The organism is Herbaspirillum camelliae (assembly GCF_001929405.1).
In the GTDB taxonomy this organism is placed as follows: domain Bacteria; phylum Pseudomonadota; class Gammaproteobacteria; order Burkholderiales; family Burkholderiaceae_D; genus Herbaspirillum; species Herbaspirillum seropedicae.
In genome coordinates this window covers 4969392-5027062 of record NZ_KV880769.1, presented here as the reverse complement: position 1 = coordinate 5027062, position 57671 = coordinate 4969392, and the positions used below count along the sequence as shown (strand labels likewise).

At 63.5% G+C, this 57671-nt stretch carries 51 protein-coding genes (2 of these 51 cut by a window edge); 33 read left to right on the top strand and 18 right to left on the bottom strand.

All coding sequences use genetic code 11. The features are described from left to right. From BGK68_RS22425 to BGK68_RS22405, 5 genes are all read left to right on the top strand, one after another. Positions 1-1344, top strand: the 3' portion of a protein-coding gene (locus tag BGK68_RS22425; RefSeq protein ID WP_233149385.1) for an ABC transporter transmembrane domain-containing protein. Its footprint begins 6 nt before the window's first position; 1344 of the gene's 1350 nt are visible here — the last part of the coding sequence; its start codon lies off the left edge, out of view; it ends in the stop codon at positions 1342-1344. Between the two features lie 120 nt (positions 1345-1464). After that, complete coding sequence (locus BGK68_RS22420) at positions 1465-2310, top strand: vesicle formation protein (RefSeq protein WP_075258885.1); 846 nt, start codon at positions 1465-1467, stop codon at positions 2308-2310. Positions 2311-2352: 42 nt separating this feature from the next. Then, on the top strand, positions 2353-2709 hold the full coding sequence (locus BGK68_RS22415; RefSeq protein ID WP_233149384.1) for a hypothetical protein: 357 nt from the start codon (positions 2353-2355) through the stop codon (positions 2707-2709). A gap of 1 nt (position 2710) precedes the next feature. Then, on the top strand, positions 2711-3085 hold the full coding sequence (locus BGK68_RS22410; protein ID WP_075258883.1) for a helix-turn-helix domain-containing protein: 375 nt from the start codon (positions 2711-2713) through the stop codon (positions 3083-3085). 80 nt (positions 3086-3165) lie between these two features. Beyond that, positions 3166-3513: a helix-turn-helix domain-containing protein gene (locus tag BGK68_RS22405; RefSeq protein WP_013234993.1), complete on the top strand. Its 348-nt coding sequence runs from the start codon at positions 3166-3168 to the stop codon at positions 3511-3513. Here the strand turns inward: BGK68_RS22405 and BGK68_RS22400 are convergent. The 3 genes from BGK68_RS22400 to BGK68_RS22390 form a co-directional block, all read right to left on the bottom strand. Further along, positions 3510-4781, bottom strand: coding sequence for an MFS transporter (locus BGK68_RS22400; protein WP_075258882.1), 1272 nt, complete (start codon positions 4779-4781; stop codon positions 3510-3512). The genes BGK68_RS22405 and BGK68_RS22400 overlap by 4 nt on opposite strands. Before the next feature lie 268 nt (positions 4782-5049). After that, a complete protein-coding gene (locus BGK68_RS22395; protein WP_075258881.1) occupies positions 5050-6264 on the bottom strand; it encodes an ABC transporter substrate-binding protein in 1215 nt (404 codons plus the stop codon). Positions 6265-6339: 75 nt separating this feature from the next. Continuing rightward, complete coding sequence (locus tag BGK68_RS22390; RefSeq protein WP_267889723.1) at positions 6340-7725, bottom strand: hydroxymethylglutaryl-CoA reductase, degradative; 1386 nt, start codon at positions 7723-7725, stop codon at positions 6340-6342. A 92-nt stretch (positions 7726-7817) separates the two neighbouring features. On the opposite strand from BGK68_RS22390, the gene BGK68_RS22385 reads away from it, so the two are divergent. From BGK68_RS22385 to BGK68_RS22375, 3 genes are all read left to right on the top strand, one after another. After that, complete coding sequence (locus BGK68_RS22385) at positions 7818-9227, top strand: aminotransferase-like domain-containing protein (RefSeq protein ID WP_075258879.1); 1410 nt, start codon at positions 7818-7820, stop codon at positions 9225-9227. A 230-nt stretch (positions 9228-9457) separates the two neighbouring features. Next, positions 9458-11068: a methyl-accepting chemotaxis protein gene (locus BGK68_RS22380; RefSeq protein WP_075258878.1), complete on the top strand. Its 1611-nt coding sequence runs from the start codon at positions 9458-9460 to the stop codon at positions 11066-11068. Then, positions 11068-12315 (top strand): serine hydrolase domain-containing protein, encoded by a 1248-nt coding sequence (locus BGK68_RS22375; RefSeq protein ID WP_075258877.1) that lies wholly within the window; start codon positions 11068-11070, stop codon positions 12313-12315. The genes BGK68_RS22380 and BGK68_RS22375 overlap by 1 nt, the downstream gene beginning before the upstream one ends. Positions 12316-12523: 208 nt before the next feature. Here BGK68_RS22375 and BGK68_RS22370 read toward each other — a convergent pair whose 3' ends face one another. The 5 genes from BGK68_RS22370 to BGK68_RS22350 all read right to left on the bottom strand — a co-directional run bounded on the left by BGK68_RS22370 (position 12524) and on the right by BGK68_RS22350 (position 20617). Continuing rightward, a complete protein-coding gene (locus BGK68_RS22370; RefSeq protein WP_083657871.1) occupies positions 12524-17641 on the bottom strand; it encodes a calcium-binding protein in 5118 nt (1705 codons plus the stop codon). Continuing rightward, a complete protein-coding gene (locus BGK68_RS22365) occupies positions 17638-18246 on the bottom strand; it encodes a hypothetical protein (protein ID WP_143433139.1) in 609 nt (202 codons plus the stop codon). The genes BGK68_RS22370 and BGK68_RS22365 overlap by 4 nt, the downstream gene beginning before the upstream one ends. Continuing rightward, complete coding sequence (locus BGK68_RS22360; protein WP_075258874.1) at positions 18243-18473, bottom strand: hypothetical protein; 231 nt, start codon at positions 18471-18473, stop codon at positions 18243-18245. The genes BGK68_RS22365 and BGK68_RS22360 overlap by 4 nt, the downstream gene beginning before the upstream one ends. Beyond that, complete coding sequence (locus BGK68_RS22355) at positions 18470-19075, bottom strand: hypothetical protein (RefSeq protein ID WP_075258873.1); 606 nt, start codon at positions 19073-19075, stop codon at positions 18470-18472. Before BGK68_RS22355 ends, BGK68_RS22360 begins: the two co-directional genes overlap by 4 nt. A 633-nt stretch (positions 19076-19708) precedes the next feature. Continuing rightward, complete coding sequence (locus tag BGK68_RS22350; protein ID WP_075258872.1) at positions 19709-20617, bottom strand: LysR family transcriptional regulator; 909 nt, start codon at positions 20615-20617, stop codon at positions 19709-19711. 251 nt (positions 20618-20868) lie between these two features. Here BGK68_RS22350 and aceB point away from each other — a divergent pair, with 251 nt between their 5' ends. Then, positions 20869-22455: a malate synthase A gene (aceB, locus tag BGK68_RS22345; protein ID WP_013234985.1), complete on the top strand. Its 1587-nt coding sequence runs from the start codon at positions 20869-20871 to the stop codon at positions 22453-22455. 143 nt (positions 22456-22598) lie between these two features. Here the strand turns inward: aceB and BGK68_RS22340 are convergent, their stop codons facing one another. The 3 genes from BGK68_RS22340 to ispD all read right to left on the bottom strand — a co-directional run bounded on the left by BGK68_RS22340 (position 22599) and on the right by ispD (position 24382). Then, the gene (locus BGK68_RS22340; protein ID WP_006464465.1) at positions 22599-22805 is read right to left on the bottom strand and encodes a cold-shock protein; all 207 of its coding nucleotides are present in this window, start codon (positions 22803-22805) and stop codon (positions 22599-22601) included. A 312-nt stretch (positions 22806-23117) separates the two neighbouring features. Beyond that, positions 23118-23621: a 2-C-methyl-D-erythritol 2,4-cyclodiphosphate synthase gene (gene ispF / locus BGK68_RS22335; RefSeq protein WP_075258871.1), complete on the bottom strand. Its 504-nt coding sequence runs from the start codon at positions 23619-23621 to the stop codon at positions 23118-23120. Beyond that, the gene (gene ispD / locus BGK68_RS22330; protein WP_075258870.1) at positions 23618-24382 is read right to left on the bottom strand and encodes a 2-C-methyl-D-erythritol 4-phosphate cytidylyltransferase; all 765 of its coding nucleotides are present in this window, start codon (positions 24380-24382) and stop codon (positions 23618-23620) included. Before ispD ends, ispF begins: the two co-directional genes overlap by 4 nt. Positions 24383-24577: 195 nt before the next feature. Between ispD and mfd the strand changes: the two genes are divergently transcribed. The 12 genes from mfd to BGK68_RS22270 all read left to right on the top strand — a co-directional run bounded on the left by mfd (position 24578) and on the right by BGK68_RS22270 (position 40563). After that, the gene (mfd, locus tag BGK68_RS22325) at positions 24578-28015 is read left to right on the top strand and encodes a transcription-repair coupling factor (RefSeq protein ID WP_075259952.1); all 3438 of its coding nucleotides are present in this window, start codon (positions 24578-24580) and stop codon (positions 28013-28015) included. 59 nt (positions 28016-28074) lie between these two features. Then, positions 28075-28941, top strand: coding sequence for a phosphoserine phosphatase SerB (gene serB, locus BGK68_RS22320; protein ID WP_198937241.1), 867 nt, complete (start codon positions 28075-28077; stop codon positions 28939-28941). 37 nt (positions 28942-28978) lie between these two features. Next, on the top strand, positions 28979-29341 hold the full coding sequence (locus tag BGK68_RS22315) for a DUF4870 family protein (protein WP_075258868.1): 363 nt from the start codon (positions 28979-28981) through the stop codon (positions 29339-29341). Between the two features lie 250 nt (positions 29342-29591). After that, positions 29592-31217 carry a methyl-accepting chemotaxis protein gene (locus BGK68_RS22310; RefSeq protein WP_075258867.1) on the top strand — a complete coding sequence of 542 codons (1626 nt, stop codon included), beginning with the start codon at positions 29592-29594 and terminating at the stop codon, positions 31215-31217. 13 nt (positions 31218-31230) lie between these two features. Next, positions 31231-31707, top strand: coding sequence for a chemotaxis protein CheW (locus tag BGK68_RS22305; protein WP_075258866.1), 477 nt, complete (start codon positions 31231-31233; stop codon positions 31705-31707). Continuing rightward, positions 31704-32990: a CheR family methyltransferase gene (locus BGK68_RS22300; protein WP_075258865.1), complete on the top strand. Its 1287-nt coding sequence runs from the start codon at positions 31704-31706 to the stop codon at positions 32988-32990. Before BGK68_RS22305 ends, BGK68_RS22300 begins: the two co-directional genes overlap by 4 nt. Then, positions 32983-33645, top strand: a complete 663-nt coding sequence (locus tag BGK68_RS22295) for a chemotaxis protein CheW (RefSeq protein ID WP_075258864.1) — start codon at positions 32983-32985, stop codon at positions 33643-33645. The genes BGK68_RS22300 and BGK68_RS22295 overlap by 8 nt, the downstream gene beginning before the upstream one ends. After that, positions 33642-35963: a hybrid sensor histidine kinase/response regulator gene (locus BGK68_RS22290; RefSeq protein WP_075258863.1), complete on the top strand. Its 2322-nt coding sequence runs from the start codon at positions 33642-33644 to the stop codon at positions 35961-35963. The genes BGK68_RS22295 and BGK68_RS22290 overlap by 4 nt, the downstream gene beginning before the upstream one ends. Beyond that, entirely contained in the window at positions 35963-36991 is a 1029-nt protein-coding gene (cheB, locus tag BGK68_RS22285; RefSeq protein WP_075258862.1) for a chemotaxis response regulator protein-glutamate methylesterase, read from the top strand. The genes BGK68_RS22290 and cheB overlap by 1 nt, the downstream gene beginning before the upstream one ends. 11 nt (positions 36992-37002) lie before the next feature. Then, positions 37003-38028 (top strand): GGDEF domain-containing response regulator, encoded by a 1026-nt coding sequence (locus tag BGK68_RS22280; protein ID WP_075258861.1) that lies wholly within the window; start codon positions 37003-37005, stop codon positions 38026-38028. Positions 38029-38065: 37 nt separating this feature from the next. Then, positions 38066-38521, top strand: coding sequence for a MaoC family dehydratase (locus tag BGK68_RS22275; RefSeq protein WP_075258860.1), 456 nt, complete (start codon positions 38066-38068; stop codon positions 38519-38521). 206 nt (positions 38522-38727) lie between these two features. Further along, positions 38728-40563 carry a sensor domain-containing diguanylate cyclase gene (locus tag BGK68_RS22270; protein ID WP_143433138.1) on the top strand — a complete coding sequence of 612 codons (1836 nt, stop codon included), beginning with the start codon at positions 38728-38730 and terminating at the stop codon, positions 40561-40563. 33 nt (positions 40564-40596) lie between these two features. On the opposite strand, the gene BGK68_RS22265 is transcribed toward BGK68_RS22270, so the two are convergent. From BGK68_RS22265 to BGK68_RS22250, 4 genes are all read right to left on the bottom strand, one after another. Then, positions 40597-41289, bottom strand: a complete 693-nt coding sequence (locus tag BGK68_RS22265; protein ID WP_075258859.1) for a glutathione binding-like protein — start codon at positions 41287-41289, stop codon at positions 40597-40599. Between the two features lie 81 nt (positions 41290-41370). Next, a complete protein-coding gene (locus BGK68_RS22260; protein WP_075258858.1) occupies positions 41371-42528 on the bottom strand; it encodes a pyridoxal phosphate-dependent aminotransferase in 1158 nt (385 codons plus the stop codon). Between the two features lie 63 nt (positions 42529-42591). Further along, the gene (locus BGK68_RS22255; RefSeq protein WP_075258857.1) at positions 42592-43107 is read right to left on the bottom strand and encodes a putative toxin-antitoxin system toxin component, PIN family; all 516 of its coding nucleotides are present in this window, start codon (positions 43105-43107) and stop codon (positions 42592-42594) included. Positions 43108-43125: 18 nt separating this feature from the next. Next, entirely contained in the window at positions 43126-43410 is a 285-nt protein-coding gene (locus tag BGK68_RS22250) for a hypothetical protein (RefSeq protein WP_075258856.1), read from the bottom strand. Positions 43411-43816: 406 nt separating this feature from the next. Here BGK68_RS22250 and yaaA point away from each other — a divergent pair, with 406 nt between their 5' ends. From yaaA to BGK68_RS22225, 6 genes are all read left to right on the top strand, one after another. Beyond that, complete coding sequence (gene yaaA / locus BGK68_RS22245; RefSeq protein WP_075258855.1) at positions 43817-44593, top strand: peroxide stress protein YaaA; 777 nt, start codon at positions 43817-43819, stop codon at positions 44591-44593. A gap of 291 nt (positions 44594-44884) precedes the next feature. Further along, complete coding sequence (locus BGK68_RS28440; RefSeq protein WP_233149383.1) at positions 44885-45181, top strand: hypothetical protein; 297 nt, start codon at positions 44885-44887, stop codon at positions 45179-45181. Between the two features lie 54 nt (positions 45182-45235). Next, the gene (locus BGK68_RS22240) at positions 45236-45985 is read left to right on the top strand and encodes an AraC family transcriptional regulator (RefSeq protein WP_233149382.1); all 750 of its coding nucleotides are present in this window, start codon (positions 45236-45238) and stop codon (positions 45983-45985) included. A 64-nt stretch (positions 45986-46049) separates the two neighbouring features. Beyond that, entirely contained in the window at positions 46050-47000 is a 951-nt protein-coding gene (locus tag BGK68_RS22235) for a SphA family protein (RefSeq protein WP_075258854.1), read from the top strand. An 11-nt stretch (positions 47001-47011) separates the two neighbouring features. Then, complete coding sequence (locus BGK68_RS22230; protein ID WP_233149381.1) at positions 47012-48235, top strand: MFS transporter; 1224 nt, start codon at positions 47012-47014, stop codon at positions 48233-48235. A 106-nt stretch (positions 48236-48341) separates the two neighbouring features. After that, positions 48342-49790: an amidase gene (locus tag BGK68_RS22225; protein ID WP_075258852.1), complete on the top strand. Its 1449-nt coding sequence runs from the start codon at positions 48342-48344 to the stop codon at positions 49788-49790. A gap of 84 nt (positions 49791-49874) precedes the next feature. On the opposite strand, the gene BGK68_RS22220 is transcribed toward BGK68_RS22225, so the two are convergent. Beyond that, positions 49875-50675: an outer membrane protein assembly factor BamD gene (locus tag BGK68_RS22220; protein WP_013234961.1), complete on the bottom strand. Its 801-nt coding sequence runs from the start codon at positions 50673-50675 to the stop codon at positions 49875-49877. Positions 50676-50788: 113 nt separating this feature from the next. Here BGK68_RS22220 and BGK68_RS22215 point away from each other — a divergent pair, with 113 nt between their 5' ends. Further along, entirely contained in the window at positions 50789-51904 is a 1116-nt protein-coding gene (locus BGK68_RS22215) for an RluA family pseudouridine synthase (RefSeq protein WP_075258851.1), read from the top strand. Between the two features lie 12 nt (positions 51905-51916). Continuing rightward, positions 51917-52663: a peptidoglycan editing factor PgeF gene (gene pgeF / locus BGK68_RS22210; RefSeq protein ID WP_075258850.1), complete on the top strand. Its 747-nt coding sequence runs from the start codon at positions 51917-51919 to the stop codon at positions 52661-52663. A 64-nt stretch (positions 52664-52727) separates the two neighbouring features. Here the strand turns inward: pgeF and BGK68_RS22205 are convergent, their stop codons facing one another. After that, positions 52728-53621, bottom strand: coding sequence for a LysR substrate-binding domain-containing protein (locus tag BGK68_RS22205; protein ID WP_075258849.1), 894 nt, complete (start codon positions 53619-53621; stop codon positions 52728-52730). 171 nt (positions 53622-53792) lie between these two features. Between BGK68_RS22205 and BGK68_RS22200 the strand changes: the two genes are divergently transcribed. Both BGK68_RS22200 and BGK68_RS22195 read left to right on the top strand, forming a co-directional pair. Continuing rightward, positions 53793-54575 carry a sulfite exporter TauE/SafE family protein gene (locus BGK68_RS22200; protein ID WP_075258848.1) on the top strand — a complete coding sequence of 261 codons (783 nt, stop codon included), beginning with the start codon at positions 53793-53795 and terminating at the stop codon, positions 54573-54575. Then, positions 54572-54832 carry a hypothetical protein gene (locus BGK68_RS22195; RefSeq protein WP_075258847.1) on the top strand — a complete coding sequence of 87 codons (261 nt, stop codon included), beginning with the start codon at positions 54572-54574 and terminating at the stop codon, positions 54830-54832. Before BGK68_RS22200 ends, BGK68_RS22195 begins: the two co-directional genes overlap by 4 nt. Before the next feature lie 130 nt (positions 54833-54962). Here the strand turns inward: BGK68_RS22195 and BGK68_RS22190 are convergent, their stop codons facing one another. After that, positions 54963-55232 carry a hypothetical protein gene (locus tag BGK68_RS22190; protein WP_075258846.1) on the bottom strand — a complete coding sequence of 90 codons (270 nt, stop codon included), beginning with the start codon at positions 55230-55232 and terminating at the stop codon, positions 54963-54965. Positions 55233-55289: 57 nt separating this feature from the next. Between BGK68_RS22190 and BGK68_RS22185 the strand changes: the two genes are divergently transcribed. Next, on the top strand, positions 55290-57101 hold the full coding sequence (locus BGK68_RS22185) for a PHA/PHB synthase family protein (protein WP_075258845.1): 1812 nt from the start codon (positions 55290-55292) through the stop codon (positions 57099-57101). Positions 57102-57361: 260 nt separating this feature from the next. After that, positions 57362-57671, top strand: partial view of a 3-ketoacyl-ACP reductase gene (locus tag BGK68_RS22180; protein ID WP_075258844.1) — the start only. It continues 431 nt past the right edge of the window; 310 of the gene's 741 nt are visible here — the first part of the coding sequence; its start codon is at positions 57362-57364; its stop codon lies beyond the right edge, outside the window.

The following is a 57671-nucleotide window of genomic DNA, read 5'->3' as shown; positions in this document are numbered from 1 at the left end:
GAGATCAGCACCAGCTTGTCCTGGGCCCTGACCATGGCCGCGCGCCGTCAGGGCGTCGTCATCGATACCCAGCGTCTGGGCACAGCCATCGCCGCTGCTGTCGGCAAGAGCGGTTCGCCCGACATCGCCAAACTGTGCCGGGCGCTGAACCTCTCGCGCCCGCGCCACCTGAGCAAGCCTGACCGACCCAGCCTGCCGTTGCTGTGCCAGGTCAAGGAGCAAGGCTGGGGCCTGCTGGTGGACCAGCGTCCGGACGGACGTTGGGACTTCCTCTGCCACGCCGGCCAAAGCGTGGTGGGCGATGCCGAGATCGTCGGCGGCGGTTTCCGCCTGGACTTCGCCGAGCCGGGCGGCAAGAAGGAACAGCAGGGCTTCGAGCGGGTCTTCCTGGACGCCATCGGCGAGTTCCGCCCGGTGCTCATCGAGATCGTCGTGGCCTCGGTGGTGATGAGCATCATCGCGCTGGGCGCGTCCATCTTCTCCATGCAGGTCTACGACCGCGTCATCCCCACCCACGGCATGGCCACCCTGATCGTGCTGGCCATCGGCGTGGGCCTGGCCATCCTGTTCGAGCTGGGCATGAAGTTCGCCCGCTCCCACATCATGGACAAGGTGGTCTCCGGCCTCGACGCCAAGTTGTCACAGGCGCTCTACGAACGCCTGCTGGCCGTGCGGGTCGATCAACTGCCCGGTTCCGTGGGCAGCCTGGCCGGCCAGCTGCGCGGCTATGAACAGATCCGCTCCTTCTACACCTCGCAGACCCTGTTCACCCTGGTAGACCTGCCGCTGGGACTGCTGTTCGTGCTGGTGATCGCCCTCATCGCCAGCCCCTGGATGGCGCTGGTGCCGACCGTCTTCGGCGTGGTCGCCATCCTGATCGGCTACCTCTCCAACCGCAAGGTGGTCCGTCTGGCCGACAAGAGCGCAGCAGCCTCCAACCTCAAGACCGGCCTGCTGGTGGAGACGGTGGAAGGCGTCGAGACCATCAAGTCCGGTTCCGGCGGCTGGAAGTTCCTCTCGCGCTGGATCGACGTCAGCGCCGAATCCATCCGCAGCGACATGGCCAAGAACCTGGGTGACGTCCGCGCCATCGTGCTCGATGCCCTGATGCCGCCGCAGCCGACCGCGTTCAGGCTCGACGCCGCCAGCGACGGCGGGGCCAGCCCCAACGATGGGCTCATCAGCGAGGTCTTGCCGACCTTCCATTTCGAGGGACTGGTCCGTGGCGCCACGGTGAAGGTGACCGCAACCTTCAAGGGCGTCACCCAGACCCTGCTGGAATTCACCGCCAGCGCTACCGCGCAAGACCAGAAACTGACGACGCCGCTGACCGACGGCGTCTAGCCGGCAGTAGTGTGTCGCATCGTAGCAAGCGCCGGCCAGTTGGCCGGCGCATCGAAGTTCGCAGGAGGGGGCCAGCAGGGCGCCCATCCGGTATTTTTTTAACAAATGAAGGAGAAGAAAATGGCAGCAGTCGATTCCGAGGAACAAAATTTCTGGCCTGGCTATGTGGATTCCATGGTCAACATGGTCATGTACCTGCTCTTGCTCATTGCCATCCTGGCCATGGCGGTGATGTATTTCTCGATGCGGGCGCGCGACGAGGCCGTCGACGCCAAGGCCACCGAAAAACTGGCCCTGGGCAAGCCCTATCCCAAGGCCTATCCCGGCCCCAATGAGGCCAAACCGGAGGTCGCCGGCGAGGAAGAACTGCATGCCCAGATGGAACGCCTGCGGCAGAGCATGCACGAGACCGAGATCCGCTACAAGGCCGACGTCGCCGAGCTCAAGGAAAAGCTGCGCGAGAGTGAGTTGCGCTTCAAGGCTTCCGGCTTGTCCAAGACCGAAAAACCCAACCAGAAGGAGCGTGGCAACAACCTCAAGTCCACTCCGGATGCCGACCTGGCCAAGGAGGGCGCCGCCGAGCGCGTGGTCGACGCCAGTGGCACGGCCGGATCGCTGCCGCGCGGACTGGAGGCGCTGGCCTTGCGCCCGAGCGTGCTGATCGTGCGTTTCCGTCCGGGTACGGTGGACCTCAGCGGCGTCGAGGCCAAGCGCATGACCGAGACCTTCGTGAGCCATTTCGACTGGAGCGCCAATCGCGAACAGAACTTCACCATCAGTTCGACGGCGGTGGAAGGCCTGTCCGAATCCAACCGCATGGCCTTCTATCGGGTCGTGGCCGTACGTAACCACCTGCTCGCGCTGGGTGTGCCGGCCTCGCGCATCCGCCAGCGCATCGAACCGGTGCAGGCGGCCAGCCAGAGCGGCGTGGAAGGCCTGGAAATCCGCATCCAGAAATCGGAGTGAGGACGCATCCTGTCTCAGGAAGCCCAGACCGCCGAGGAAGCCTTGGCGGGCAAGACGACCTATACGCTGGACATCGCCCAGGCCGGTACCGCCCTGCGCAAGATCCCGATCGAATCGATCAAGGACGTGCGCAGCCTCGGTATCGACCTGTTGCTGGTGTTCGGCAGCGGCGGCCAGATCCTCTTGCGCGAGGGGGCGCTGGAGGCGCTGGTGCATCCCCAGCGTCGCCTGCAGTTCAGCGATGGCGTGCTGACCTTGCAGCAGATCTTCACGCAGAGCGAGCGCTTCGATTTCTTCAACAATGATTCCTCCGCGCCCAATGGGCCTGGCGGGGATGCCCAGCACCTGGCCGCCTCCCCGGAGGCCGGCGTCGTGGCGTCCTATCCTTTCGGAGTCTGATATGGGAAAACACATCGGTAAAACCGATATGACCGGCATGCGCATTTCCAAGGACGCCATCGGCGAACGCCTCAAGAACGTGCGCCTCCTGGCAGGGATGAACCAGCGCGACTTCGCTGCGCGGCTGAACACCTCGGGGGCCTACATCAGCTGCGTGGAACTGGGCCATAGCATGCCCGGCGGTCGCTTCCTGCGCAGTCTGCATCACGAGTTCGATGTCAACGTCAACTGGTTGCTGACCGGGCAGGAGCCCAGCCTGCCGCCGCGCTACGGCCTGCATGTACGGTCTCTGGTCAGCGACTATGGCGGCGCATCGCAGGCCGGCAGGTCGCTGATCATGGCGGTGGCGTCCTATCTGGTGGGGCAGGGCGCATGACGGGAACGGATGCGATGGCGCCATCAGCGCCATCGTCAGGGAAACAGGCGCCGAAGAGCCGCCGGGTTCAAGGAGAGGACATGTTCAGCGAGGAAATCGGCGGCCGCATCAAGGAGGTGCGGCTGGCCAACGGGCTGAGCCAGCGTGAGCTGGGGCAGCGACTTGATACATCGACTGGCCACATCAGCTGGCTGGAAGCCGGCAAGGCCATGCCAGGCGGTGAGCTGTTGCTGCAGCTGCACCGTGAATTCTCGGTAGACCTGAACTGGCTGCTCACGGGAGAGGAGGGCGAACCTGGCGTGATGGAAACGGATGAGGAAGTGCGTCAGCTGGTGGACCATTATTGCCGGGTCGATCTCCAGGGGCGGGAGATCCTTCGCAGCCTGGCCAGCTATGTCGGCCGCGAGAAGAAGCCCTCCACCGGCTAGGCTGCCGTGGCGGCTGCGGCAGCGCTTTCCCGCGCCTGGAGGTCGCGGTGCAGCCGCCACACCAGCACCGACGCCAGCAGGGTCGTGCCGACGATGACGAAGCCGACGATATCGAAATGCCCCAGTCGTCCATCTGGCGCCAGCGTGACGATATGGCCGGCAATGACCGAGGCCACCCCGCCGGAGAGCTGCTGGATGGACGCACTGATGGCGTTGAAGGAGCCGCGCTGGGTGGCCGCCGGCACCGAGGACACTAGCGCCTGGAACGGGATCATGCGCGAGAAGATGCCCAGGAACAGCACCGCATTGACCGCCACGATCATGGGCACGGTCACCCGTCCCAGGTGGGTGTAGATCAGCACCATGATGATCGAGAGCACCGCGCCGAAGAGGAAGACGCGCAGCTTGCCAAGCTTGTCGGCGGCGCGGCCAATGAGCGGGCCGAAGGCGATGGTGCACAGGCCGGTGACGAGGTAGATCGTCGGCAGGTGCGCCATGTCGATGCCCAGGTTGCCCACCAGATAGGCGCTGCTGAAGGGCATGAGCATGAACCCGCCCGTCATCAGCAGGGCCGTCGTGGCAAAGGCGGTCAGGTAGCGCGGTTCGGCCAGCGTGTGATACAGGTGCATCCAGGCGCTGTGCTCCTGCTTGAGCGTGAGATGACCATCCACCGGCTGCATCCGCCACAGCACCACCAGGCCGCCCGCCAGACCCAGCGCGGCCATGGCCAGGAAGGGAAGGTGCCAGTTCCAGCGGTTCGACAGGTACAGGCCGATCGGAATGCCCAGCACCTGGCTGGCGGCAAACGAGGTCTGGATCACGCCCATGACGCGGCCGCGCAGGTGCGGCGCGAACAGGTCGGTGGCGATGGCCAGCGTGATGGAGCCGATCACCCCGCCGAAGAGGCCGGTGACGATGCGCGCCATCAGCAGGCTCTCGAAACTCTGCGCCAGGCCGCACCAGACGGTACCCAGCACGAAGCCACTGTAAAAGAACAGCAGCAGCCGCTTGCGATCGAAACGGTCGGCAAAGCCCGCCGTCAGCAAGCCCGACGCCCCGGCGCTGAAGGCATAGGCGGACACCACCAGCCCGAACTGCTGCGGCGTGATCTGCATGGACGGCATGATCAGCGCGCCCAGCGGCGACATCAGCATGAAGTCGAGAATGACCGCGAATTGCAGGAAGGCCAGCAGGCCGGTGACGATTTTCTGGTAGGGGGTAAATCCCTGGACGGGCGGCGAAAGGCTGGGTGTGACGGGATGATTCAAAGGAGCTCCTTGGCGAATGGCTGGGCTGGCCGCTTGCTCGCAGCCACGCGCCTGGCAGGGCGCTATTGCTGGCAGACGGCTGACGCTGGCCGATATTGTGCCGCCCTTCAGGCTCAGGCGCAGCAAGCTGGTACAGCAGGTATGGGCAGGTGTGCAAGAGTAGGCGCAAGCCGGGTACAAGGCAAGCCATGCAAGCCAACTGAGCAGAGACGGTCAGGTCTGACGATATGGGCCTTTGGTGGGCCCTCCCGCTGCCACTGTCAAGGTCTTATTGCTTGAGCAGGCTGCATTTGGAATCCGCCACGCTGGTGAAGGCTTGTTCACCTGGGATGGTTTCCAGCAATTTCAGGTAATCCCAGGGCTTCTTCGATTCGGCCGGCGACTTCACCTGGTAGAGGTACATGTCGTGGATGTTGCGGCCATCGGCGCGGATATAGCCCTTGTTGTAGAAGTCATCGATGCGGGTCTTCTTCAACTGCGCCATCACCTTGGTGGAATCATCGGTGCCGATGGCCTGCACCGCCTTCAGATAGGTGGTGGTGGCCGAATAGGCAGCCGCCTGGTGGGTGCTGGGCATCTTCTTCATTTTCTGGAAGAAACGCTCGGCGAACTTGCGCGAAGGCTCATCCTTGTCCCAGTACCAGCTGTCGGTCATCATCAGGCCCTCGGCATTGGCCAGGCCCAGCGCGTGGATATCGTTGATCACCATCAGCAGGCCCACCAGCTTCATGGTCTTGGTCACGCCGAATTCCTTGGCGGCCTTGATCGAATTGACCGTGTCTTCCCCGGCATTGGCCAGTCCCAGGATCTGCGCCTTGGACGCCTGCGCCTGCAGCAGGAAGGACGAGAGGTCCGAGGATTGCGGCGGATGCTTGATCGATCCCACTACCGTGCCGCCGCTGGCCTTGACCACGGCGCTGGTATCGTTGGCCAGCGAATGGCCGAAGGCGTAGTCGGCCACCAGGAAGAACCAGGACTTGCCACCCTGCTTGATCACCGCACTGGCCGTTCCCTTGGCCAGGGCCACGGTGTCGTATTCGTAATGCACGGTGTAGGGCGTGCACTCTTCATTGGTCAGCCGCGCGGTGCCGGCGCCGATATTGATGTAGACGCGCTTCTTCTCGGCCATGACCTTGTTCATCGACAGGGCCGTGGCCGAATTGACGCCGCCGATCAACATGTCCAGCCCGCGCTCGTCAGCCCATTCGCGGGCGCGGGTGGCGGCGATGTCGGCCTTGTTCTGGTGGTCGGCCGAGATCACCTCGATGGGTTTGCCCAGCACGGTGCCGCCGAAGTCGGCCACCGCCATGCGGATGGCTTCCAGGCCACCCAGGCCGTCGGTGTCGGCATAGGGGCCGGACATGTCGGTGATGAAGCCGATGCGCACCGCGTCATTGGATACCTGGGCCAGCGCCGCTCCCGAAAAAATGCCTGCGATGGCGCAGGCTGCCGCCAGGCGGCGCAGCGGGGTCGATGTGCTCATATGCTTGTCTCCTCGTTTTTTATCGGCCGCCTCAGGGCGGCACAGTGTCAATATCCGACTACCTGCAGAACCAGTTCAGCCGCGCCGACGCTCAGCCAGCAGCGCCTTGGCGTAATCCACCCGCACGTCATGGCGCGCGATCATCTGCTGCACCAGCCAGTCCATCTCGCTGGCCTCGGCGCCGGCCGCCAGCGCAATGTTGCGCGCATGCAGGGCCATGTGGCCGCGCTGTATCCCTTCGGTAGCCAGCGCGCGCAGGGCCGCCATGTTCTGCGCCAGGCCCACCGCCACGGCCACCTCCGCCAGCGCCTGAGCCGACTGCACGCCCAGGATCTTCAGCGCCACCCGCGCAGCCGGATGGGTCTTGGTGGCGCCGCCCACCAGGCCTACCGGCATGGGAATTTCCAGCGTGCCCACCAGGTCGCCGTCGGCGGCGATCTCCCAGTGGGTCAGCGAGGTATAGCGCCCGTGGCGGCAGGCATAGGCATGCGCCCCGGCTGCCACCGCGCGCCAGTCATTGCCGGTGGCGACGATGACCGGATCGATGCCGTTCATGATGCCCTTGTTATGGGTGGCGGCGCGATAGGGATCGACGGCGGCCAGTTCATAGGCGTCCACGATGCCGTTGATGACTTCCTCGCCACTGTACTGTGGCGTGCCCAGCACGTCGGCCGAGACCTTCACGCGGGCACGCGCCAGCCGCAGGTCGGCCAGGTTGGAGAGGATGCGCAGGCGCACCTTGCCGCCGGTGACTTGCTCGATATGGCCGGCCACCGCCTCGGCCATGGTGTTGACGGTATTGGCGCCCATGGCGTCGCGCACATCCACGATCAGGTGGGTCACCACCATGGCGCCGCGCCGGGTGTCGGGAAAGACCTGTACCTCGATGTCGCGACAACCGCCGCCCAGCTGCTGGAGCAATTGGTCGCGGCTATTGGCGATGTCGATGATGGCCTGCCTTTCCTTGAGGATGGCCAGGCGCGCACCGTGCGGATCGCTGATTCCGGTCAGCTGGATCTGGGCGCGCATGAGCGGCAGGCTGCTGGAGGTCTGGAAGCCGCCGCAGGCGCGCACCAGCTTGGCCATGAAGGACGCAGCAGCCACCACGGAGGGCTCTTCGACCGCCATGGGGACCAGCACGTCGCGGCCATTCAACTGGAAATACCCGGCCACGCCCAGCGGCAGCTGAAAGCTCCCCACCACGTTCTCGATCATGCCGTCGGCGGTGGCCAAGGGTAGTGCGCCGGGCTGCCCCAGCAGGGCTTGCTCGGCCTGGTCGAGCTGGGCCTGGCGGCCGACTTCGGCCAGGCGCTGGGCGGGGGTGTAGGTACGAAAGCCCGGCAGGCGGGAATCTGGCGTGGCGCCAGCGTGGACATCTTGGGACATGCGCTCGTCTCTCCGGATAGTGTTGTCGTGTTGGATAGGGCGCAGGCAGGATAGCAAGCGTGTACCATGGCGCATGGGTACAGTAGGGGCCAACAGTGAGGCAACTGTACCCAGGACAATTGGTATGCATTGCAACAAGAACCGCATCCTCCAGGGAGACCGCCCTCATGGCCGAGGCCAGCACCACGCTTACCAGCACGCTGGTACAACTGATGCGCCGACAGATCGCCGAGGGCGTCTATGCCCCCGGCAGCCGCTTGCCATCGATCCGCGAGATGGCCGTGCGCCATGGCTGCGCCAAGAACACCATCGTCAATGTCTTCGACGAACTCACGGCCCTGGGGCTGGTCGAGCCGCGCCGGGGCGCTGGCTTCTTCGTCTGCGTGGCGCCGCCGCGTCCCAAGGAAGACGAGGAGGGCAATCTGAGCCGCGCCATGGACGTGGTCTGGCTCATGCGCGAGCAGTTGAAGCACGACCCCGGCCAGTTGCGCCTGGGCGATGGTTTTCCGCCGGTGGAATGGCTGCACGATGTGCGGCTGGACAAGTTCCACCAGAAGGTGGTGCGTACCGGCATCGGCGCGCTGTTCGGCTATGGCCGCCGGTTCGGCTACCTGCCGCTGCGCCAGCACCTGGTCCACAAGCTGGCCCAGCACGGCATCGAGGCCGGCACCGGGCAGATCGTGCTGACCCATGGCGCCAACCAGGCGCTGGACATCGTGATCCGGCATTTCATCCGGCCCGGCGACCGGGTGCTGGTCGACGAGCCGGGCTATTACATGCTATACGGGAAGCTCAAGCTTTCCGGCGCGCGCATCATCGGCATCCCGCGTCTGCCCGATGGCCCCGACGTAGCCGCGCTGGAGCGCGAACTGCAAACACCCGGCAAGCCGCCGCTGTTCTTCACTCAGTCGCTGGCGCACAATCCCACCGCCTCCGACACTTCGCCCCACAAGGCGCACCGCATCCTGCAACTAGCCGACCGTTATCAGGCCATCATCGTCGAGAACGATGCCTTTGCCGACTTCAAGCCCGCCACCGCACCGCGTATCGCCACCCTGGACCAGTTGCGCCGCACTGTCTATGTCGGCAGCTTTTCCAAGTCGGTCTCGGCTGCCCTGCGGGTGGGCTTCATCGCCTGCCACCGCGACCTGGCCAGTGACCTGGCCGACATCAAGATGCTGGTCCACATGAGCAGTTCCGAGTATTGCGAGCGCACCCTGGACGTGATTCTCTCGGACGGCCATTTCAGCCGCCATACCGCACGCCTGCGCGAACGCCTGGCCCAGGCCACCGAACAGGGGCGCGCCCAGCTCGAAGGATTGGGCGCCGAGCTGTTCTGCGCGCCCCAGCAGGCCATGTATCTGTGGGCCAGGTTTCCCTGGTTCGAGGATGCCAAGCGGCTCGCGCAGCGGTTGATGCAGCGCCAGATCGTGCTGGCGCCGGGCAGCATCTTCCATGTCGATATCGAACAGCCCCAGCCTTGGTCGCGCTTCAATGTGGGCCTGCTGGCCGATGCCCGCTTCGCTGACGCGATGATGGACATTCGTGCAGCGCAGGAGCGCCAAGCCACCCGCTGAGAGCATTTCCCCCCCGGGGTTTGACCACATCCGGAAGAGAGCGGCCAATCGCCTTTTATTCTTCGCTTAGTTCGGTTGTTTGCCCGTTGGTGAAGTGCCATAGTGTCAGACTTCGTCAGGATTGTCCTGGCGTAGTAAAAAAACAATGAAACAACATCAACAGGGGACAGCGCACGCTGCATAGCGCAATGCATCATGCGCCATGCGCTCCTGTCCGGGACGGGGATCACATGAACATCATCGGCAACATGAACATCGGCAGACGCCTCACGCTAGGCTTTGCGCTCATTCTCACTTTTTCCATCATCATCGCCGGCATCGGCCTGTGGCGGCTGGACCATGTCGCCCAAGCCACCCGCGAGATGATGGCCGAACCGCTCAAGACCGAGCGCCTCATGGCCGACTGGTACACCAACCTGGTGGCCGGCATCCGCCGCACCATCGCCATCGCCAAGAGCAGCGATCCGGCGCTGGGACCGTATTTCGCTGCCGAAGTGGCGGCCTCGTCCAAGAGTTCGGGCGAGTACCAGAAGCAGGTCGAGGCCTTGCTGAGCACGCCCGAAGAAAAGGCGCTGTTCCAGAAGATCGGCGAGTTGCGCAAGCTCTACCTGTCCTCGCGCGACGAGATCAACAAGGCCAAGGCCGCGGGCAATACCGAAGAAGCCATGCGCATCCTCGACCAGGTCTTCGTTCCCAATGCCGCCGCCTACCAGGACACCATGCGCAAGCTGGTCGACTTCCAGCGCAAGGAGATGGATGACACCGCCCGGGAGATCGACGCCATCGCCGCCAAGAGCCGCACCCTGATCCTGGTGCTGGAAGGGCTGATCCTGCTGCTGGGCATCGTCTTTGCGCGCTACCTGACGTTGGGCATCACCAAGCCGCTGCACCGGGCCGTGGACATCTCGCGCCGCGTGGCCGAGGGCGACCTCTCCAGCGAGATCGCGGTGACCAGCCGCGACGAGACCGGCCAGCTGCTCCAATCGCTCAAGGACATGAACCAGAGCCTGCGCGGCATCGTCAGCAATGTGCGCAGCGGCACCGATACCATCAGCACCGCGTCCTCGGAGATCGCTGCGGGCAACCTCGATTTGTCCTCGCGCACCGAACAGCAGGCCAGTTCGCTGGCAGAGACCGCCTCGGCAATGGAAGAACTGATTTCGACCGTGCGTCAGAACGCCGACAACGCCCGCCAGGCCAGCCAGCTGGCCAACTCCGCCTCGTCCGTGGCCGAGCAGGGCGGCGGCGTGGTCAGCCAGGTGGTTGATACCATGGGAGCGATCAATGCGTCTTCGCGCAAGATCGTCGACATCATCAGCGTCATTGACGGCATCGCCTTCCAGACCAATATCCTGGCGCTGAACGCCGCCGTCGAGGCGGCCCGCGCCGGTGAGCAGGGCCGCGGCTTTGCCGTGGTGGCCTCCGAAGTGCGCACGCTGGCCCAGCGTTCGGCCTCGGCCGCCAAGGAAATCAAGGAACTGATCAACGATTCGGTGGGGAAGGTCGACGATGGCAGCCGGCTGGTGGAGCAGGCCGGCAACACCATGCAGGAAGTGGTCAGCAGCGTGCGCCGCGTGACCGACATCGTGGCCGAGATCAGCGCAGCCAGCACCGAGCAGACCCATGGCATCGAGCAGATCAATCTGGCCATCACCCAGATGGACCAGGTCACCCAGCAGAATGCAGCGCTGGTCGAAGAGGCCGCCGCCGCAGCGGCATCCATGCAGACCCAGGCCGGCAGGCTCATGCAGATGGTCAGCGTATTCCGCCTCAGCGAGCGCGAGCCGCTGGTGCGGCGCGAAATCGACGTGACGCCATCGAGCCCGGTCCTGCCGCAGTGATGTCCGTGCGCATGCTGCTGGCCGGCGCATGGCTGGCCACGTCTGCCGCAGCGGCGCTGGCGGCGCCGGATGAGCAAGTGCTGGGACGCGAGGCCGGCTATCCGGCGGGGGCCAATCTCCAGCAGGCCTATCAGCAGCCTTATCTGGTGGGCTCCTTCAGCGCGATGGACAGTATCGCGCCGTCCTGCCGACAAGCGCCGGCAGCACAGCCCGTGCCGCTACCGGCGGCAGATCCGGAAACCACGATCCATTACCGTTATCGCAATGGCAGCTGGACGCTGGACGATTACATGGCGCACCAGCGCGCCACGGCCGTGGTGGTGGTCAAGGATGGCCGCATCGTGGCGCAGCGCTTCAACTACGGGCGCACGCCGCAGATGCGCATGCTCTCCAATTCCATGGCCAAGACGGTAGTGGCGCTGGGCGTCCTCAAGGCGCTGGAGCTGGGCAGGATTGCCTCGCTGAACGACCACGCCGAAGACTATGTGCCCGCCCTCAAGGGGACGCTGTACGGCCGAACCCAACTGGTGAACCTGTTGCGCATGGCCTCTGGTGCGCGTTTCACCGAGGACTACACGCCCAACGATGACCGCGCCATCTTCGTGCGCAAGCTGCGTCGCGAAGGTACGCTGGCGGCCGTGCAAAGCATCAGCGAACGGGCTGCGCCCGAAGGCGAACGCTTCAATTACGCCGGCACCCAGACTTCGGTACTGGGCCTGGTATTGCAGGCCGCTACCGGCCAGGATATGTGCCAGTGGATAGGCGAGCAGATCTGGCAGCCCATGGGCGCCGCCGCCGAGGCGACCTGGCTGCTCAATCCGGTGGACCAGCAGGCGCTGGCGCAGGGCGGTTTCAACGCCACCGTCTACGACTATGCCCGCCTGGGCATGTTGCTGGCCAATGACGGCTTTGCCAACGGCCAGCAGGTGATCGCGCGCGAGCATGTGCTGGCGATGACGGATCCCGCGCGGCAGCCGCCGGCTTTCCGCCCCGGCGTCATGCTGGACAGCCATGGTCGTACCTATTTTGGTTATGGCTATCAGGTCTGGATCATGCCTGGCAGCCATCGGCGCTTTGCCTTGCTGGGCATCTATGGGCAGGCCGTGTTTGTCGATCCTGAACTCAAGCTGGTGATGGTGCATACCGGCGTGGGCAGGGATGCCGCCGGTGACGCCAGCGGCGCCCACTTCGGGCAGGAACGTGATGCGCTCTGGCGTGGGGTGGTGGCTGCCTATGGAAGCTGGTAGGGGGGCGTCAGCCGCTCCTTTGCGGGCAGTGCCATGCAGGAAGTGTTGTTCCTGAGCCAAGCCTGATTGATTCTCCGTGAAAGCACGTCCAGGTGCAGAACGGTCTGGACGTGCTTACCCTGCTCGGCGCCGTGGCTCCCTGGCTGTGCATGGCTGACCGTGTTTCTGCTTGGCGTCAGCCGGTTGCCCGCATTGGAGCTGCGTTTCGCTAAACCAGTGGCATCACCGCCGTGTTGATCGGTGGGGCGCCTGCACCAGCCATGGGCTGGATCAGTCGTTCCAGAGCGGTATTGGTGATAGTGACGTTGTCAGCGGTACTGATCCGTTCGAGCTGGTAGGAACTGCTGATGTACCAGTTTTCGATGATGACCTTGTCAGCAGTACCGAGCACCGAAATCTCCAGGTTGTTGCCGACGTGGCTGAAGCCTAAGCGATCACTGGTGATGCCGCTGCCAAACGTGAGCGTGTCCACGCCGGTACGACCATCGAAATCGCTGATGGTATCGACGCCATCGCCTTGATTGAAGAAGTAGGTATCGTTGCCCGCCTCCCCCCGCAGCCGGTCATTGCCTTTGCCACCAGAAAGGGTGTCGTCTCCGGCATCCCCATTGAGGATATCATTGCCGTCGCCGCCGATGAGGGTGTCGCTGCCTGCATAGCCGTAGAGGTTGTCATTGCCATCACCACCATCGATGGTATCGGCGAGCTGACCACCGGAGAGTGAATCATTGCCGGCCATGCCATTCATGCGATTGCTTTGGTCGCGCAGTCCAGTCCAGTGTTCATTGCCGGAAGTGCCCGTCTGGGTCAGCCTGGAGGCGAGGTCGGAATAGGCCCAGGTTGTTCCATCATCGAAGACGATCTTCTCGATGCGGTAGTAGTTCCCCGAGAAATAATCCTCGAAAGTGACTGCGTCCGTCCCCCAGGTCAGGGTCAGGTGATTGCCGACTCGCGCCAGGACGGTACCAGAGGGATTGATGCCTGCACCAAGGCGCAGGGTATCCAGATTTCCGTCCACGTAATCGCCGTCGCTGATGGTATCGACGCCATCGCCCTGATTGAAGAAGTAGGTATCGTTGCCCGCATTCCCCTGCAGTCGGTCATTACCTTTGCCACCGGAAAGGGAGTCATCGCCTGCATCTCCTTCGAGGGTGTCATTGCCATTGCCGCCGACGAGAGTATCGTTGCCAGCATAGCCGTGGAGGTCGTCATTACCATCACCGCCGTCGATGATATCGGCGAGCTGACCGCCGGAGAGTGAATCATTACCGGCCATGCCATTCATGCGATTACTTTGGTCGCGCAGTCCAGTCCAGTGTTCATTGCCGGAAGTGCCCGTCTGGGTCAGCCTGGAAGCGAGGTCGGAATAGGCCCAGGTTGTTCCATCATCGAAGATGATCTTCTCGATGCGGTAGTAGTTCCCCGAGAAATAATCCTCGAAAGTGACTGCGTCCGTCCCCCAGGTCAGGGTCAGGTGATTGCCGACTCGCGCCAGGACGGTGCCAGAGGGATTGATGCCTGCACCTAGGCGAAGGGTATCCAGATTTCCATCCACGTAATCGCCGTCGCTGATGGTATCGACGCCATCGCCCTGATTGAAGAAGTAGGTATCGTTGCCCGCATTCCCCTGCAGTCGGTCATTACCTTTGCCACCGGAAAGGGAGTCATCGCCTGCATCTCCTTCGAGGGTGTCATTGCCATTGCCGCCGACGAGAGTATCGTTGCCAGCATAGCCGTGGAGGTCGTCATTACCATCACCGCCGTCGATGATATCGGCGAGCTGACCGCCGGAGAGTGAATCATTACCGGCCATGCCATTCATGCGATTACTTTGGTCGCGCAGTCCAGTCCAGTGTTCATTGCCGGAAGTGCCCGTCTGGGTCAGCCTGGAAGCGAGGTCGGAATAGGCCCAGGTTGTTCCATCATCGAAGACGATCTTCTCGATGCGGTAGTAGTTCCCCGAGAAATAATCCTCGAAAGTGACTGCGTCCGTCCCCCAGGTCAGGGTCAGGTGATTGCCGACTCGCGCCAGGACGGTACCAGAGGGATTGATGCCTGCACCAAGGCGCAGGGTATCCAGATTTCCGTCCACGTAATCGCCGTCGCTGATGGTATCGACGCCATCGCCCTGATTGAAGAAGTAGGTATCGTTGCCCGCATTCCCCTGCAGTCGGTCATTACCTTTGCCACCGGAAAGGGAGTCATCGCCTGCATCTCCTTCGAGGGTGTCATTGCCATTGCCGCCGACGAGAGTATCGTTGCCAGCATAGCCGTGGAGGTCGTCATTGCCATCACCGCCGTCGATGATATCGGCGAGCTGACCGCCGGAGAGTGAATCATTACCGGCCATGCCATTCATGCGATTGCTTTGGTCGCGCAGTCCAGTCCAGTGTTCATTGCCGGAAGTGCCCGTCTGGGTCAGCCTGGAAGCGAGGTCGGAATAGGCCCAGGTTGTTCCATCATCGAAGACGATCTTCTCGATGCGGTAGTAGTTCCCCGAAAAATAATCCTCGAAAGTGACTGCGTCCGTCCCCCAGGTCAGGGTCAGGTGATTGCCGACTCGCGCCAGGACGGTGCCAGAGGGATTGATGCCTGCACCAAGGCGCAGGGTATCCAGATTTCCGTCCACGTAATCGCCGTCGCTGATGGTATCGACCCCATCGCCCTGATTGAAGAAGTAGGTATCGTTGCCCGCATTCCCCTGCAGTCGGTCATTACCCTTGCCACCGGAAAGGGAGTCATCGCCTGCATCTCCTTCGAGGGTGTCATTGCCATTGCCGCCGACGAGAGTATCGTTGCCAGCATAGCCGTGGAGGTCGTCATTACCATCACCGCCGTCGATGACATCGGCGAGCTGACCGCCGGAGAGTGAATCATTGCCGGCCATGCCATTCATGCGATTGCTTTGGTCGCGCAGTCCAGTCCAGTATTCATTGCCGGAAGTGCCCGTCTGGGTCAGCCTGGAAGCGAGGTCGGAATAGGCCCAGGTTGTTCCATCATCGAAGACGATCTTCTCGATGCGGTAGTAGTTCCCCGAGAAATAATCTTCCAAAGTGACTGCGTCCGTCCCCCAGGTCAGGGTCAGGTGATTGCCGACTCGCGCCAGGACGGTGCCAGAGGGATTGATGCCTGCACCAAGGTGCAGGGTATCCAGATTTCCGTCCACGTAATCGCCGTCACTGATGGTATCGACCCCATCGCCCTGATTGAATAAGTAGGTGTCGTTGCCCGCATCCCCCTGAAGCCGGTCATTGCCCTTGCCACCGATGAGGGTGTCATTACCTGCATTGCCGTAAAGCTTGTCGTCACCGTCTCCACCGAACATGAAGTTGTCGTTCCCATCCCCGGACAGATTGTCATCTTCGCTGCTGCCTCGCATCAATGCTCCCGGCGTACCAGTGGAACGCAACAACTTGCCTAATTCCGACTCATCCTGTTGACCTGCACGATGCAAGGCATCGAGATAAGGCCGTCCGTGATCACCCAATTGGCGCAAGGTATCACCCAGGCTCAACAGGTGCATTCTTGTCGTATCCGGAGCGCTCTGCATGGCCTGCTTTAACGACGCGACCAGTGGCATGGCGTCCGGCATGAAGTTGTTGCTGGACATGTTCCACGCCAGACCAAACTGCTTGAGATCGTCCTTATAGCTCGTTTGAACCTCCCATCTCAGGAAGAGACGATCGCCCAGGTCCTGCCAGATCGCCAGGATGCTTTGCGCCGTGGCTGCATTGGCGGGGTTGCCTCCCCCCGGCCACGCCAAGCCCGTCAGGGATTCGAGTGCGTAGAGGATGCGGCCGTTGATAAAGTTGCCTCGGCTGTTGACGGCGCGTCGGTCGCCTCCACTCCAGCTCAACAACAGCTCGTCGAATGCAGCACGACGGGCAGTTGGATCGGTCAGGGTCATGATCGATTCAATCCTGCGTTTCAAGGAGCCGCTGGCGTCCTGCGCGACGGCTTGCCGCAGGCTCAGGGTATTTCCCATGCCTGGGAGTTCTGGCAACCGGGCGATGGCCGCACTCAGCGGCAGCTCCGTGAGTGCTACGCTGCGCATGGTGTTCATGGTGAACCAGACGTCGCCCAGGCTGCGGGTGCTGCCATCGGCAGCGACATAGCTGCCCAGTTGACGCAGGGTATTGCCAGCGGCATCTGTCTGGTTTGTATCGGAAAAACGCGCATTGAGCGTCTTCACACCAGCGGTGTTCAGGTCAATCAGCTCGCCAGCGTCCGTGATGCCGTTGCTGTTGCTATCCTGCCAGAGTCTGAGACTGGCAAAGGCCTCGTCATTGACGTCCAGCACGCCGTCCCGATTGGCATCCAGATCGGCGAGTGCGGCGAATCCTGTGGCCGCCAGTTCTCCATTGCCAACCCGGGTATGGTCGCCAAAGAGTTCTGCCCCGCTGGTGATCTTGCCGTCGCCGTCGAGGTCACGCACCAGCAGGGCATCGTCTCGTCCAACCCAGCCGCTTTGTTCGGCAAAGCCGCTGAGATCGTGGTCGAAGTGAATGTTGGCACTGAGTGCGATGGTTTCGATCCCGTCGCCGTCCAGATCAAGAATAAGAGGGTCAATGTTGCGGCTAAGAGTCCAGCGTTCATAGACCTGGGTCATGATGTCATCGAGGTTCTTGTTCACGTCCAGGGCTGCGCCGAGCGCGCTACTGCCGAATTCGCTCGTGAGCTGACCGATGGCTTGGCCAATGACCTCCGCAATTCTGTCGATTTCCATCCCCGCTTTGGTCATGGTGTCGATAGCGTTGGCCACGCCTTTGATGATCTGATCAGTGGTGGAGTCTCCGCTGGTCACGATGCTGCGTGTGCCGTCGTCGATGACCGGCAGCGGGGTGACATTGCGATCCACATCGACTTTCCAGCCGGCGGCGCCGGCGACTAGCTGATAGGCGCTTGCGGCTACACCTACCACGGTTGCGATGCTGCCTACAGTTACGACCAGCGGGATGAACGCCCCGCCCACTGTGATGAGCGCCGCGCCCGTACCGATCATCGCTGCTACGCCACCGACTACTCCAGCGATGTCAGATTGCTGGATGGGTGTACCTTTTTCCTTGGCGTCATAAATATTGCGGCCGCTATCTATAACGCCCAATAAACCTAATATTCCGCCCGCGATTGGCATATGTTTCGCTGCACTGCTACCGATGGTGGCAAATTCCACTACCGAATGTGTGGTTTGTGCGATGCCGATTACTGTGCCGGACGTGTTGAAGCTACCATCAGGGTTTTTTGCGCCAGCGCCGACATTGGCAGCGTTGAGATGTGTACCAAATCCACCGGTCAGAATTATCATGGCGATATTGTTAGTGCTCATAGATGACCTCTTTTCTCACGAAGAAAAATGAATACATAAAAAAGGTAGTACGGAATTAAAAGACAGAGCCCGATGAGCACACTTGCGGTCAGGCGTTTGGAGTGGCTCTTGCTTGTAGTGTGGAAATTGATGCTGATATTTTGCTCAGGGCATTCAAGAGCCCATATCCGGAAGCGCTCAGTAAGCGTCAGCTTTAAGGGCGTACCTTGTACTGTGGCCATGCATCCCGGTAGACTCTGGCGCTGAGCGTCGGTCCATTCGTGCGATCGAAACCTTCCACCCACGCTGACGTTAATCGGCCACTCCATTTGACGTCGCTGCCCATTTGGTAGCTCAACAAAAAGGTGAGGTTCGGTCTGTTGGGTGTACAAAATGCGGACCTGCAGTGTTTGCAGCGTGGAGAGATCCGGCACCCGGTTCCACTGATTGACGAACTCGGGGGCGATGACGAGCGTCAGGGATAGAAGCATTCCCAACGAAAACGCAGAGTACCGGCGCCAGAATGGCTTACCCTTTCGCGTAGCCAGCACCGCTTCATTGGGCGGTGGACCGGAGAGTTTGTCGATGAGTCGGTGCCATCGCCCGGGAGGAGGGGGCATGCTCATGCAAGCAGTCCTCCCAAGACCAGCTTCAATCCGATATCCCCTAGCCCAAAGGGATGGTCCGCGGTGTCAGCGAGGGATGAGAGGGCGGTTCTGCCTGCGTTGGTCGAGATGCCCGGACGCATTGAACTCACGTCGGGTTCTTCCGCGCCGACGCCGACATTGGCAGTATTGAGAGGCTTGCCAACTCTCCCCGTCCGAATCAACAGCGAGATATTGTTAGTGCTCATAGACGACCTCTTTTCTCCCGAAGAAAAACGAGCGCTTGAAAGAGGCCGCACGGGAGAAAAATACATAGCGCAATCAACAGACTGGGAAGCAGGCGTTCGGCGTGGCTCTTGCTTGTGGTGTTGAAGTTGATGCTGATATTTTTTTCGGGGCAATCAAGAGACCATATCCGGAAGCGCTTGGTGAGGGTCAGCTTCAATGGAGCGCCTTGGACTGTGGCCATGCATCCCGGCAGGCTCTCACGCTGGGCGTCGGTCCAGGCGTGCGAAATGAATCGTCCACGCAGGCCGATGTCAACCGGCCATTCCATGCTCTGTCGCTGTCCGTCGGGCAGCTCGACCAATAGGTGGGGTTCGGTCAGATCGGTGCGCAGAATGCGAACCTGCAGTGTTTGCAAGGTGGCGGGATCAGGCACGCGGTTCCATTGATTGACGAATTCGGGGGCGACCAGCAAGGCCAGGGAAGTGAACATTCCCACCAGGAAAACACGATGTCGAAGCCAGAATGGCTTGCCTTTGCGCGCGGCCAGCACCGTCTCATTGGGCGGGCCGGCGAGCCTGTCTATGATTTGTTGCCATGGGCTGGGAGTTTGATTCGTGTTCATGTGCACAGTCCTTTCAGAACGGATTTAAAGTAAATAGCCAAAAGCTGGAATGGCAGGGCCGGTATGGGGAAGGGAGAGGGATTTCAATTCTTATTCATCAAGTTGAGCGCTCTATTGAATGGCTGTCCGATGGATTTTTTCCGGCAACCGTTACGTCAAAGGCGATCCATCGGAAGATGTGGCTGGCTTGGCCTTACGTTTGATTCGCCGTTACGAGGCACGAAAAATCGTATGAAGGAGAGGCCAGACAAGTACCAAAGCACGTGCGAAGAAACTGCGGAGACGTGCCGATGAATCAGCGCTCATGCAACGGCAGGCAACCTCTGGGTAGAGACATGCAACCGAAGGTGGCGCCGGAAAAAAGTGATAGTGAGAATTTCTGACGGCGAGATGAATCGCTCTTTAACTAGAAAGAGCGTGAAGCTGGAAGTCGGGAAACTTCCTATGAACCATCCCAGGTTTTGTACGAAGAAGTATTTTGATTATTTATCGTCTCGTACAAACGCTGCCGTGATTGCCCGTCACCCGCCTACCGCATTGGGGGGCAGTGCCGGTAGTGATCGTGGCAGACCGGCCGCTGCGTGAGGTCGGGCCTCAGTTGTCGCAGCGGCGTGCGGCTGGTCTGAGCTTGTCTCAGCCGCTTTTCTTCCAATAATCCGGCTGCGCATACGCATGCCGGAGGAAATCCACGAAAGCCCTGATGCGCAACGGCAGGTGTCGCCGCTGCGCAAACACCGCGTAGATGGAAGGGGCGGGGGCGGCGAACTTGTCCAGCACGGTCACCAGTTCCCCAGCCTCGATGGCCGCGCCGACTTCCCACATCGATCGCCAAGCCAGGCCGCGCCCCGCCAGCGCCCAGTTGTGCAGCACTTCACCATCATTGCAGACCATGTTGCCGCCCACCTTGTAGACGCTCACCTTGCCCGATTGCCTGAGCGTCCAGCCGCGCTGGCTCCCCTCGCTGCTCATGGCCAGGCAGTTGTGGCGCACCAGCTCGTCCGGGCTTTGCGGTGTGCCATGACGGCGCAGGTAGGCGGGCGCGGCGACGATGACGCGATGATTCTCGGCCAGCTTCACGCTCACCAGGTTGGAATCGGTCAGCGTGGCGATGCGGATGGCCACGTCGATGCCTTCACCGATGACGTCGGCAATGCGATCGTTCAGGTTCAGCGTGAGCGTGACATCCCGATGTTCAGCGAGGAAGGAGGGCAGCAGCGGCGCCACGTGCTGACGCCCGAAACCGGCCGGGGCCGAGATCAGCAGCTGGCCGCTGGCGCGGGCGCTGCGTTCGGAGACGGCCGATTCGGCGTCCTCCAGGTCGGCCAGGATGCGCTGGCAGTCTTCCAGAAAGGCCGCGCCTTCGTTGGTCAGTACGATCTTGCGGGTGGTCCGCTGCAAGAGCTTCACGCCCAAGCGCTCCTCCAGCGCGTCCAGCCGGCGGCCTATCATGGCCGGGGCGATGCCCTCGGCGCGTGCCGCCGCCGACAGGCTGCCGCGTGCGGCTACCTCGGCAAAGGTCGAAATCTGCTTGAACTGGTCCATGCGGGGCTCCTCGATAGGCCGCCAGATAGGCGGCAAAGCCGCACTGGTGTTGGCTGGGTGGGCAGGGAGATTATCGGCTCACTTGTGACTAAAACGCAAAGATAAATTGATAAAAGCTTTCACTCATATCGATTTAGTTTAAATATACTGCGTACATAAAGTGTCTGATGCGATGCAAAAAGCGGCACCGACTCAGGCACAATCATGAAAACAAGATCAACCTGTCCATCTTTCTTTTTGAGGAGTCCAGCATGACGCAACTGAAGCTGCCCACCGGCATGGAAATCTCCGGCGACATCAAGCCGGGTTACGAGAACATCCTGACCTTTGAAGCCCTGTCGCTGGTCGCCAAGCTTTCGCGCGCCTTCGAAGGCCGTCGCCAGGAACTGCTGGCCGCCCGTGCCGAGCGCGTCAAGCGCCTGGACGCTGGCGAGCGCCCGGACTTCCTGAAGGAAACCGAATCCATCCGCACCGGCGACTGGAAGATCGCCCCCATCCCCGAGGCGCTGAAGTGCCGCCGCGTGGAAATCACCGGCCCGGTCGAGCGCAAGATGGTCATCAACGCCTTCAACTCGGGCGCGGACAGCTACATGACCGACTTCGAGGATTCCAACTCCCCGGTGTGGGACAACCAGATCAGCGGCCAGATCAACCTGTATGACGCGATCCGCCGCACCATCTCGCTGGAATCGAACGGCAAGAGCTACAAGCTCAACGACAAGATCGCCACCCTGGTGGTGCGCCCGCGTGGCTGGCACCTGGATGAGAAGCACGTGACCCTGGATGGCAAGCGCATTTCCGGCGGCATCTTCGACTTCGCCCTGTTCCTGTTCCACAACGCCAAGGAACAGCTGGCGCGCGGCGCTGGTCCGTACTTCTATCTGCCCAAGATGGAATCGCACCTGGAAGCCCGTCTGTGGAATGACATCTTCGTGATGGCGCAGAATGAAATCGGCCTGCCGCAAGGCACCATCAAGGCGACCGTGCTGATCGAAACCATCACCGCCGCCTTCGAGATGGAAGAAATCCTGTACGAGCTGCGCGAGCACAGTGCTGGCCTGAACGCTGGCCGTTGGGACTACATCTTTTCCTGCATCAAGAAGTTCAAGAACGACAAGGACTTCTGCCTGGCCGACCGCGCCAAGGTCACCATGACCTCGCCGTTCATGCGCGCCTACGCGCTGCTGCTGCTGAAGACCTGCCACAAGCGCGGCGCGCCGGCCATCGGCGGCATGAGCGCGCTGATCCCGATCAAGAACGATCCGGAAAAGAACGCCATCGCCATGCAAGGCATCATCAACGACAAGCGCCGTGACGCTACAGACGGCTATGACGGCGGTTGGGTCGCGCACCCGGGGCTGGTCGAGGCATCCATGAAGGAATTCGTCGCCGTGCTGGGCGACAAGCCCAACCAGTTCGAGAAGCAGCGTCCGGACGTGGACGTGAAGGCCGCCGATCTGCTCAATTTCCAGCCGGAAACGCCGATCACCGAGGCTGGCCTGCGTTACAACATCAACGTCGGCATCCACTACCTGGGCGCCTGGCTGGCCGGCAATGGCTGTGTGCCCATCCACAACCTGATGGAAGATGCGGCCACCGCCGAGATCAGCCGTGCGCAGGTGTGGCAGTGGATCCGCAGCGCCAAGGGCAATCTGGAAGATGGCCGCAAGGTCACGGCCGACATGGTGCGCGCGATGATTCCGGAAGAGCTGGCCAAGGTGAAACAGGTGGCAGGCGACGGCCCGACCTATGACCGCGCCGCCAAGATCTTCGAAGAGATGTCCACTTCCGAGACCTTTGCCGAATTCCTGACGCTGCCGCTGTACGAAGAAATCTGATTCAGAATCGCTTCAGCAGGAATGAAAATCCCCGCCACTCGCAAGAGGGCGGGGATTTTTTTGATGCTCATCTCGTCACTTTGCAAAAGCGAGGGACGAAAAAAATCCCCGACAAGTCAGGGATTTTTTTTAGCTTGAAAAGCTTAAGCAGCCGGAACGATGTTCGAAGCTTGCTTGCCCTTCGGGCCGGTGGTCACTTCGAAGGAAACGCGTTGGTTTTCCTTCAGCGACTTGAAGCCATTCGATTGAATAGCGGAGAAGTGAGCGAACAGATCTTCACCGCCTTCATCGGGGGTGATGAAGCCAAAACCTTTTGCATCGTTGAACCACTTGACGGTACCAGTTGCCATTACGGACTCCTAAATTTAATTGATTGGGGCTTGCGCCCGGCTCTTTATCGTTACTCGGGAGGAATGACAGCGAGATGACCGCACTACCAGCTCGAATCCTAACGACGCGACGATTATACTCATTAAATCGAGAATGCAAGAGATTTTCGGCACGAAACTTCAATTTAAATATTTAATGACTTTTTCGGGTGCTTTAGATTTCGCTCAATGCCGCCCGATGGTGCAGAAAGCCGCCCGCAATCCCTTGTCTGGTGCGGCTTTGCGGGTGTCAGGCATTGTCCTACGCGAGGCTGTCGGGCGACTTCCTACGCATCAATTTCCTTCATTTTGGCGGTAGATGAGCGCAACTGCTTCGGTTGCAATCCCTTCTTCTCGCCCCAAAAATCCCATTTTTTCGTTGGTTTTCGCCTTCACATTGACTTGTTCGGGGGAAATTCCGAGGTCTTCAGCGATATGAGCCACCATCGCGCCAATATGCGGGGCCATCTTGGGCGCTTGGGCGATGATGGTGGCGTCCACATTGCCCACCCGGTAGCCCGCCGCCGCCAGGCGTTTGCCGGCTTCGCGCAGCAGCACGCGGGAATCGGCGCCCTTGAATTGCGGGTCGGTATCGGGGAAATGGCGGCCGATGTCGCCCAGCGCGGCCGCGCCGAAGAGGGCGTCGGTGATGGCGTGCAGCAGCGCATCGGCGTCCGAGTGGCCCAGCAGACCCTTGTGGTGCGGGATGGTGACGCCGCCCAGGATCAGCGGACGGCCTTCGACCAGGACGTGGCAGTCATAGCCCTGGCCGATACGGAAGGGGATGGGGTGGCTCATGGATGGGGACCTTTCAGGAAGAATTCGGCCAGCGCGGCGTCCTGCGCCAGCGTGACCTTGAGATTGCGGGGGCTGCCTTCGACCAGGCGTGGGCGCAGGCCCAGCATTTCGATGGCGCTGGCGTCGTCGGTGATCTCGCTCAACCGGCCTTGCTCCTGGGCCTGGCGCAGGGCGCGATGCAACAGGGCATAGGGGAACATCTGCGGTGTCTGCGCCGCCCACAGGCCGGCGCGTGGCACGGTCTGCTCTGAGCGCGGGGCGGATGCGCCATCGCCGCGCTTGAGCGTATCCACGACCGGCAAGGCCAGCAGGCCGCCAACCTCATCCTGGGCGAGGGCATCGAGCAGCCTGTCGATCAGCGCTGCATCCAGTCCCGGTCGGGCGGCGTCGTGCACCAGCACCCAGTCGGCATCGGCGAGCTGGTCGCGCAGGGCGTTGAGGCCATTGAAAACGCTGTCCTGGCGCGTTGGTCCGCCTACACGGAGGATGCTCACGCGTTGCAGCAGGGCCGGCGTCATCAGGGCGTCTATCCAGCCATCCTCGGCACTGACCACCACGAAGGTATGGGCGATGCGCGCATGGGCAGCGAAGCTCTGCAGCGCATGCAGCAGCATGGGCTGGCCGGCCAGCGGCAGGTATTGCTTGGGGATCTGCCCCCCCATGCGCGCGCCCACGCCGGCGGCGGGGATCAGCGCAAAATGGCGGGCCGGCGGCGAGGCCGGTGCAGGGGGCAGGGAAGAAGCGGACTGCGATGGGTTCATGCCAGGCACCTGGCCCCGGCGCCCGCCTGGCGGCGGTCTGCGATGGGGCCTTCGTTTATAATGGGAGGCTGAATTCTAATGCCAATCCCTTGCAAGCGACCGGCATTTCGCGGCGCTGCCAGCATGGTCGCCACCGGGCCTGCGCCGTTGCTGTACCCGAATCAAGTCCAAACCAAGCCGATCCTCCCGATCCTGATGTCTTTTGATCCGAAAAAAAGCCTGCCCAAGGCAGGTATCCGTTTCCAGCCTCCTGCCGTGCACGGTTCCGCCGATGCCTATCTGCTGGCCCAGGCCGCGCTGGCGCTGAAGGCCGAAGGCCGCATGCTGGCCGTGGTGGTGGCCGGGGCCACCGATGCGCAGCGCCTGCTATCCGAAATCCCGTGGTTCCAGCCCAGCGAGGGCGAGCGCCTGCGCTGCCATCTGCTGCCGGATTGGGAAACGCTGCCCTACGACGCCTTCTCGCCGCACCAGGACCTGGTCTCCGAACGCCTGGCCACGCTCTATGAAGTGCAGTCCGGCCAGTGCGACCTGCTCATCGTGCCAGCCACCACGGCCTTGCTGCGCATGGCGCCGCCGCAGTTCCTGGCGGCCTATACCTTTTTCTTCAAGCAGGGTGAAAAGCTCGACGAAGGCAAGCTGAAGTCCCAGCTTACCCTGGCCGGCTACACCCACGTCGGCCAGGTCATGTCGCCCGGTGAATACTCGGTGCGCGGCGGCCTGATCGACATCTTCCCGATGGGCTCGGTGCTGCCTTACCGCCTGGACCTGTTCGGTGACACCATCGAAACCATCCGCACCTTCGATGCCGATACCCAGCGCTCGCTCTATCCGGTGCCGGAAGTGCGCCTGCTGCCGGGCCGCGAATTCCCCATGGACGAGGCATCGCGCCTGGCCTTCCGCAATCGCTGGCGCGAAGTGTTCGAGGGCGACCCATCGCGCTCGGCCATCTACAAGGACATCGGCAACGGCATCGCCTCGGCAGGCATCGAATATTACCTGCCGCTGTTCTTCGAAGAGACGGCCACGCTCTTCCAGTACCTGCCGGCCAATGCCATGTTCGCCACCGTGGGCGATATCGAGCAAGCCATCAAGCGCTTCTGGAGTGACACCCGCTCGCGCTGGAATTTCCTTAACGCCGACCGCGAACGGCCGGTGCTGGAGCCGCAGGCCATCTATCTGGATGATGAAGATTTCTTCACGCTCCTGAAACCCCACGCCCGCTGGGTGCTCAAGACCGATGATGCGCCTTCGGCGATCTCGGCCCCGCTGCCCAACATCGCCGTCAACCGCCGTGCCGATGACCCACTGGTCAACCTGCGCAGCTTCCTCTTGAAGGGCGCCGAGCGCGTGCTGATCTGCGCCGAGAGCAATGGCCGGCGCGAAACGCTGCAGCAATACTTTGCTGAATACGACCTCCATCCGGTCCTGTGCGAGGACTGGAACGGCTTCCTCGCCAGCGACGAAGCGCTGATGCTCGGTGTAGCGCCGCTGCATGCCGGCTTCGTCACCGCCGCTGGCCTGGCCCTGGTGACCGAGACCGAGCTGTATGCCGGCAGTGGCCGCCGCGTCGGCAGCCGCAAGCAGCAGGCCGCCACCGATGTGGAATACATGGTGCGCGACCTGTCGGAACTGAAGATCGGCGACCCGGTGGTCCACAGCAGCCACGGCATCGGCCGCTATATGGGCCTGGTCAGCATGGACCTGGGGGAGGGCGAGACCGAATTCCTGCATCTGGAATACGCCAAGGAGACCAAGCTCTACGTGCCGGTCTCGCAACTGCACGTGATTTCACGTTACTCCGGCGCTTCGCCGGAAGACGCACCGCTGCACGCACTCGGTTCAGGCCAGTGGGAAAAGGCCAAGCGCAAGGCTGCCCAGCAGGTGCGCGATACCGCCGCCGAACTGCTGAACCTGTACGCCCGCCGCGCATTGCGCCAGGGTCATGCCTTCGAGTATTCGGCGCATGACTATGAAGCCTTCGCCGACAGCTTCGGTTTCGAAGAAACCGCCGACCAGGCCGCCGCCATCCATGCCGTCATCAAGGACATGACCAGCGGCAAGCCCATGGATCGCCTCATCTGCGGCGACGTCGGCTTTGGCAAGACCGAAGTCGCCTTGCGCGCGGCCTTCGTGGCAGTGATGGGCGGCAAGCAGGTCGCCATCCTGGCCCCGACCACGCTGCTGGCCGAACAGCATGCCGCCACCTTCGCCGACCGTTTCGCCAACTGGCCCGTGAAGATCGCCGAACTGTCGCGCTTCCGCACCGGCAAGGAAGTCACGCAAGCCATCAAGGGCCTGGGCGATGGCACCATCGATATCGTCATCGGCACCCACAAGCTGCTCTCCGATGAAGTGAAGTTCTCGCGCCTGGGTCTGGTCATCATCGATGAAGAACACCGTTTCGGCGTACGCCAGAAGGAAGCCCTGAAGTCGCTGCGCGCCGAGGTCGATGTCTTGACGCTGACCGCCACGCCCATCCCGCGTACCCTGGGCATGGCCCTGGAAGGTCTGCGCGATTTCTCGGTGATCGCCACCGCGCCGCAGAAGCGCCTGGCCATCAAGACCTTCGTGCGCGCCGAACAGGAATCGACCATCCGCGAAGCCTGCCTGCGCGAATTGAAGCGCGGCGGCCAGGTCTATTTCCTGCACAACGAAGTGGAAACCATCGCCAACCGCAAGGCCGCGCTGGAACAGCTCTTGCCGGAAGCGCGCATCGGTATCGCGCACGGGCAAATGCACGAACGCGACCTGGAAAAGGTGATGCGCGACTTCGTGGCGCAGCGTTTCAACATCCTGCTCTGCACCACCATCATCGAGACCGGCATCGACGTGCCCACCGCCAACACCATCATCATGCATCGCGCCGACAAGTTCGGCCTGGCGCAGCTGCACCAGTTGCGCGGCCGGGTGGGGCGCTCGCACCACCAGGCCTATGCCTACCTGCTGGTGCAGGATGTGCAGGGCCTGTCCAAGCAGGCGCAGCGCCGGCTGGAAGCGATCCAGCAGATGGAGGAACTGGGCAGTGGCTTCTATCTCGCCATGCACGACCTGGAAATCCGCGGCGCCGGCGAAGTGCTGGGCGACCATCAATCGGGCGAGATCCACGAGATCGGTTTCCAGATGTACTCCGACATGTTGAACGAAGCCGTGCGCGCCCTGAAGGATGGCCGCGAGCCCGACCTGGCCGCGCCGCTGTCGACCACCACCGAGATCAACCTGCATGCGCCGGCGCTGCTGCCCAATGACTTCTGCGGCGATGTGCATGAGCGCCTGTCGCTCTACAAGCGCCTGGCCAACTGCGAGAAGTCCGACGCCATCGACGCCTTGCAGGAAGAGCTGATCGACCGCTTCGGCAAGCTGCCCGATGCGGCCAAGGCGCTCATCGAAACGCATCGCCTGCGTATTGCGGCCAAGCCGCTGGGCATCATCAAGATCGATGCGCATTCCGAAGCGGCGCTGCTGCAGTTCGTTCCCAATCCGCCGATCGACGCCATGCGCATCATCGAGCTGGTGCAGAAGAACCGCCAGGTCAAGCTCAACGGTCCCGACAAGCTGCGCATCACCGCCAGCATGCCCGATCTGAATGCCCGCGTGCAGCAGGTCAAGGCGACCATGAAGGCGCTCACCGGCTGAGCCGCTGTCCCGGCCACGCACTACCGAATCCAACCGCATCAATGAATCAACAGAACAATATGAACCTGATCCTGCAAGCCCCCAAGCAACACGCCGTGTCTTCTTCCACCATCGAGGCCATCGCCGCACTGGCGGGCGGCCAGGTCGAACGCATCAGTGACGTGCGTGTTCCCGATGCCGATGCCTGGCGCGTGGCCGGGGTGAGCCTGAACGACGCGCTCAAGGCCAGCATCGACGCCGCCTGCCTGCAGGCGCGCCTGGACTACGCCTTCATCGATGAAGGCCGCAAGCTGGCCGACTTCCGCCTGGTGGCCATGGACATGGATTCGACCCTCATCACCATCGAATGCATCGACGAGATCGCCGACATGCAGGGCTTGAAGCCCCAGGTGGCCGAGATCACCGAAGCGGCCATGCGTGGCGAGATCGAGTTCAACGAAAGCCTCACGCGCCGCGTGGCGCTGTTGAAGGGACTGGATGCTGGCGCGCTGCAGCGCGTCTATGACGAGCGCCTGCAATTGTCTGCGGGTGCGGAAAACATGTTGAAGGCGGTGCAGGCCGCCGGCCTGAAGACCTTGCTGGTCTCGGGCGGTTTCACCTTCTTCACCGACCGCATGAAGGCGCGTCTGAACCTGGACTATACCCACGCCAATACGCTGGAAGTGGTCGATGGCAAGCTCACCGGCAAGGTGGTTGGCGGCATCGTCAATGCCGACGAGAAGCGCGCTACCGTCGAGCGTGTCTGCCGCGAGATCGGCGCCGAGCCGGCCCAGGCCATCGTCATGGGCGATGGCGCCAATGATCTGCGGATGATGGGTATCTCGGGCCTGTCGGTGGCCTTCCGCGCCAAGCCGGTGGTGCGGGCCCAAGCCAGCGTGGGCTTGAATTTCGTGGGATTGGACGGCATCTTGAACCTGCTGGCCTGATTGTCGGGCGGCTTTTTCCTTCACTTCAGGAGACGTAATGAACCAGGAACTGGTATTCGATCCGCAGACCCAGACCGGCCGTGACCTGGTCTGGTGGCTCTATCTGGCCCATGCCATCTGCCTGGTGTTTTCATTGGGCATGCTGTCCTGGCTGCCCTTGATCGTCAATTACATCAAGCGCGGGGATGTGCGCGACACCTTCCTCTACAGCCACCACCGCTGGCAGATCCGCTCCTTCTGGTGGTACCTGTTCTGGCTGTTCGCCGGTGGCGCGTTGTGGCTCACCGTCATCGGCATTCCGCTGGCCGTGCTGGTCTTCACGCTGGCCTGGATCTGGAAGGCCTATCGTCTGATTAAGGGCTTCCTCGACCTGCAGGACAACAAGCCCATGCCTACCTGAGCCGCTTTCCCCTTTCCGCATCGATCCACGATCCACGATCCATTGAGCAACGGCGCCCCTAGCGGGCGCCGTTGTCATTTTGTTATTTTGGTGAAGCGTTGTTCAGTTGTGCACGGATAATAGTGATATTGAAAGATTTCAATGATAATGTCGAAGTATTACTAGACAGCACTAAATGTACGCTCCCGTGTACGCGCCGGTTAATGCGCGCGCCGAGGTGTGCATTCCATCCAAGGGGGGAATCCTGCGCATGAAGAACTGGACGATCAAACAACGCATCCTGGGGAGCTTTGCCCTCATCTTGCTGCTGATGGCCTTGATGGCCGGGATTTCCGCCGTCAACCTGGGCCGTATCGAGAACGGCGCGACTGCGCTGCGCCAGGATTCCACGCCGGGCCTGTATTACAGCACCATGATCAATGCCGCCTGGTATGAAAACCTGCTGATGAGCCAGCAGATCGCCCAGATCGACACCAACGAAGCCGAACGCCAGGCCGACCTGGCCCTGTTGCGCCGCAATGGCGAACGTCTGGACCGCCTGCAGGAAGACTACGACAAGACCATCTTCAGCGATAGCGACCGCAAGCTCTTCGAGCAGTTCAAGGAAACGCGCCAGAAGTACCGCGCCATGATCAGCGAAGTCCTGAAGATGGATTTCAGTCAGCGCGCTCCCATCGACAAGATGTTCAATGAACAGATCCGGCCGCAGTGGCGCCAGGGTTACCAGCTGACCCAGCGCATGGTCGATACCAACAAGAGTATTGCCGATGACGCTGCCAGCCGCATCAACGATGCCGTCACCTCGGCCCAGTTCGCCATGCTCAGTTCGCTCATGGCGGCCTTGCTGGCGGCGCTGGTATGCGGTTTCTTCCTGATGCGGGCCATCAACGAGCCGCTGCAGAAGCTCATGGGCATCCTCGACTACATGCGTTCGGGTGATTTCTCGCGCCGGGTGGCGCTGGATCGCAATGACGAGTTCGGCCACCTCGGCAGCGGTTTCGACCGCATGACCGACGAGCTGACCGGGCTGGTCTCGCAGGCGCAGAAGTCCTCGGCGCGGGTGGCCACCTCGGTCACCGAGATCGCCGCCACGGCCCGCCAGCAGCAGGCCACCGCCGCCGAAACCGCCGCTACCACCACCGAGATCGGTGCTACCTCGCGCGAGATCCATTCCACCTCGCGCGACCTGGTGCGCACCATGAACGAGGTGTCGGTGGTCTCCGAGCAGACTTCCGCCCTGGCCGGCAATGGACAGGCGGGCTTGACGCGCATGGAAGACACCATGCAGAACGTCATGGACGCCGCCGGTTCGGTCAGCGCCAAGCTGGCCATCCTTAACGAGAAGGCCGGCAACATCAACCAGGTCGTCACCACCATCACCAAGGTGGCGGACCAGACCAACCTGCTGTCGCTGAACGCCGCCATCGAAGCCGAGAAGGCCGGCGAGCATGGGCGCGGCTTCTCGGTGGTGGCCACCGAAATCCGCCGCCTGGCCGACCAGACGGCCGTGGCCACCTATGACATCGAGGTCATGGTCAAGGAAATCCAGTCCGCCGTGGCCGCCGGCGTGATGGGCATGGACAAGTTCTCCGACCAGGTCCGGCGCGGCATGCAGGACGTGCAGACGGCCGGCAGCCAGCTCTCGCAGATCATCGCCCAGGTGCAGGCGCTGGCGCCGCGCTTCCAGATCGTCAACGAAGGCATGCAGGCCCAGGCCAACAGCGCCGAGCAGATCAATCAGGCGCTGGTACAGTTGTCCGAAGCCGCGCAGCAGACCGTGGAATCCCTGCAGCAATCCAGCCAGGCCATCGAGGAATTGCACGTGGTCTCCAATGAGTTGCGCAACGGCGTCTCGCGCTTCAAGGTGCAGGACTGACGCGCGCCCTGACATGGCTGTCCTGACTGATCCCCTGTTCTTGCTGTTCTCGCTAGGCGCGGACCGCTATGCCTTGCCCGTGGCGGAGGTGGCCGTGGTGCTGCCGCTGTCGCCCTGCAAGCAACTGCCCGGCGCGCCTCCCTGGGTCGCCGGCCTGCTGCCCTATGAAGGCCGCCACGTGCCCGTGATCGACCTCAGCCAGCGCACGCTGGGCCGTCCCGCCGCACAGCGGGTGAGCACGCGCCTGGTGCTGGTGCATGACCGCTCGCCGGCGGGCGAGCCGGCCTTGCTGGGACTGATCCTGGAGCAGGCCACCGATACTTTGCGCTGTGCCGAGCAGCACTTTGTCCGCGCCACGGTAGCGCATGATGAGACGCCGTACCTGGGGCCGGTCATGCCTTACCAGGGCGGCCTGTTGCAACGGGTGCAGGTGTCGGCGCTGCTGGACGCGGCCACGCGCGCCGTGCTCTATGCCCGGGAGGATGCATGAAGTCGCTGCAGGCCATCGCCGACAAGCTCAAGGCCGCCATGGGCATGGACATGACCACCGTCGGCGCCAGCCTGATCGAGCGCGTGGTGCGCGAACGCATGGCGGCGCTGGAGATGGAAGATGATGCCTTATACCTCTCCCTGTTGCTGACCTCGGCGGCCGAATTGCAGGCCCTGATCGAACTTGCCGTGGTGCCGGAGACCTGGTTCTTCCGCGACCGCGAAGCCATTCTTGCGGTGGCCCGCCTGGCCACCGAAAAAGTGTCGGCCCAGCCGGCAGCCATCCTACGCATCCTCAGCCTGCCATGCTCCACCGGCGAGGAGCCGTATTCCCTGGCCATGGCCTTGCTCGATGCCGGCCTCACGCCAGGGCAGTTCGTCATCGATGCCTATGACATCCGCACCCGTTCGCTGGAGATCGCGGCGGCGGGCCTGTATGGTCGCAATTCCTTCCGGGGCCAGGAGCTGGCGTTCCGGGACCGTCATTTCGACGTCGAGCAGGGCCAGTGGCGGTTGCATGAGCGCATCCGCAGCCAGGTGCGCTTTGCACCCGGCAACCTGCTCGCGCCGGACTTCCTGCGGCAGGCCCTGCCCTATGACTTTATCTTCTGCCGCAATGTGCTGATCTACTTCGAGCGTGACGTACAGCGTCAGGTGGTGCAATTGCTGGCGTCGGTGATGAAGCCCGATGCGCTCATCTTCGTCGGTCCGGCTGAGGGCGGCGTCCTGCTGGGACCCACCATGGAATCGGCGGGCATCGCCCTGGCTTTCGGCTTCCGCAAGCGCGTGGCGGCCACATTGCCGCCGCCGTCGCTGCCTGCCTGGGCGCCACTGGCGCAGGCGGCCCCGCCAGCGCCGACGCCGGTCAGGACGGACGCTGCACATCGCGCGCCGGCGTGGCGCCTTGCTGCCGCTACTGCCGTTGCTGCGGCCAGTGCTTCCTCACCAGCAGCGGCGCTGCCGGCCGGCTTGCTGGAACGCGCCCGTACGCTGGCCGACCAGGGGCAGTTCGCCCAAGCGGGGGAGCTGTGCGAACAAGCTGTGCAGCAGCAAGGGCCCAGCGCCGAGGCCTTCTATCTGCAGGGCCTGATCCACGACGCGGGCGGCCAGCAAGAGCTGGCCCAGCGCTGCTACCGCAAGGCCTTGTATCTGGAGCCAGACCACCAGGCGGCCTTGCTGCAGCTGGCGGCGCTGCTGCAGGCCCAGGGTGACGCCAGCGGCGCGCAGCGCATGCGCCAGCGCGCCGAGCGCATGGCCAAGCCAGGGGAGGGCGCGCATGGCTGAGATCGAACTGCTGGCCATCGACGATTGCTGGAACCGCATCGGCATCAAGGGCGACGGCTCCTGTCCGCAATTGCAGCAGCATGTGCGCTGCCTGAATTGCCCGACCTTCGCCCGTGCAGCGGTCCAGCAGCTCGATCGCGTGAGCCTGGCCAACCACGCCTTGCCCAGCTGGCAGGAGCCGGCCAGCCCCGCGCCCGGCGCGGAACTGGCCGCTGCACGCAGTTCGGTGCTGGTGGTGCGCATCGGCGTGGAATGGTGGGCCATCGCCACCACGGTGGTGCAGGAAGTGGCCGAGGCGCGTGTCGTGCACAGCCTGCCGCACCAACGCAATCCGGCCATCCTGGGCGTGCTCAACATCCGGGGCGCCTTGCGTATCTGTGTCTCGCTGGCGCAGTTGTTCCAGTTCGGTGCGGCTGCACCCAAGGCCTTGCCGCCCAAGTTGCTGGTGGCCGTGCATGACGGCCAGACGCTGGTGTTCCCGGTCGACGAGGTGGCCGGGGTGCATCGCCACGATGGCAGCCTGGGGCCGGTGCCGACCACCCTGGCCCAGGCCGCCATCCAGTACACCCGGGGCATGCTGGAATGGCGCGGTCACGCCATCGGCCTGCTGGACCACGAATTGCTGTTCTATGTACTCAACCGGAGCATGACATGAGTACGCCCGACCTGAGCCAGATGTCCATGCTGGACCTGTTCCGCTTCGAAGCGGAAAGCCAGATCGCCCAGCTCAACGCCAGCCTGCTGGCGCTGGAGCAGCAGCCCAACGCGGCCGATCATCTGGAAGCCTGCATGCGCGCCGGCCATTCGCTCAAGGGTGCGGCCCGCATCGTCGGCCTGGAGCCGGCGGTCAAGGTGGCCCATGTACTGGAAGATTGCTTCGTGCTGGCCCAGCAGGGCCGCTTGCTGTTGCAGAAAAAACATATCGACGTGCTGCTGCGTGGAGCAGATCTGCTGGCGCGCATCGCTGCGCCGCCAGACGGCGACGAGGCCTGGGCCGACCATGCCGGCAGCGCCGAGGTGCAGGCTTTCCTGGTGGCGCTGCCCAACGTGATGAGCGGAGGTGAGGCCGCTCCCTGGCCTGCACCCGCATCCACTTCCGCTCCCGCCCCGGCGGCGGCCGAGCCCGTTGTCGCGGCAGCAGCCCAGCTCATTGAGCCCGAGCCCGCCGAGCCCGCGCCCGTCCCGGCAGCACCGGCGGCTGGCGTGCATCTACCCAACGCAAGTGCTGCGCGCGCGGTGCGCGTGAGCGCCGAGAGTATGGACCGGTTGCTCGGGCTGACCGGGGAGTCGCTGGTGGAGTCGCGCCAGCTCAAGCCTTTTTCGGCCACCATGCTGCGCATGAAACGCACGCAGCGCGAGGCCATGCAGGCGCTGGACCTGCTGCAACAGACACTGGCTACGACCCAGCTCGATGAATTCGCCCAGACCGCCTTTGCCGAACTGCGCACGCTGATGCAGCAGAACCAGCAATTGCTGGGCGAGCAATTGAGCGCACTGGACGCCTTCGATCGCCGCTCGGTAAATCTGTCGCAGCGCCTCTACGATGAGGCGCTGGCCTGCCGCATGCGGCCCTTCACCGATGGCACGGCGGGGCTGGCGCGCATGGTGCGCGATGTGGGCAATACGCTGGGCAAGTCGGTGCGGCTGGACATCGTGGGCAATACCACCCAGATCGACCGCGACATTCTGGATAAGCTGGAAGCCCCCATCGGCCACCTGCTGCGCAATGCCGTGGACCATGGCATCGAAAGCAGCGCCCAGCGGCGCGCCGCCGGCAAGCCCGAGCAGGGCGTGATCCGGCTGGAGGCGCGCCACAGCGCCGGCATGCTGTTGATCGAGGTGGCCGACGACGGCGCTGGCATCGATATCGAACAGGTGCGCCGCGCCGTGGTCGCGCGCGGGCTGTCCAACCAGGAAACCGCTGAGCGGCTGTCGGAAGCCGAATTGCTGGAATTCCTGCTGCTGCCCAGTTTCAGCCTGCGCGACACCGTCACCGAAATCTCCGGCCGTGGGGTCGGACTGGATGTGGTGGCCGACATGCTCAAGCAGGTGCGCGGCACCATCCGCATCACCACCCAGGCCGGCCAGGGCAGCCGCTTCCTGATGCAGCTGCCGCTGACGCTGTCGGTGATCCGCAGCCTGCTGGTGGACATCGCCGGTGAACCTTATGCGTTTCCGCTGGCCTACGTCAATCGTACGCTGCGCTTGCCCGCCGAGGCCTTGCAGACGCTGGAGGGCTACCAGCACTTCAGCCATGGTGGGCGCCAGGTCGGGCTGGTCAGCGCCCATCAGGTCTTGCAGAAGGGCCAGTGGCGCTCGCGCGACGGCAGCGTCTGCGTGGTCGTCATCGGCGAGCAGGAACATACCTATGGGCTGGCGGTGGATGCCTTCCTGGGCGAGCGCATGCTGGTGGTGCAGCCGCTGGACCCGCGCCTGGGCAAGATTGCCGATGTGCTGGCCGGCGCGCTCATGGAAGATGGCACGCCCTTGCTGATCCTGGACGTGGCCGACATGTTGCGCACGGTGGAGAAGCTGACCTCTTCCGGCCGCCTGCAGACGGTGGACCAGGATGGCGCAGCGCCGACCACCACCGTGGCGCGCAAGAAGGTGCTGGTGGTGGATGATTCGCTGACCGTGCGCGAGCTGGAGCGCAAGCTGCTCACCAACCGCGGCTATCAGGTGACCGTGGCGGTGGATGGCATGGACGGCTGGAATGCCGTGCGCGCCGAGGACTTCGACCTGGTCATCACCGATATCGACATGCCGCGCATGGATGGCATCGAACTGGTGAGCCTCATCCGCGGCGCTGCGAACCTGCAGTCGCTGCCGGTGATGATCGTGTCGTACAAGGACCGTGAAGAAGACCGGCAGCGTGGCCTGGAGGCCGGTGCTGACCACTACTTCACCAAGAGCAGCTTCCATGACGAAAGCCTGTTGCAGGCCGTCACGGATTTGATTGGAGAGGCGACATAGTGAAGATCGGCATCGTCAATGACACCCCCATGATGGTGGAAGTGCTGCGACGGGTCATCGCCGAGAGCGGCCGCCATGAACTGATCTGGATCGCCCGCGATGGCGAACAGGCAGTGCAGATGTGCGCCTGGCAATTGCCCGACGTGGTCCTGATGGACTTGCTCATGCCCAAGGTCGATGGGGCCGAGGCTACGCGCCGGATCATGGAGGCCACCCCCTGTCCGATTCTGGTGGTGACCTCCGACATGGATACCTCGGCTGACAAGATCTATGAAGCCATGGGCTATGGCGCCCTCGACGCCACCCAGACGCCGGCCTTGATCGGGGCCGCCGGCAAGCGTGACGCAGCGGCCTTGATCGAAAAGATCGATAATCTCGGTCGCCTCTCCCCCGAAATGGTCAGCCCGCCGGTGCGCGGCGGCCGGGCCGAGACCCTGGCGCCGGCCCAGCCGGCGCACGTCGGCAGCCTGCCGCCGCTGGTGGCCGTGGGCGCCTCGGCGGGCGGGCCGGCAGCACTGGCGACCCTGCTCAAGGCGATCCCGCAGGGCTTTGCCGGAGCGATGGTGATCGTCCAGCATATCGATGCCGCCTTTGCGCCGGGCATGGCGCAGTGGCTGCAACAGCAATCGGCGCTCAAGGTGGGGCTGGCGCAGGAGGGCCAGGCTCCGCAACGCGGCGCGGTGCTGCTGGCGGCCAGCAATCGCCATCTGGTGGTCAAGGATGGCGGGCGGCTCGGTTATGTGGAGGGCGCGCCCAATGACGTCTACCGTCCTTCGGTGGACGTGTTTTTCCAGAGCATCGTGCGGCACTGGCCAGGCAAGGTTGCGGGTCTGCTGCTCACCGGCATGGGCCGCGATGGTGCGGCTGGCCTGAAGGCCTTGCGCGACAGTGGCGCCCACACCATGGCCCAGGACCAGAAAAGTTGCGCAGTCTACGGCATGCCCAAGGCCGCCGTTGCGCTCAATGCCGCCGTGGAAGTGCTGCCGGTCACCGGCATGGCCGCCCGGCTGCAAGCCATTATCATCTGAAGGAATACAGCATGAGTTCGGTGCATACCGACATCCCGTTGGGCAGTCCAGCGCTGCCGGCGGATGAATACAAGATCATGGTCTTGCTGGTCGATGACCAGCCCATGGTGGGCGAGGCGATCCGCCGCGCCCTGGCCAATGAGCCGCACATCGATTTCCATTTCTGCACCCGTGCCGAGGAAGCGCTGACCGTGGCCGAAAGGACCCGGCCCACCGTGATCCTGCAGGACCTGGTCATGCCGGGGGTGGACGGGATGACGCTGGTGCGGCAATACCGCGCCAGCGCCGTGCTGGTCAATGTGCCCATCATCGTGCTGTCCTCGCGCGATGACGCCGTGGTCAAGCGCGATGCATTTGCCGGCGGCGCCAATGACTACATGGTCAAGCTGCCCGACGTCATCGAGCTGGTGGCGCGCATCCGTTACCATTCGCGTTCCTACATCAACCTGCTGCAGCGCGACGCCGCCTACAGCGCCCTGCGTGAAAGCCAGCAGCAGTTGCAGAAGAGCAATTTCGAGCTGCAGCGCCTGACCAATACCGATGGCCTGACCGGCATCGCCAACCGCCGCTACTTCGACGACTACCTCGGTGCGGAATGGCGGCGGGCGCGGCGCGATGGCCTGGACCTGGCGCTCTTGCTCATCGATGTGGACTTCTTCAAGCTCTACAACGACAACTACGGCCACGTTGCTGGTGACGCCGCGCTACGGCAGGTCGCCGAGGCGCTGGACAGCAGCATCCAGCGTCCGGCCGACCTGTCGGCGCGCTTCGGCGGTGAAGAGTTCGCCATGATCCTGCCGCGCACGGGTCTGGATGGCGCCCACGCCATCGCGCAGAAGGTCTGCCATCTGGTCGAGTCGCTCCAGGTCCCCCATGAAGGCTCCAGCGTGAGCGCCTGGCTCACCGTGAGCGTGGGCGCGGCCACCCTGGTGCCGCAGGAGCAACAGGAGCTGCGTGAACTGATCGAGGCCGCCGACCGACGTCTGTACCTGGCCAAGCAGCAAGGACGCAATCGCGTCGTCTGGCAGGATGGCTGAACCGACGAGCCTGACCGGCCTACCAAGGAGAACCCGCATGCGCAGCATCGCCACACTCGAAGAACTGCAGTCGCTGGCCGGCCAGGAAGTGGCCACCAGCGACTGGATCACCGTCACCCAGGAACAGGTCAATCGCTTTGCCGAGGCCACCGGCGACCACCAATGGATCCACGTCGATCCCGAACGCGCCGCGCGCGCCTTGCCCTATGGCGGCACCGTGGCGCATGGTTTCCTCACGCTGGCCTTGCTGCCGCGCATGCTGGCGGATTCCATCGACTTCGGGCCGGACGTCAAGATGCTGCTCAACTATGGCCTCAATCGCGTGCGCTTTCCTGCGCCGCTGCCGGTGGGTCGGCGCGTGCGCGGCGTGATCGTGCTGCAGTCGGTGGAAGTCATCCCCGCCGGCGTGCAGTTGGTCTGGGAAGTGACGGTGCAATGCGAAGGCATGGACAAGCCGGTCTGCGCGGCCGAGTTCCTGGTGCGTCGCTATTGACGCACCTGCCGGCATGGCCGGCAGGGTTCCTCGCCAATACTCACGGGTTTTGTCGCCTGCTTGCATCGTCGTTGCCGCGTTGCCAATAATTTCGTGCAGTCTGTCAAAAGAAGGTGCTAAGGTGCAATGCACGTGGCGAGCATGCGCCACTGCACCCTCCGGGCGACAGTGCGCCGGACTGCCGCGTGTTTGTCGATGAAGCCGCCATGACGTCAGAACGCCTTCCACACCGTGCCGACAGCGCCTTCCATGAGAAGGCGCTGGCCTACCATCAGCTCACGCTGACCTATATCGCCCGAGGCGCCCCGCTGGACCAGTTGCTCGATCGCATCGCGGTCGGTTTTGCCCGGGCCTATCCCGAACGTTCGCTCGCCATCTTCCTCTACGATGACCAGGCCCGCCGCATGCAGGCAGGGGCGGCGCCGCACATCGCGCCGGCGCTGGTGACGCAGATCCTGGACTTGCCTGCCGAGGCCGCCGATACCCCCGATTTCTGGCAGCGTGTCAACGACCTGGCAAGCCGCCATGGTGTGCGCTTGGCCGAGATGCTGCCGCTGCGTTCCTTTGCCGGGGAGCTTGCCGGCGTCCTGATGATCGCCGTCGCCGATGTCGACAGCGGCTTCGAGGAAGACCAGGCCTATCGGCAGACGGTCAGCGCGGCCCTCTCGATGGCCATGCTGGCCATTGAGCGCGCGCTGGTGCCGGGCCATGTGCTCACCCCGCGCGACGCACCCGACCAGGCCTACGAACGCATGGCGCTGGCCATCGAGGGCAGTGGCACTGGCATCTGGGATCGCAATGCGGTCACCGGCGAGATGTACTACTCGCGCGGCTGGAAAGCCATCCTCGGTTACGAGGACTGGGAGCTGTCCAGCCACCTGGCCGACGCCTACCAGCGCATCCATCCCGACGACCTGGCGTACGTGCAGCAGACCATCCGCCAGCATTTCGAGGCCAGGTCCGATCACTACCAGGTCGAGCACCGCATCCGCTGCCAGGATGGTAGCTACAAATGGATCAGCAGTCGCGGCAAGGTGGTGGCGCGTGATGCACAGGGTAATGCGCTGCGCATGATCGGCACCACCACCGACATCACCGAGATCAAGCGGCTCACCGAAAAGCTGGGCAAGAGCAGCCGCATGCTCGACTACCTCACCAGTGAAATCCCCGGCATGGTGTTCCAGTTCAAGGTGCCGCCGGGTGCGCCCGGCTATTTCACCTATGTCAGCGAGGGCGCGCGCGAGACCTATGGCCTGACGCCCCAGCAACTGCTGGAGAACCCGGCCATCATTGATACGGTGATCCATCCGGAAGACATGCCGCTGTACGAGGCGGCGCGTGAGGCTGTGTTCGCGGGTGCTGAGCACTGGACGCTGGAATTCAGGGTGCTGCCGCCGGGCCAGAGCGTGCGCTGGTTGCGCGGCCAGTCCAGGCCGCGTCGGCTCGATGACGGTACTACGCTGTGGCATGGCTTCATCACCGACATCAGCCAGAGCAAGTCCATCGAGCTGGAACTGCAGGAATTCGCCCTGACCGACTACCTCACGCAATTGCCCAACCGCCGTTACTTCATGCAGCGTCTGCAAGAGGAATACAGCCGCATCCAGCGCAGCGTCACGGCGGGGGCTGCGGTGCTGATGTGCGACCTGGATCATTTCAAGCGCATCAATGACCGCCTGGGGCACGCCGTCGGCGATCTGGTGCTGAGGCACTTTGCCGCCGTACTCAAGAGCCAGTTGCGCAAGAGCGATACCGCTGGCCGTTTGGGTGGGGAAGAGTTTGCCATCATCCTGACCGGTGCTGACCGGCAGGCGGCGGCGGACTTTGCTGCCCGCCTGCAGCATCGCTTCGCCGGCCAGCCGCTGATCCATGAGGGGCGCGAAGTGAAGGTGACCCTGTCCATCGGCGTGGCCCTGATGCAGGCCGACAGTGTCGGTCAGGAGCACGTGTTGCGGGCCAGCGATGACGCCTTATATCGCGCCAAGGAAAAAGGGCGCAACCGTGTCGAGTTTGCGCCCTTTGGGTCGGTCGGCGGCGGCTGATCGCGCCGCCCGCTGACACCGTCAGCTGCGGGTTCAGCGTTTCTGGTACTGGCTCTTGCCGAACAGCACTTCGCGGGCTTTGTCGTCATGCAGCGGCTTGCGCTTGTCGGCCAGCACGGTCACGCCGCGCTGCACGGCCGGACGTGCGCTGATGGCGTCGTACCAGCGCTTGACGTTGGGGAAGTCGTCCAGATCGATACCCTGGTTCTTGTGCGAACGGGTCCAGGGGAAGCAGGCTATGTCGGCGATGGTGTAGTGCTCGCCGGCCAGGTAGGCGTGCTGGCCGAGCTGCTTGTCCATCACCTGATAGAGGCGGCGCGCTTCGTTGGTGTAGCGGTTCACGGCGTATTCGATCTGCTCGGGCGCATACAGGCGGAAGTGGTGCGCCTGGCCCAGCATCGGCCCCAGGCCGCCCATCTGGAACATCACCCATTGCAGCACTTCATACTTCTCGCGGGTGGTCTCGCCCAAGAAGCGGCCGGTCTTGCCGGCCAGGTAGATCAGGATCGCGCCGGATTCGAACAGCGAGATCGGCTCGCCATCCGGGCCATCGGGGTCCACGATGGCGGGGATCTTGTTGTTGGGCGAGATCTTCAGGAATTCGGGCGTGAACTGGTCGCCAGCGCCGATATCGATGGCGTGGGCGGTGTAGGGCAGGCCGCATTCTTCCAGCATGATGTGGACCTTGTGGCCGTTGGGCGTGGCCCAGCTGTAGACGTCGATCATGGATGTCCTTTTTTGCGTGTCGTGTTGAGGGGGAAGGTCACGGAACGGAAAATGATATAAATGATTTACGGGGCGATGACCTTACAGCTTTGCCAGCCGCTCCAGCGCAAGTTGCAGCGTTTCATCCTTCTTGGCGAAGCAGAAGCGCACGATGCCCGATTCCCTGGGCGTGTTGTAGAACGCCGAGACCGGAATGGCGGCCACGCCGATCTCGCTGGTGAGCCACTTGCAGAATTCGGCTTCAGGCAGCTCCGAGATGGCGCCGTATTTCACGCACTGGAAGTAGGTGCCTTGCGAGGGCAGCAGCTCGAAGCGGGTGTTGGCCAGGCCGGTGCGGAAAAGGTCACGCTTGTGCTGGTAGAAGGCCGGCAGGTCCAGGTAGGGGGCCGGGTCCTTCATGTAGGCGGCCAGGCCGTACTGCACGGGCGTGTTGACGGTAAAGACGTTGAACTGGTGGACCTTGCGGAATTCCGCCGTGAGCGCCGCCGGTGCGGCCACATAGCCGACCTTCCATCCAGTGACGTGGTAGGTCTTGCCGAAGCTGGAATTGATGAAGCTGCGCTCGGCCAGTTCCGGATGGCGCGCCAGCGACTCATGCGGCTGGCCATCGTAGACCATGTGCTCATAGACCTCGTCGGAGAGGATCAGGATGTCGGTGCCGCGCACGATCTCGGCCAGCGCCGCCACGTCGGCCGCGCGCATGACGCTGCCGGTCGGATTGTGCGGGGTGTTGACCATGATCATGCGGGTCTTGGGGGTGACGGCCGTCTTGACCTTGTCCCAGGGGATGCTGTAGCCCTGCGCCCCCACTTCCATCTGCACGAACACCGGCACGCCGCCGGCCAGTTCGATGGCTGGCACGTAGCAGTCGTAGACCGGTTCGATGACGATGACTTCATCGCCCGGATGGACCGCGCACAGCACCGAGGTCAGGATGCCCTGGGTGGCGCCGGCGGTGACGGTGATCTCGGAGATCGGGTCATAGCGATGGCCGTAGAGCTTCTCGACCTTCTCGGCGATCGCTTCGCGCAGCACCAGCACGCCGGCCATGGGCGGATACTGGTTCAGCCCTTCCTGCATGGCCTGGGTGACGGCGGCCACCAGGGCCGGGTCGCAATGGAAGTCGGGAAAGCCTTGGCCCAGGTTGACCGCGCCTTTTTCGCTGGCCAGGGCCGACATGACGGTGAAGATGGTGGTGCCCACCTTGGGCAGCTTGGTGACGATGTTGGGGGTGCTCATTGCAGCGGGCTCGTTCTTGTGATGATCGCAAGCCCGTTATTCTAGCCGGATTCCTGGCGCGGTTCAGGCCGGCGGCGCGAGGAAGGCGTCGGCGCGCCAATGCTGCGGCGGCACGATGGCGAACAGGCCACGCTTTAAGGTGCGCTTGGCGAGCTTGAGCACAGCCTTGTCCTTGCTCACCAGGACATGGGCGCGGCATTGCAGGGCCAGTTCCAGGAATTTCTGGTCGTCGCGGTCGGTGCACAGTGGCAGGCCGAAGGTGTTGACCTCGGCCAGCGGCAGGCAGTGCAGCAGGCGGTCGAAGTCGGCGCAGATGGCCGGCTTGTTCTCGGCGGTCACGGGCAGGTGCGGATACTCCAGCACGGCCAGCCATTCGCTGCGGCAATCCTCGCGGGTGTAGGCTTCCACGCTGCCGTCTTCCAGGGCTTGCAGCAAGGCGGCCCAGCGCGGATCGCGGAAGACGAATAGGTCCAGGCAGACATTGGTGTCCAGCACCACCCGCTGGCGCCCAAGGGGCGCGGCAGCGGTCGGCGGGAGGGAAAGCGGGGAGGGGACGGAGGGTGTTGCCAGGATGCTCATTGAATGCCAGGGATGAAACTAGTTGTCGATGCCACGGTTGCCGGGCGGTGGCGCTTCCTGCTTGACAAAGAAATCGCAGCCGGCCTCGAGCGCATCATACCCCTGATCGGTGACACGCCAGAAATTATGCATGTCCACCGCCGCCAGCCCACGGTCATAGAGCAGGCGCAGGTGGTGCAGGATCACTTCCGGCGCAACCTGGCCGGGCAGGGCGCTCTGGATCTTCTCGACGTCGCCGTAGAGGGTGCCGAAGGATGCCAGCTGCTTCAGGATTTCTCCCATGAGGGCTTTGTCGCGTTTCATGATCTCCTCCTTGCCATTGGGGGCGTTGGCGCATTGGTGCGTTGGGGGCTGCGAGGCGCGGCTCCTGCCGGTATGGACAACATCTGGCGGCTGAAGTGCCGCGTCGGTTCTGCTTGCCCGGTACTCCTGTTGATTAACGGCAAGTTACGGCTTGAACTTGAATGCCGTGACGCAATCCCAGAACGCGCCCCGCTTTGGTGCATGGGGCGCAGCGCATGAGGCAGACGCCTGACGCCTGTTTCAGTGTAGGAGCCGCAAGCTCATCAGCAAAGGCGCGATAGCTGCCTTTTTTGTCGGCCAGATCGGGGCATCGCCTGTCTTGCGCATGGGACGGCGGGCGCAAGCTGCCCGCTTTGGGTATCATGGCGGCCAACTTGTCCCAACCTGATCATTGGATGAACGCCTCATGCTGATTGTTTTGTCTCCCGCCAAGTCGCTGGACTATGACACGCCCCCCACCACCGATGTCCATACCACCCCGGCCTTCGTGCCGCGTTCGGCTGAACTGATCGAGGTGCTCAAGACCAAGTCGCCGGCCGAGATCGGCAGCCTCATGGGTATTTCCGACCAACTGGCCGTACTCAACGTGAACCGCTACGCCAGCTGGTCGCGCAAGTTCAGCAGCAAGAACGCCAAGCAGGCCGTGCTGGCCTTCAATGGCGATGTCTACGAAGGGCTGGATGCGGCCTCCCTGAACGCCCGCCAGCTCGACTACCTGCAAGGCCACGTACGCATTCTCTCGGGCCTGTACGGCATGCTGCGACCGCTGGACCTGATGCAGCCCTATCGCCTGGAAATGGGTACCAAACTGGCCAATCCGGGCGGCAAGGACCTCTACGCCTTCTGGGGCAGCGAGATCACCGAAGCCCTCAATGGCGAGCTGGCGGCGCAGAAGACGCCGGTGCTGGTGAACCTGGCCTCGGAGGAATATTTCAAGGTGGTCAAGCCCAAGCTGCTCAAGGCCCAGGTGATTGCCCCGGTGTTCGAGGACTGGAAGGGCGGCAAGTACAAGATCATCTCCTTCTACGCCAAGCGCGCGCGCGGGCTGATGGCCCGCTATGCGGCCCTGAACAACATCAACCAGCCTGAAAAGCTCAAGGCCTTCGACCTGGAAGGCTATGCCTTCGCCCCCGAGGCCTCCAGCGAGAAGAACTGGGTGTTCCGCCGCAAGCTGGAAGCCTGATCGCGGGTGGCTGTCGTTGACTGCAGCTGACTGCAAATGATTGCCGGCCGGCGGGCAAGGCCTGTCGTGCCGGCAATCATTGCGTAAAAGATATAAATCATTTGCAACGATGTGCCGCGTTGCAAATGCGCAGTATTTCCTTCCCCGGCACATTCCCTATGGTCATTTGAACACTGGCTGCGCTATGCTCACTGCAAACGGGTGACGGCGGCGCAGACCACCGCACCTGTGGCAATCCAGCCCCGTCCTGTGCGCGGGTTTGTTGCTGCCAGCTCCAGGCTGGCAGCCCTGGTGTTGTTCGGAGACCCCAAGCCGATGGTGACCGTCAAGCCCGATGATGCCCAGCCGCAGTACTTCGCCGCGCCGCTGCCGGTAGGCAGTTTCACGGTCTATTCGCTTGATGAGGCCCGCCTGAGCCTGAAGGCCGGCCAGCTCGATCTGTTGCAGATGTCGCCGGGCAAGCTCAATTACTCGCTGTCGATGAGCCAGCTGGGGCATATCCAGATCTATCGCGAGCGTTCCGACAAGCCCTTGCTCAAGCGCGGCGTGAACTGGCCGGGTTCGCTGGTGTTCAGCTTCGTGGTCTAGGCGCGTGGGCGCGGCTGGCTCTCGGGCCGGGCGGTCGATCCGCAGGCCAGCCTGGTGGCCGATGGCGAAGCGTTGCCCGAGATCATTACCCCCGCAGAGCTGGACCTGGTGTTCATCGTAGTAGACCGGCAATGGCTCAGCGAGCGCATCGGCGACGGCGCCAGCCGGCAGATCACTGGCGGCGCTCGCAACCTGCGCTGCTTCGCAGCATGGCATGAGCACGCGCTGGTGCTGCGCAGATTGTTTCCGCTCTTGCCCGGCCAGGCGCGCCTGGGCCAGCCGAGCCCGTCCATCGGCCACTGCGCGCTGGCGCCGCGCTCCAGTGCGGGCGGTGGCAGCCTGGCCGAGGACATGGTGCTGGAGGCCTTGCTGGAGGTGCTGGGTTCGGTGCATCGTGTCGAAGCGCTGCGCGAGACCGATCAAAAGCGCCTGATCGACCAGGCCCGCCGGCTCATGCGCGGCGACGCCCCCGAGCGCGCCACCATGACCCAGGTGGCGGCCCACCTGGGCGTGAGCCGGCGGCACTTGCAGACCTGCTTCAATACCTCCGTGGGCATTCCCGCCATTGAATTCGTACGGGCCGAACGGCTCAACCAGGTGCGCAAGGCCCTGGTAGAGGCGCGTCGCGCAGGCCTGGAGGTGTCTATCGGTGATATCGCCGCTGACTGGGGTTTCTGGCACCTGAGTCGCTTTGCCGCCGACTACCGCGACATGTTCGGCGAGCTGCCCTCCAAGACCTTGCGGCCCTACGCGCCGCCGGCGGCGCGCCGCGTTGCACAACGGATCACTTCCCAAAACGGATAACGGCGCGCAGAAGCCTCTTTCTAGAATCCCCGAACCACTTCACAAGAAAGGTTTGGGGCATAACATGAATGACATCTGCTGCACCGGGCGCCGCGCCAGCGCCGCCGCTTGTTCCGCACTCTCCGTAGTCTGTCTTGGCGCGTTCTTCTCCCTGCCTGCGCAGGCGGTCGAGCAGGGCGCCACCATCACGCCCATCGGCATCACCGACTTCGGCGCGGGCATGCTGCCGCCGTCATCGCCTTACGGCACCGTCGGCGTGCGGGCGTCCTACTATTCGGCCTCGACCCTCAAGGATGGCGCGGGCAAGTCCATTCCCAATGACTTCCACATCGACGTCAAGACGCTGGCGCTGGCCTACTTCTACATGACCGATGTCGAGGTGCTCGGCGCCAGGTTCGGTGTGGGTGGCGTGCTGCCCTTCATCGACATCAGCGGCGGGCTCAAGGTCGGCACGCCCGCAGGCCCCTTGTCGGTATCAGGCCGGGATTCGGGCCTGGGCGACATGCAGGTGTTGCCCTTCATCCTGGCCTGGCAACTGCCGCCCAGCGTATTCGTCAATGCCGGCCTGATGATCCAGGCGCCGACCGGCGCCTACAGCACCAGCAAGGCCTTCAACGCCGGGGTCAATCACTGGACCTATTCTCCCTTTGTCGGGGCGACCTACATCACGTCCTCCGGCCTGGAGCTGTCGACGCAGGTATCGCTCAATGTGAATACCGTCAACCCGGCCACGCGCTACCGCAGTGGCGTCGAGTATCGGCAGGAGTTCGCCATTGGCCAGCGCATCCAGTCCTGGACTGCGGGGCTGGCGGGGTATGTCTACCGGCAACTGAGCGATGACAGCGGCCCCGGCTCCGGCGATGGCAATCGCGGCCGGGTCTATGCGCTGGGACCCGCGGTGAGTTTCGCCCAGCCTGGGCTGCCGCTGGTCACGCTGCACGGCTACCAAGAGTTCGGTGCGCGCAATCGCGCCGAGGGCTACAACCTGGCGCTGCGCCTGGCCATGACGTTCTGAGGAGGATCACCATGCACGCCTCGCTGTTCCCCCGTTCCGTGGCCGGACCACGGCAGGGCCTGGTCATCCAGCTGGCCAGCAGCCTCACCATCATGGGGTCGGTCATGATCGCCCCGATGCTGCCCAAGATCACCGCCGAATTTGCCGCCGTCGAAGCGGATGCGCTCACGCTGGCGCCCTTGATCGTAGCCGGGCCGGCGCTGGCCATCGCCCTGTTCGCGCCCGTGGCCGGCATGCTGGCCGACCGCTTCGGACGCAAGTCCATGCTGCTGCTGGGTTGCCTGCTGTATGCGCTGTTCGGCGCGCTGCCGGTGCTGCTGCATGAGCTCAGGCTGATCCTGTTGAGCCGCCTGCTGTTCGGTTGCGCCGAAGCGCTCATCATGACCTGTTGCACCACGCTCATTGCCGACTACTGGCCGCCGCGTGAGCGCATGCGCTACATCAACCGCCAGGTGATCACCATCGGCGTGGTGGGCGCCTTGTTCTTCGTCATTGGCGGCGTGGCCGGGGAGGGCTCGTGGCGCACGCCTTTCCTGCTGTATCTGACACCGCTGCTGATGCTGCCCGCCATCGCCGCCTGGCTGTGGGAGCCGGATCGGCGCCAGGAAGACAGCCATGCCGCGCCTGCCCTGAGCGGCGGGGTGCGGCGCACCGTGTTGACGGCCTGCTTCCTGATCTTTGCCGGCATGGTGACCTGCTTCGTGGTGACGGTGATGACGCCGACGGTGCTGGTCATGCGCGGTGTCACCTCGACCTCGCTCATCGGGGCGGCAGCCGGCCTGGCCATCCTGTGTACCTTGATCGGCTCGATCGCCTGGCCCTTCGTGCGTGAGCGCATCGGCGTGGCGGGCGTCAATGCCTTGCTGCTGGGCTGCATGGCCGCAGGGCTGTGCGTGCTGGCCTTGGCGCCGTCCTATCCGGTGGTGCTGGTGGCGATGGTGCTGCAGGGTTTTGGCGCGGGCTTCCTGGTTTCCAATGCATCCTTGCCGCTGCTGCTGGGCCTGCCGTCGCATCTGCGGGCACGCGGGGTGGGGGCGTTTACAGCCTGCCTCTATCTGGGCCAGTTCGCCAGTCCGCTCATCATCACCGCCATCGCCCAGCCGCTGGGCGGCATGCCGGCCGGGCTGGCCAACGCCATCCTGGTCTGGGCCCTGCTGACGATGGTGTTGGCGCTGGTCTGGCTGGTGGTCGGCCTGCGCCATGCGCGGCCGCAGCCGGGGCCAGTGACGCACTGAGTGCAGGCGCGTGCGCGCTTTTCCTGATTATCTTCGCTGTTTTTTTTCACTGTGGCGCGATGTCCGCCGGGCATCGCGCACCTCTTCGCACGAAAGCGATCCATCCATGCATACCGTCTCTTCTTCTTCCCTGGTCCGTCCGCAGGATGGGCTTGATCTGGCCCAGCGTATCCGCCAGGGCGAACTCTCGCCCGGTGACGCATTGGACCAGGCCATCGAACGGCTCGAGCAGGTCAATCCTGCGCTCAACGCCGTGGCCGAAAAGCTCTACCACCTGGGTGAGCAAAGCGTGGCCCAGGGCTTGCCCGAGGGGCCTTTCCGTGGGGTGCCGATGCTGACCAAGGATCTGTTTACGCCACTGGCCGGCGCCAGGATGAGCAATGGTTCGCTGCTGCTCAAAGACAATGTCATGCCGGTCGACGCCGAGCTGGTGACGCGCTTGAAGAAGGCCGGCTTTACGATCTTCGGCACCACCACGTCGCCTGAATTCGGCACCTCCTATACAACCGAGTCGCGCCTGTTCGGCGCCACCCGCAATCCCTGGTCGCTGGAGCATAGTTGCGGGGGTTCCAGTGGCGCGGCGGCGGCGCTGGTGGCCGCGCGCGTGCTGCCCATTGCGCACGGCAACGATGGCGGCGGCTCATTACGGGTGCCGGCCTCGGCCTGCGGGGTGTTCGGGCTGAAGCCCTCGCGCGGACTCATGCCGATGGGGCCGCTGGCTGGCGAGGGCTGGGCGGGTATGAGCACCAGCCATGTCATGAGCCTGTCGGTGCGCGACAGCGCCGCCGTGCTCGATCAACTGGCCGGGGCCGATCTGGGCGCGCCCTATGCGGCCCCGCATTACCGTCAGAGTTTCCTGGCGGCGGCCACCGGCGCTGCGCCGCAGGGCTTGCGCATTGGCCTGGTGACGCACCTGCCGCCCTGGCCCACCCATCCTGACTGCCTCGAGGCCGTGCAGAGGACGGCGGCGCTGTGCCAGCAACTGGGCCATCATGTGGAAGAGGCCCGCTTGCCGGTGGATGGACTGGAGTTCTACGACACCGTCTTCACCATCATCGGTTCGCAGACCCGCAACCTGATGAACCTGCTGGCGCGCATGGCGGGCCATCCGCTGGACGAGCAGGCGCTGGAAGCGCGCCACCGTGTCATCCTGCGCGACAAGGGCCGACTGTCAGGGGCTGACTATGCGGCGGCGGTGGATTACCTGCATGCATTCGGACGTCGTATGGCCGAGCTGATGCAGCGCTATGACCTGATCCTCACGCCGACCATGGCGCAGCCACCGGCGCGCATCGGCGCCCTGACCGTGCGGGAGGAGCAGTCCCTGGCTGAGCTGATCCACACCTTCCACGGTTATTCTCCCTTCACGGCGCTGTGCAATGCCAGCGGCCAGCCGGCCATGTCGGTGCCGCTGCACTGGAATGACCAGGGCTTGCCGATCGGTTCGCACTTCTGTGCCGGGTTTGGCGACGATGCGTTGCTCTTGGCCGTGGCCGCGCAACTGGAGCAGGCCGCGCCCTGGGCGCATCGCCGGCCGCCGGTCTGCGCCACATGAGGTGAGCGGTCCGCGCAGAAACGAAAAACCCCTGTCGGCAGACAGGGGTTTTTTGTGAGGCAGGCCAATCCGGTCGAGGGGTGCTTACCAGAGTTTCCACCAGGGCTTGGACTTGGGCTTGGGACCGCCGTTGTACCAGGGGCTGTTGGGATAGGTGGCCTGGATGATGCGCTCGGTGTCTTCCTTGAGCTTGGTCTGGCCCAGCGCTTCGTAGGAGCGCATCAGGATGAACAGCGCTTCTTCGTTGGCCGGCGAGTCCGGATACTGCTTGATGGCCGATTGAGCACGGTTGGCCGCCGACACATAGGCGCCGCGGCGGAAGTAGTAGCTGGCCACGTGGACGTCATACTGGGACATGGCGTTGACCAGGTATTTCATGCGGGCAATGGCGTCCGGGGTGTACTTGCTGTCCGGGAAACGTTCGGCCAGCAGCTTGAACGAGTCGAAGGCGTCACGCATGGCCTTGGGGTCGCGTTCGGTGTTGTCCTGGTCGGTGAAGGTATCGAAGATGCTGGTGCGGTCATTGAAATTGATCAGGCCGCGCAGGTAGTACATGTAGTCCACATTGGGGTGGTTCGGGTGCAGCTTGATGAAGCGGTCCACCGCCGCCAGGCCTTGCGCCTGCTCGTTCTGGCGGTAGTAGGCATAGGCGATGTCCATCTGGGCCTGCTGCGCATAGGTGCCGAACGGGTAGCGCGATTCCAGCTTCTCGAAGTACTTGATGGCCTTGTCGTAGCCGCCGGCATTCAGTTCGTCCTTGGCTTCCGAGTATAATTTCGCGGCAGACCAGCCGGTCGTCTCGTCCTTTTGTTCCGGCAAGAGGCCGCAGGCGGTCAGCGAGAGGGCAAAACCGATGATGAAGAACTTCAATAAGATTTTGTGCATGACTCTTGTGTGCTTGTCTGGGACTTATCAGTTGTGCATGGCGCTGTGCGCCTACCCGAGCCGGCTGCATCGATACCCGAAATACAATCAACCCGATCCGGCGATTATAGCTGATGTCACGTAAGAAACCCCTTCAGATTACAAATGGCGATGTGCCAATGACTACCGACCTCCCGCAGGTGGACGATTTCGACGACGACCAGAGTGACGGCGACGAAAACGGCCCCGGCCTGGAGCCACTCACCCTGCGCCTGGACGATGAGGTCATCGGGCAGCGCCTGGACAAGGTGCTCTCGGGCCTGCTGCCCGAGTTTTCCCGCAGCCGCATCCAGCAATGGATCGAGGATGGCCATGTGACCGTCAACGGTGCGCCGGCCAAGGCCAAGATGACCATGCTGGGCGATGAGCTGGTGGAGGTGGCCCCGCAGTCCGTCCCCGCCGACCAGCCCTATGGCCCCGAGCCGATGGCGCTGGACATCCTGCACGAGGACAAGGCCCTGATCGTCCTGAACAAGCCGGCCGGCCTGGTGGTGCATCCTGCCGCCGGCAACTGGAGCGGCACGCTCCTGAATGGCCTGCTGCACCACTGCCCGGCGTTGGCCAAGGTGCCGCGCGCAGGCATCGTGCACCGGCTGGACAAGGACACCAGCGGCATCATGGTGGTGGCCAAGACCCTGGCCGCCCAGACCGATCTGGTGCGCCAGTTGCAGGCGCGCAGCATGAAGCGCCAGTATCTGGCCCTGGTGTGGGGGCTGCCGCAGCTCTCTGGCACCATCAATGCGCCCATGGCCCGTCATCCGCGTGATCGCATCAAGATGGCGGTGTCGCAGAGCATGCGCGCCAAGCCCGCAGTGACCCATTACCGCCGCCTGGCCACCGGCGAGATCGATCGCAAGCCGGTCAGTCTGATCCATTGCCGTCTGGAAACCGGACGCACCCACCAGATCCGCGTGCACCTGCAATCGCTGGGTTTCCCGCTGGTGGGGGATGCGCTCTATGGCAAGCATCACCTGGTCTCGGTCTTCCCCCGCCAGGCCTTGCTGGCCGGGCGTCTGGGACTGCTGCACCCGAGCACGGGCAAGTTCCGCCAGTGGGCGGCGCCGCTGCCCGAGGACATCGTGGCGCTGCTGCAACGCGCCGGCATTGATCCGGCGCTGGCGATCATCCCCGAGATGAGCGACGAGCCCGACGAGGTCATCAGCGACGATGACTTCGATGACGATTATTGAGGCGCCCGCACCATGGAACTGCTTCTGCCTGACTGGACTGCGCCAGCCAACATCGGCGCGCTGACCACCTTGCGCGCTGGCGGCTTCAGTCCTGCCCCCTATGATGACGGGCAGGGCGGCCCCGGCCTGAACCTGGGCCTGCATGTGGAAGACGATGCGGCCCTGGTGGCGTGCAATCGCGCGCTGCTGGGCCGGCTCTTGCCCAGCGAGCCGGCGTGGCTCACGCAGGTGCATGGCGTGACCGTGCTCGACGCTGCCGCGCTGCCCGATCAGCCCATGGCCGATGCCTGCATCAGCAGCACCCCCGGCGCGGTGTGCGTGATGATGACGGCCGATTGCCTGCCGGTGCTGTTCTGCGACCGTGCCGGCAGTGTGGTGGGCGCGGCTCATGCCGGCTGGCGCGGGCTGGCGGCCGGAGTGCTGGAGCACACCGTAGCCGCCATGCGCGCGCGGGGTGCGCAAGACATCATGGCCTGGCTGGGCCCGGCCATTGGTCCGGATCACTTCGAGGTCGGTGGCGAGGTCAGGCTGGCTTTCATGGAGCAGCAGGCTGCGGCGGCCAGCGCCTTCCGCGATTATCCTGGCCGCCCCGGCAAGTACCTGGCCGACATCTACCAGTTGGCGTGCCAGCGGCTGGCCACCGTGGGGGTGACCGAGGTCAGTGGCGGCGGCCTGTGCACCGTGGCCGATACGCGCTTCTATTCCTACCGGCGTGACAAGACCACGGGGCGGATGGCTTCGCTGATCTGGCTGAAGTGATGTGATCTCACGGAACTGAAGTGACCCATCAGGGCGGCTCTTGCAGCCGCCTTTTTTCATGGGCTCAGGGATGCGCCTGCAGCGCCTGGATCAGTTCGCGGGTGTGGCTGGGCAAGCCCTCCAAGCCGCGCACGCAGATCAGCAACTGGCGTCGGCTCCAGCCATCGGAGAGCGGGATGGCGCGGATATCCATGTGGGGCGTGCTGGCCAGGGCCGCTGTCTCCGGCACCACGGCTACGCCCACCTGATGTTCGACCATGCGGCAGATGCCATCGAAGCTGCGCAGGCGCACCCGGTATTGCAGGCGCTTGCCGGCGCGGGTGGCGTGGCCCGAGAGGTGCTGCTGCAAGGCGCTGTCGCCGGACAGGCCGACGAAATCCTCGCCCAGCAGTTCGGCAAAGGCCAGCGACTTGCGGCGCGCCAGGGGATGGCGTTTGGATAATACCGCCACCAGGTGGTCCTGGCGGAAGGGATAGGTCTGCAGCGGGCCGCTGTCGGTAGAGTCGGCAATGATGCCGACGTCGGCCACGCCATCGACGACGGCCTGCACCACTTCATAGCTCAGTTTTTCTTCCAGCTCGATATCGGTATGCGGGTGCTGCGCCAGGAAGCGCGCCAACACCTCCGGCAGGAACTCGGTCATGGCCGAGGTATTGCACAGCAGGCGGATGTGGCCCTTGAGGCCGCGCGCGTACTGGCCCAGTTCATCACGCAGTTGTTCCATCTGCTGCGCCATCATGCGCGCATGATGCGCCAGCGCCCGTCCGGCGTCGGTGGTCTGCACGCCGCGCCGGCCGCGTTCCAGCAAGGGTGTGCCCAGCGCGTCTTCCATGTTGCGGATGCGCGCACTGGCCGAGGCCAGCGCCATGTGGGCGCGCTGCGCCCCGCCGGTGATGCTGCCGCTCTCGACGATGTGCAGGAACAGGCGCAGGTCGGATAGTTCGAATCGGTTGCTCATGGAAGAGGGGGGAGGGGAGAAATGAGCCTTCGTCCTGGCCGAAGGCTGGCTAAGTGTATTCCACATTTCCAGTCGGCGCGAGGACTGGCAGACTGGTAAGCCTTCGAAGACTTGCCAGCCTTCCAAGCCTTCTCAACCTTTCCCGCCGCAGGGCGCTTTTCCATTTTCGTCATGAGCAGCTTCCTTTCCAGCATCGACATGAGCGCTACCGTGCTGGCGGCCAGCCTGGCTGTGTTCCTGCTGGCCGGCTTCGTCAAGGGTGTCATTGGTCTGGGCTTGCCGACCGTGGCGGTGGGCTTGCTGAGCCTGATGATGCCGCCGGTGCAGGCAGCGGCCTTGCTGATCGTGCCGTCCATGGTGACCAATGGCTGGCAGTTGTTCACCGGCGGCGCCTTGGGCGTGCTGCTGCGGCGCCTGTGGACGCTGCTGGCCGGCATCGTGCTGGGCACGCTGGCCGGCGGCAGCTTCATGAACGCCGATGGCGGCCGCCGCGCCATCATCGTGCTGGGCCTGGCGCTGGTGCTCTATGCGCTGGCCGGGCTGGCTTCCTGGACACCGTCCGTGAGTCCGGCGCAGGAGAAGTGGTGGTCGCCTGCGGTCGGCCTGGCGACCGGGCTGGTGACCGCGGCCACTGGCGTGTTCGTCATTCCCGCCGTGCCCTACCTGCAGGCGCTGGGCTTGCCGCGCGAACAACTGATCCAGGCCTTGGGGCTATCCTTCACGGTCTCCACGCTGGCCCTGGCGATCAACCTGGGGCAGGGCGGAGCCTTCAGCGGTGGCGTAGGCTGGGCTTCGCTGGTGCTGCTGCTGCCGGCGCTGTTGGGCATGTCCATCGGAGCGCGCGTACGTGGCAGGGTGCAGGCAGTCACCTTCCGCCGCTGCTTCTTCATCGGATTATTGCTGCTGGGTCTGCATCTGGCATCGGCGCTGCTGCGCCAGGGAGGTGCTCCATGAACGCATCGCGCCTGCCGGCAGTCTGGAAGATCGAGGGGCCGCGCGAGCGCCAGCCCAACGAAGTCCATGTGTATGCCTACCTGGAGGGCAGCATGATCGCCATGCTTGACTGTGAGTTACGTGAAAGTGACATCGTGCAGTTACGTATGGCCTATGTCTCTCCTCCCTGGCGCGGATCGGCCGTCTTGCGCGACATGCTTGCTGTACTGAAACACCGCTATGGCCGCATCGACCTGCGGCGTGATCTCAAAAACTGAGTTTCTGGTCCCGGGATGATGGATGTTGCGCTGCGCAAACCGGCCTGTGGCAAGGGCTGCAGACGCATGCCACTGAATTGCCGGGGAGCAGTTTTGTTAGTCTTTGCGGCTCCGTGTCGCTGCCCGTCATTCAGCGGGGCGGTGTGTCGGCATCTTGTCCGTCGTCCTGGTGCTCGCGTTTCATCGTGCTGTCATATCCAGCCTCTTCCTTGCGGCCAGCTTTCAATTTCGCCTTCTTTTGACGATTCCGCTTGCGTTGCGGCGTACCCATCAGGTATAAAACAACGGTCAAGGGAAATATCCCGTACAGCAGGAAAGTGGCTACGCCAGCGACTGCTGACTGTTCGGTGATCGACATCATGAGAACGACGTAGAGCCATGCGATAGCGACGATGTACATGGTGAAATGGCGCTTCGATACAAACCGTAAAGATACGCGAAAATTGCAGATCCGAGCATGAACAAGCAGAATCCGCAGCAACCCTCTCCCGATGTATCCGCGTGGCTGGCACAGATGTCCGATCCGAAGTTCTGGACCGCTCTGCAGTCGCAATTCCAATCCCAGTTCGCCCAATTCAAGCCACCGGCCCAGGCTTTCCCTGGCTTTGCCGCCATGGGCGTGCCGCCCACGGCCAGCCAGGTCGATCCGACAGCGTTTCTCAAGCAGCTCGCTGAGAACGGCGCGACCATCGACCCGGCCGAACTGGTGCGCCTGCAGCAGGACTATACCCAGCAGTTCGGTGCGCTGTGGCAGTCCATGCTGGCGGCCAAGACGCCGGCCATCACCGATCGCCGCCTGTCGGCCCCGGCCTGGCAGGAACATCCCTACTTCGCATTCCAGGCTGCCGCCTACCAGCTCAATTCGCGCTTCCTGCAGGCCCTGGCCGATGCGGTGCAAGGCAATGAGAAGGTGCGTCACAAGCTGCGTTTTGCAGTGCAGCAGATGATTGATGCGATGTCGCCGGCCAACTTCCTGGCCACCAACCCGGTGGCCCAGCAGAAGATCCTCGAGACGCGCGGCGAGAGCCTGACCAAGGGCATCGCGCAATTGCTGGCCGACCTGCAGAAGGGCCACGTCTCGCAGACCGACGAGACTGCCTTCGAGGTGGGTCGCGATGTCGGCGCCAGCGAGGGTTCGGTGATCTTCGAGAACGAGCTGTTCCAGCTGATCCAGTACAAGCCGCTGACCAAGACCGTGCACGAAGTGCCGCTGCTGATCGTGCCGCCGTGCATCAACAAGTTCTACATCCTCGACCTGCAGCCGCACAATTCGCTGGTGCGCTATACGGTGGAGCAGGGCCATACGGTGTTCCTGATCTCCTGGCGCAATGCCGACGCCGCCGTCGAGACCGCCACCTGGGACCAGTACGTGGACGACGCCGTGGTGCGCTCCATCCACATCGTCCAGGAAATCAGCAAGCAGCCGCAGATCAATGCGCTGGGCTTCTGCGTGGGCGGCACCATCCTCTCCTGCGCGCTGGCCCTGCTGGCTGCCCGTGGCGAAGACCCGGTGGCCAGCCTCACGCTGTTGACCACCTTCCTCGATTTCTCCGACACCGGCGCCATCGATGTCTACATCGACGAGATGCAACTGGCCCTGCGCGAGCAGATGATCGGCCAGCGCGGCCTGATGGCCGGGCGCGATTTTGCCAGCGCCTTCTCCAGCCTGCGTCCCAATGACCTGCTGTGGAACTACGTCGAATCCAATTACCTCAAGGGCGAGAAGCCGAGCGCCTTCGACCTGCTGTACTGGAATGCCGACAGCACCAATCTGCCGGGCCCCATGTTCTGCTACTACCTGCGGCACATGTACCTGGAGAACGCGCTCAAGGAGCCCGGTCGCCTGACGGTGGGCGGCGAGAAGATCGACCTGCGCAAGATCAATGCGCCGGCCTTCATCTACGCTTCGCGCGATGACCACATCGTGCCGTGGAAGTCCGCCTATGCCTCGCTGGGCCTGATCAACACCGCCAAGCGCAGCAACAACCGCTTCGTGCTGGGGGCGTCGGGCCACATTGCCGGCGTGATCAATCCGGCCTCCAAGAACAAGCGCAACTACTGGATCAACGACAAGGCCAAGGCCGGCAGCGATGCCGACGCCTGGCTGGCGGGCGCCACCGAGCATCCCGGCAGCTGGTGGGGGCAGTGGGCGGCGTTCCTGGCCAAGCATGGCGGGCGCAAGGTGGCCGCGCCCAAGGCAGCCGGTTCCACGCGCTACAAGCACATCGAGCCGGCCCCGGGTCGCTACGTCAAGGTCAAGGCCGACTAGCTGGCGGCCTGAAGCAATCAGCCAGCCGGCCAGGGGAGGGACCAGAAGCCGGCGGTGATAAAGAAGAGGGCGGTGACCCGGCCATGCCGGAGCCGCCGACAGAGAGAGACGGCCAGCGCCGCATCCGCGGCGGCGCAGGTCGGACCAATACAGGGAAGCCAGTCAAGACGCGGCCTCCCGACCAATGCGGCGCACAGCAGACGCGAAACAGGGGTGCAGGGTAGTACCCCAATAATCACCATCCAATAAGGAGGCAGCAAATGAGCAAGCGTATCGCATATGTGACCGGTGGCATGGGCGGCATCGGGACCGCTATCTGCACCCGTCTGTGCAAGGACGGTTACACCGTGGTGGCCGGCTGCGGCCCCAATTCCGCGCGCAAGGACAAGTGGATCGCCACGATGCGCGAACAGGGCTTCGACATCCACGCATCCGAAGGCAACGTCTCCAACTGGGAGTCGACCAAGGCCGCCTTCGAGAAGGTGCGCGCCGAGATCGGTGAAGTGGACGTGCTGGTCAACAACGCCGGCATCACCCGCGACGGCCAGTTCCGCAAGATGAGCAAGGACG

Coding starts and splice junctions, on each gene's coding strand:
- BGK68_RS22420 (WP_075258885.1), top strand. CDS start 1,465: ATGGCAGCAGTCGATTCCGAGGAACAAAATTTCTGGCCTGGCTATGTG.
- BGK68_RS22410 (WP_075258883.1), top strand. CDS start 2,711: ATGGGAAAACACATCGGTAAAACCGATATGACCGGCATGCGCATTTCC.
- BGK68_RS22405 (WP_013234993.1), top strand. CDS start 3,166: ATGTTCAGCGAGGAAATCGGCGGCCGCATCAAGGAGGTGCGGCTGGCC.
- BGK68_RS22395 (WP_075258881.1), bottom strand. CDS start 6,264: ATGAGCACATCGACCCCGCTGCGCCGCCTGGCGGCAGCCTGCGCCATC.
- BGK68_RS22390 (WP_267889723.1), bottom strand. CDS start 7,725: ATGCGCCATGGTACACGCTTGCTATCCTGCCTGCGCCCTATCCAACAC.
- BGK68_RS22385 (WP_075258879.1), top strand. CDS start 7,818: ATGGCCGAGGCCAGCACCACGCTTACCAGCACGCTGGTACAACTGATG.
- BGK68_RS22380 (WP_075258878.1), top strand. CDS start 9,458: ATGAACATCATCGGCAACATGAACATCGGCAGACGCCTCACGCTAGGC.
- BGK68_RS22375 (WP_075258877.1), top strand. CDS start 11,068: ATGTCCGTGCGCATGCTGCTGGCCGGCGCATGGCTGGCCACGTCTGCC.
- BGK68_RS22370 (WP_083657871.1), bottom strand. CDS start 17,641: ATGAGCACTAACAATATCGCCATGATAATTCTGACCGGTGGATTTGGT.
- BGK68_RS22365 (WP_143433139.1), bottom strand. CDS start 18,246: ATGAGCATGCCCCCTCCTCCCGGGCGATGGCACCGACTCATCGACAAA.
- BGK68_RS22360 (WP_075258874.1), bottom strand. CDS start 18,473: ATGAGCACTAACAATATCTCGCTGTTGATTCGGACGGGGAGAGTTGGC.
- BGK68_RS22355 (WP_075258873.1), bottom strand. CDS start 19,075: ATGAACACGAATCAAACTCCCAGCCCATGGCAACAAATCATAGACAGG.
- BGK68_RS22350 (WP_075258872.1), bottom strand. CDS start 20,617: ATGGACCAGTTCAAGCAGATTTCGACCTTTGCCGAGGTAGCCGCACGC.
- aceB (WP_013234985.1), top strand. CDS start 20,869: ATGACGCAACTGAAGCTGCCCACCGGCATGGAAATCTCCGGCGACATC.
- BGK68_RS22340 (WP_006464465.1), bottom strand. CDS start 22,805: ATGGCAACTGGTACCGTCAAGTGGTTCAACGATGCAAAAGGTTTTGGC.
- ispF (WP_075258871.1), bottom strand. CDS start 23,621: ATGAGCCACCCCATCCCCTTCCGTATCGGCCAGGGCTATGACTGCCAC.
- ispD (WP_075258870.1), bottom strand. CDS start 24,382: ATGAACCCATCGCAGTCCGCTTCTTCCCTGCCCCCTGCACCGGCCTCG.
- mfd (WP_075259952.1), top strand. CDS start 24,578: ATGTCTTTTGATCCGAAAAAAAGCCTGCCCAAGGCAGGTATCCGTTTC.
- serB (WP_198937241.1), top strand. CDS start 28,075: ATGAACCTGATCCTGCAAGCCCCCAAGCAACACGCCGTGTCTTCTTCC.
- BGK68_RS22315 (WP_075258868.1), top strand. CDS start 28,979: ATGAACCAGGAACTGGTATTCGATCCGCAGACCCAGACCGGCCGTGAC.
- BGK68_RS22310 (WP_075258867.1), top strand. CDS start 29,592: ATGAAGAACTGGACGATCAAACAACGCATCCTGGGGAGCTTTGCCCTC.
- BGK68_RS22305 (WP_075258866.1), top strand. CDS start 31,231: ATGGCTGTCCTGACTGATCCCCTGTTCTTGCTGTTCTCGCTAGGCGCG.
- BGK68_RS22300 (WP_075258865.1), top strand. CDS start 31,704: ATGAAGTCGCTGCAGGCCATCGCCGACAAGCTCAAGGCCGCCATGGGC.
- BGK68_RS22295 (WP_075258864.1), top strand. CDS start 32,983: ATGGCTGAGATCGAACTGCTGGCCATCGACGATTGCTGGAACCGCATC.
- BGK68_RS22290 (WP_075258863.1), top strand. CDS start 33,642: ATGAGTACGCCCGACCTGAGCCAGATGTCCATGCTGGACCTGTTCCGC.
- BGK68_RS22280 (WP_075258861.1), top strand. CDS start 37,003: ATGAGTTCGGTGCATACCGACATCCCGTTGGGCAGTCCAGCGCTGCCG.
- BGK68_RS22275 (WP_075258860.1), top strand. CDS start 38,066: ATGCGCAGCATCGCCACACTCGAAGAACTGCAGTCGCTGGCCGGCCAG.
- BGK68_RS22270 (WP_143433138.1), top strand. CDS start 38,728: ATGACGTCAGAACGCCTTCCACACCGTGCCGACAGCGCCTTCCATGAG.
- BGK68_RS22265 (WP_075258859.1), bottom strand. CDS start 41,289: ATGATCGACGTCTACAGCTGGGCCACGCCCAACGGCCACAAGGTCCAC.
- BGK68_RS22260 (WP_075258858.1), bottom strand. CDS start 42,528: ATGAGCACCCCCAACATCGTCACCAAGCTGCCCAAGGTGGGCACCACC.
- BGK68_RS22255 (WP_075258857.1), bottom strand. CDS start 43,107: ATGAGCATCCTGGCAACACCCTCCGTCCCCTCCCCGCTTTCCCTCCCG.
- BGK68_RS22250 (WP_075258856.1), bottom strand. CDS start 43,410: ATGAAACGCGACAAAGCCCTCATGGGAGAAATCCTGAAGCAGCTGGCA.
- yaaA (WP_075258855.1), top strand. CDS start 43,817: ATGCTGATTGTTTTGTCTCCCGCCAAGTCGCTGGACTATGACACGCCC.
- BGK68_RS22235 (WP_075258854.1), top strand. CDS start 46,050: ATGAATGACATCTGCTGCACCGGGCGCCGCGCCAGCGCCGCCGCTTGT.
- BGK68_RS22230 (WP_233149381.1), top strand. CDS start 47,012: ATGCACGCCTCGCTGTTCCCCCGTTCCGTGGCCGGACCACGGCAGGGC.
- BGK68_RS22225 (WP_075258852.1), top strand. CDS start 48,342: ATGCATACCGTCTCTTCTTCTTCCCTGGTCCGTCCGCAGGATGGGCTT.
- BGK68_RS22220 (WP_013234961.1), bottom strand. CDS start 50,675: ATGCACAAAATCTTATTGAAGTTCTTCATCATCGGTTTTGCCCTCTCG.
- BGK68_RS22215 (WP_075258851.1), top strand. CDS start 50,789: ATGTCACGTAAGAAACCCCTTCAGATTACAAATGGCGATGTGCCAATG.
- pgeF (WP_075258850.1), top strand. CDS start 51,917: ATGGAACTGCTTCTGCCTGACTGGACTGCGCCAGCCAACATCGGCGCG.
- BGK68_RS22205 (WP_075258849.1), bottom strand. CDS start 53,621: ATGAGCAACCGATTCGAACTATCCGACCTGCGCCTGTTCCTGCACATC.
- BGK68_RS22200 (WP_075258848.1), top strand. CDS start 53,793: ATGAGCAGCTTCCTTTCCAGCATCGACATGAGCGCTACCGTGCTGGCG.
- BGK68_RS22195 (WP_075258847.1), top strand. CDS start 54,572: ATGAACGCATCGCGCCTGCCGGCAGTCTGGAAGATCGAGGGGCCGCGC.
- BGK68_RS22190 (WP_075258846.1), bottom strand. CDS start 55,232: ATGTACATCGTCGCTATCGCATGGCTCTACGTCGTTCTCATGATGTCG.
- BGK68_RS22185 (WP_075258845.1), top strand. CDS start 55,290: ATGAACAAGCAGAATCCGCAGCAACCCTCTCCCGATGTATCCGCGTGG.